We start from the raw sequence: 56,183 nt of genomic DNA, 5'->3' as shown, positions 1-56,183 counted from the left end.
ACAAGGCGTCGGTGTCGGTCATCGTCCGACTCTTTCCAGCGCGGTCCAAAAGCGTATCGAAACCCGAGCCGGAAAGGGCCACGTGTATGCATACCCAGTGGATCTAGAGGCGAAATACCACAGGAATAATGCAGGAACGTGAATACCACCAGCGTCGAGACCGCAATCACTTTGTCGCTCGCGGGTGGCGATGCATCTATGACGCGAATCGCCGGGATGGCCGGCAACCGGGGGCGCAACCTGTTGAACATCGCCGACAGAGAACCGGGCGGAGCCGAACTCGAGGTGATTCTGACGAACAGCGAGGACGCACCAGTCCTCGAGTCCGCGGCCGAGCGCGGGATTTCGACCGAGGTCGTCCCACTCGCCGACGATATGGACCGCCGTGAACACGAGGAGGCGGTGCTCGAGGCCTTGAGCGAGTACGAGTTCGACCTCATCTGTCTCGACGGCTACATGCGCATCCTCTCGGATACGTTCCTCTCGGAGGCACCGACGACGCTGAACGTTCACCCATCGCTGTTGCCGTCGTTTCCCGGCATGGACGCCTGGGGCGACGCCCTCGAGGCGAGCGTCTCGGTGACGGGCTGTACGGTCCACGTCGTGACGGACGCGACCGACGACGACGGCGATGTGCTCGAGAGCGAGGTCGACGCCGGCCCGATCGTCACGCAGGAGCCGATTCCGGTCTACGAGGGCGACGACACGGAGAGCCTGAAAGAGCGCGTCCTCTACGAGGGCGAGTTCCGTGCGTACCCCCGCGCCGTGAAGTGGTTCGCCGAGGATGCAGTAGATGTCGACGAAGCCGCCGGCGAAGTCACGGTCGAGGCCGACGTGGCGACCGTCGACGACGCAGACCACGGTGGTCTTCCCGGCCGCCGCATCGTCTCGAGCGACCGCCTCGATACGCTTCGCTACGGGGAGAACCCACACCAGGACGCCGCTGTGTACGCCGATTACACCTGCGAGGAGGCGAGCGTCGTCCACGCCGACCAACTCAACGAGGGTGCGAAGGCGCTGTCGTACAACAACTACAACGACGCCGACGGAGCCTTGAACCTCATCAAGGAGTTCGACGAGCCTGCCGCGGCGGTGATCAAACACACGAACCCCGCGGGCTGTGCCACCGCGGACTCCCTGTCGGAAGCGTACGAGAAGGCGCTCTCGACGGATCCGATGAGCGCGTTCGGCGGCATCGTCGCCCTGAACCGCGAGTGTGACGCCGACACCGCCGAAGGGATCGTCGACTCGTTCAAGGAGGTCGTCGTCGCCCCCAGCTACAGCGAGGGGGCGCTCGAGATCTTATTCGAGAAGGATAACCTGCGCGTACTCGACGTTGGGGAACTGGGCGAGCGCACCGGGCGCTTCACCGAGAAGCCTCTGGTGGGCGGTCGGCTGGTCCAGGAACGGGATCTGCAGTCGATCTCGGTCGACGACTTAGAGGTCGTCACCGAGCGCGAGCCGACCGAGGCGGAACTCGAGTCGATGGTGTTCGCGTGGCAGACCCTGAAACACGTGAAATCCAACGGGATCCTCTTCGCAGACGGCACTGAAACGGTCGGCATCGGGATGGGGCAGGTCTCCCGCGTCGACGCCGTCCGTCTCGCGGCGATGAAAGCCGACGAGCACGCGGAGGGCAAAGACGCCGAGGGGGCCGTGATGGCCTCGGACGCGTTCTTCCCGTTCCCGGACGGGATCGAAGAGGCCGCGAAGGCGGGCATCGGGGCGGTCGTCCAGCCCGGCGGCTCGGTCAACGACGACGACGTGATCGAGGCGGCCGAGGAACACGGCATGGCCATGGCGTTTACGGGACAGCGATCGTTCAGACACGATTAGAACCGCGACGGCGAACGGGGAACGAATGGTGACCCGTGAGCAAACTGAGAAAACAGCGATTTTGATTTGGTGGGTAGATAATGGCTCCTCGAGCAAGCCACAGCAATCGTTCGCCTGTCGTGACCGGTCCGAGCGGACGACAGTTCGAACGATCACCGACAGCATTTACGGTCGGTGCTGGTGTGCGAGTTCGTGGCATGAACGGCGAACGCAGTTCCACGACGATTCGGCGACGAGCGCTTCTCTCGACGGTCGGATCGGCGGTGGGCGTCTCCGTGGTGGGGACGACGACGGCTCGAGGCGCGGAGCTGGGGGGAAGCCGGAGATGTCCGGACGCGACGATTCGGACCGACATGGACCACTGCGAGGACGCAAGTATGGAGGGCTGTGCGGACGACCATCCGGAGACGATCGAACTCAGGGAGCAGGCCAGTGAGACGATCGACACCCGATACCCGACAGTCGGGAGTCTGCTCGAGGAGGATTTTCTCCCCTACTTCGACGTCAAACGCCCCGGAGCGACGGCGGGTTGGTCACACTGGCTGAGTCCCGAGTACATCGGCGACGATGCGCTGGTCGATCCCGACCGACCCGAGTCGATTCTCGTCGACAACGAGTCCTGGCGGCCGATCGGCGTTATGTTCATCGCGACCGTCGACGGCGATCCGGTCGACCCGCCGACGCTCTACGCGGCATCGGGGTCGGCCAGCGGGGACTCGATCGACGACGGAGCGAACGGCGACTCGAGTGGTGAGGGGGAAGATAACGGCTCGAGCCACGGTGAAACGGATCACGTGGAAACAGATCACGACGGGGCGGGCGACGAGAAGCGGTGTTCGCCGTGGCACTACCACCGCGGATTGCCCGGACGGCTGGCGTGGGCGTACTACCGACAGGTGCACGAACGCGATTACGAGGAGGGGGAACTCTCGATTCCGTGCCGGGCGCCGTATATGATGCACGTCTGGACCGTCCCACATCCCGAGGGCGTGTTCGCCCACGACGCGCCGCCGCCGGAGTATCGCGGTGGTCTGCCGGTCGCGGATCCCGGGTTCGAGACCGACGCCGATCCAGAAGAACAACAGCTGGGCTGGGACGCACTCCCTGAGCACGCGGTTCCGGACCGGAGACCTCGAGATCTGCTGACCTCGTGGTGAAGTGGGCGAAGTCAGACGCTGACGACGGGGATCGACACCGCTCGAGGCTGGGGAGGCCGTCGTCCTTCGAGCGGGGATATGGGACCCCCATGCCACCCGTTATCAGACCTCCTTTCGATTCACCGACTGGACTGGTCGACATCCCTCCGGCGACAAAGCGCGGATCTCGCTCCCCGTCCACCCGTAACCGATCGAGACCACCTCGTTAGGGGTGGCCGTTAATCCGTTCGCCGCCGTAGGACGGGTTAATGACGACGGTTCTCGTGATCGGCGGAGGAATCGGCGGCCTCACGACGGCCCACGAACTCGCCGAGTGCGGCGTCGACGTGACCGTCCTCGAGGCCAACGACCGTTTCGGCGGGAAAGCACGATCGATGCCGATCGACGACGGCCCCGCCGCGCTCCACGGCGAGCACGGCTTCCGGTTTTTCCCCGCGTTTTACCGCCACGTCGTCGAGACGATGGCGCGGATCCCGGACGGAAGCGGGACCGTCGCGGACAACCTCGTCGAGACCGAGGCGACACTGCTGGCGAGCACCACCGGTCCCGATCGAGTCGCGGAGACGGGGACACCCGACTCGGTTCGTGGCTGGCTCGAGGCGCTCCGGCCGGCGTTTGCCGACGAGTTACCGGCCCGCGACGTACACTTCTTACTCGAGCGGCTGGCGTACCTCCTGACCGCCTGTGAGAAACGGCGGGCGGAGGAACTGGACGACGTCTCCTGGTGGGAGTTCACCGACGCCGAGAACCGCTCGCCGGCGTTTCGGGATCGACTCACCTCGACGACGCAGTCGCTGGTCGCGCTCAGACCCAGGGCCGCCAGCGCGCGCACGATGGGGACGATCTACCTCCAGTTGCTGTTCGGCCAACTCGATCCCACCAGACCGACCGAGCGGATCCTGAACGCGCCGACGAACGAGGCCTGGATCGACCCCTGGCTCGATTACCTCGAGGACCTCGGCGTGGACCTCCGTCCGAACACCGCCGCCCGGTCGCTCTCGTTCGATGGTCGTCGGATCGACGGCGTCGAACTCGTCGACGGGACGACGATTTCGGCCGACGAATACGTCCTCGCGGTCCCGGTCGACGTCGCACCGACGTTCGTCACGCCCGAACTGGCCCGCGCCGCGCCGGAACTCGGCCGGATCGAGCGCCTCGAGACCGCCTGGATGAACGGCATCCAGTTCTACCTCTCGGTCGACCTCGAGTTGAGCCCCGGCCACCAGGTGTACACCGACTCGCCGTGGGCGCTGACGTCGATCTCCCAGCGCCAGTTCTGGACCGACTACGACGTCGACGAGCGGGGACCGGACGAGGTCGCCGGCGTCCTCTCTGTAATCGCGTCCGACTGGAACACGCCCGGGATTCTGTACGACAGGCCGGCCCGGAAGTGCACCCGCGAGGAGATCGCTGCGGAGATCTGGGCTCAGCTACGAGCGCACCTTCACACCGCGGAACCGGAACTCACCGACGACGTGCTCGTCGACTGGTTTCTCGATCCCGCGATCGTCGAAACCGACGGCGGCGTCGAGAACCACTCGCCGCTTTTGATCAACACCGTCGGCTCGCTTCGGAACCGTCCCCCCGCCGACGTCGGCGTCGAGAACCTCGTGCTCGCGGGGGACTACGTCCGAACGAACTCCGACCTGGCGTCGATGGAGTCGGCGAACGAGGCCGGCCGTCGGGCGGCGAACGCGATCCGTCGCCGGTACGGAATCTCCCAGAGAGCGACTATCTGGGAACTCGAGGAACCCGTCGTCTTCGAGCCGTTCAAGCGCGAGGATCGGTTCCGCTACCGCCTCGGACTACCGCACCCGGCGGAAGTGACGCAGTCGTTGCGGTCGGTGACGGCACGGCTCGGCGGACGGTCGTGACCGTTCGGTCTTCCGTTCGATCGCGTCCGAGCCTCCGTTCGACCGCGATTCGAACGGCGGTTTTTCGGGAGCGGCGGACGGCAACCCGCCTGAATCGTTTCGAGGGTTCTCCTACCGAAACAGCGAGCCAACGCGATCACGAGCCCGTCGCCGGAGCGCACTCGAGACGGGTTCGTGCCGTTTCACCATGAGGACCGTCCCGTCGGCCTCGCGTCCGATCGTCTCGGGGACGTCACCTACGAGGACGCGCCGGAAGAGACCGCCCTCGGCGGCCCCGACGACGGTGACGTCGTGGCGCTCGCTTCGCTCGACGATCGTCTCGACGACCGGCCCCTCGAGGACGGTCTCCTCGACGGAGCTGACGGCACCGAGTTCCGGAGATGTCCGCGTGAGCAGGTCTCGAGCGTCGCCAACGACCGTCTCGGTCCGGTCGGAAACGACGGTGAGCAGTTCGACGCGGGCGTCGTGCGTGCGGGCGAGCGAGCCGGCGATCGACGCAGCAAGCCTCGTGTTCGGACCTCCCGCGACGGGAACGAGCACGGAGGAGACGGATTCGCGATCTCGATCGATGCGCTCGACCAGGACGTCAGACGGCGCATCCTCGAGAACGGCGTCGATGTGGCTGCCGAGAACGACGTCCCGCCGTCTCGGTTGGCCGCGCCACCCGAGCAGTACCACCTCGGCGTCGGCGTCCGTTGTGACGCCACAGATGCCACTCGCAACGCTCCGTGCGAAGCGGATTCGGCCCGATGCGTCGACGCCGTATCCGCGGACGCGGTCGACCGCGTCGTCGACGAGTTCCTCGCGATCGCCGGTCTCGAGGGAGGTCCGTGCCTGGGAGAGCGACAGCTGCATCGGAACGGTAACCACCGAGAGGACGAGAAGCTCGAGGTCGCGGTCGGCCGCGAGATCCACGGCGGTGTCGAGTAACCGGTCTGCAGTCTCCGGATTCGCGACGGGGACGAGGAGGCGGTCAGCTGACATTGTGTGCGAGTATCACACGATTAGATATAAGCACGCCGCCGGGCTGTACTCGGTGAAAGAGGGGTTTTAGCTTGCGGAGGTAGTTTGATACATCAGCCCGTTATCGAGCGTATGGACCGACGACAGTTTCTCGCGATGTCGGCGGCGGGCGTCACCGCCGCGACGGCAGGCTGCCTGGAGACCGCACTGGGAAGCGATTCGAACGACGGGCCGGCCACCGAAGGATCGATAACCGGTTCGGCGACCGGCGATTCGGCGGGTCGGACGATCGAAGTGAGCGCGAACGGAGAGGTCGAGACCGAACCCGACGAGGCGAGACTCCGGATCGGCGTCGAGGCGACCGGAGAAAGCGCCGACGAAGTCGAAACCGAACTCGCTGAACGGGCCGACGACCTGCGAGAGGCGTTCGACGAACTCGAGATTCCCGACGACGACGTCGAGTCGGGTCGGTACACCATTCGACCGGAGCGCGACGGAAACGGATACCAGGGTGCACACAGCTTCCAGGTTCGCCTCGAGGCCGTCGATCGAACGGGAGAGGTCATCGACGCGGTCACCGCGGCCGGTGCCGACGACGTTGGACGCGTCAGCTTCGGGTTGAGCGACGAGAAACGCGCCGAGTTGCGAGGCGACGCGCTGGATCACGCTCTCGAGAACGCCGACGAGGAAGCTCAACACATCGCGGCCAACCGCGGTGTCTCGATCACCGGGACGAAGTCGGTGTCGACCAGGAACGTCGACGTCGTCCCCGTCCGCGCCGACGGGTACGCGGTCGCCGAGGCGGACGACTCCGCTGCCGGCGCGACGCCCCGGACCCAGATCGACACCGGATACGTCACCGTGAGCGCGTCCGTCGAGGTCGTCTACGGCTTCGAAGACGCGGGCTGATCGGTCCTGAACTCGAGCGACTACGAAAATCGAAACAAGGGTCGATCAGTCGTCAGCTGGAACGGCCGTCGTCGCGTGCGTCTCGGCCATCGCGAGGACGTCGTCGAAGAAGTCGAGGGTGTCCTCCGGGCCGGGGTTGGCCTCGGGGTGGTACTGACGGGTGATGATGTCGTGTTGGATTCCGTCGAGTCCCTCGGGCGTGTCGTCGTTGACGTTCACCTGGGTGATCTCGAGGTGGTCGCCCGGATCGTCGACCGTGTAGCCGTGGTTCTGGGTCGTCATCACGACCTGACCCGACTCGAGGTCGAGGACGGGCTGGTTGACGCCGCGGTGACCGAACGTCATCTTCGCAGTCGTCCCGCCGAGCGCTTCGGCGACGATCTGCTGGCCGAGGCAGATGCCGGCAACGGGCGTCTCCTCGACGAACGCCTGAACGAGCGAGATCGCGTCCTCGTAGTTCGCCGGGTCGCCGGGGCCGTTCGAGATGAACAGGACGTCGGGATCGAGCGCGTCGACGTCGGCAGCGGCGACGTCGTAGGGCAGGACGTGAACCGTCGCATCGCGGTCGAGCAGCGAGTCGACGATCGATCCCTTCGCGCCACAGTCGACGAGCGCGACGTCCGGTCCGTCGTTGTCCGCGCCGTGGACGATCGGTTCGTCGACGCTAACCTGTGTGCCGATATCTGTGTGTTCGCTCATCGCCTTGCAGGCCGCGAGTTCGTCGAGCGCGTCCTCCTGGGTGACGTCCTCGCCGACGGCGATGCCACACTTCATCGCGCCGCCGTCGCGGATGTCGGTGACGACCTCCCGCGTGTCGAGGTGATCGATCGCCGGAACACCTTCGCTCGCGAGCCAGTCGGCGACGTCTTCGGTGAGTTCCTTCGCGAGCACCGCTCGCGGGTGGACGCGGTCGTCCTCGAATCGTTCTTCTCGAACGCCGTAGTTGCCGATCAGTGGGTACGAGAACGTCAGGACCTGCTCCTCGTAGGAGGGGTCCGTCAGGCTCTCCTCGTATCCCGTATACGCCGTCGTGAAAACCAGTTCGCCGTGTGCTGTTCCCGGAGCACGACCACGCCCCTCGAGTACGTGGCCGCCTTCCAACGCAACGTAGGCCGCTGTCATTACGATCTACGTATCGGATACACCGGCATAAGTGTTGTCTTCGAAGCTGAGTTACGAAATTCGTAATGGGTAAGTGAGCGCCGATCGTACGATCGGATCTCTATGGACGACCTGGACCGACAGATCCTCGATAGCCTTCGACGGGACGCCCGGACGCCCTACACCGAGATCGCGGACGAGGTCGGGACGAGCGAGGGGACCGTCCGCAACCGCGTCGAACGAATGATGGACGACGAGATCATCGAGCGCTTTACGATCTCGACTCGGACAGGCAACGTCAAAGCGATGGTCGAGATCAGCGTCGCAGTCGATGTCGACACCAAAGCCGTCTCCGAACGGATGGCAACCTGGGAAGAGGTCGATTTCGTCTGGATGGTCTCCGGCGAACAGGATATCGTCCTCGTCGTCGACGCCACCGACACCCGCGGCGTAAACGATCTCATCACGCAGGCACGCGACCAGGAGGAAGTCGTAAGCACAAAGACACGTCTCATCCTCGACGAGGAACTCGGCTGAGTATCGTCGACGCTCGTCCCGCCACCGACAGGTACCGGAAGGCGATACTGGTTTCAGGCGGCTCTCCGATTGGGAGAATATGACCACACCACAGGAAGAACTCGACCACGAGAACGCCACGCAGGACGTTATCGCCGTCGACGAAAACGACACCGAACTCGAACTCGTCAACCGACTCGAGGCACACACCGGAGACGGGATCCGTCACCGGGCGTTCACCTCGCTGGTCTTCGACGAGGACGACAACGTCTTACTCGCACAGCGTGCACCCGACAAGCGCCTCTGGGGAACCCACTGGGACGGTACCGTCGCCTCCCACCCCATCGAGGGCCAGAGTCAGGAGGAAGCGACCCGGGAGCGACTCGAGGAGGAACTCGGCATTACGCCCGACCAGTACGACGAGGTTCGCCTGACCGACCGCTTCGAGTACAAACGCTACTTCGAGAACGCGGGGGTCGAACACGAGGTCTGTGCAGTCCTGAAACTGACGCTGACCGATCGTTCCCTCGAGCCGAACGAAGAGGAGGTCGCGGGGCTGATGTGGGTGCCGTACGAGCGCCTGTCCGCGAACCCGGAGTGGTACCGACAGCTCCGACTCTGCCCCTGGTTCGAGATCGCAATGCGACGAGACGTTCGCTAACGCCTCGAGGCAGGTTCGGGTCCGACCGGGTAAACCTGGACGTATTCCGCGAAGTGTTATATGGTATCATGCAACAAGGCTTATTACCGTACTGTTCGTATCGTCCCGTGAGGACCGACGGAATCGGTCCGTGTGACGAAATGAGTTCCCCACCACCGGAAACCGAGACGCACGAAGTTGTGCTCTCCCGAGAAGAACGATGGGTCGTCCACCACGTCGTGGCAATCCGCGTCGACGACGCGCTCGACGCCGAGGAAACGCCGCCAGCGTGGGCAATCGACGTATTCGAAACGATCGAATCCGACGACGAACCGGAGACGTTCACCCACCGACAGATCCGCCGACTCGCGGATCTGCTCGCGGACTATCTCGACTCCGAGGAGACCCCTCAACAGGACCTCGTCCACGGATCCGCCGTCCTCGAGCGCCTCGAGGATGTCACTGGCGCTCGAGCGTAAGAGCGCCAGAAGCTCGCGTTTTACGGTCTCGTCGTCGCCCAGACGGCCGTCACGGCGAGCAACACAGCCGGAACGAGCGGCAGGATCAACAGCGCGAACAGGTAGCTCACGTCGGGCGGCCACAGGACGATCGCGAGCGGGGAGACGACGAACGCGAAGACGATGACGGCGACGAGTAGCCATCCCCGCCGGTCGAACTCGCGGTCGGCATCTGCGGGATGTACCGGCCGGTCGGTCCAGTCGTCGTCCGCCGGCCCGTCCGCCTCCTCCCGGCGCTCGCCGTCCTCGTCGAACGCCGAAGGATCGTGGACGTAACCGCCGTCGTCGCTCGAGCTCACGAGCGTCCCTTGTCGCCACGGGAGCAAAGTCCTCACGGTTTGCTCGGTACGTGTCGACCCGTTACAGTTCGCTGTCCGGACGAACCACGACCTTGCCGAACCCCTCGCGACCCTCGATGATCTCGTGAGCGCGAGCCATCTCGCTCATCGGGAGCACGTCGCGGATCGCGGGCTCGACCGTGCCGTCCCAGACGAGATCCATCACGTCGTCGACCTGTCCCGGTGTCCCCATCGTCGAACCGACAATCCGCAACTGGTTCCAGAAGATCCGTGGAATGTCGGTCTCCGGGTTGCCGCCGGCCGTCCCACCGCAGGTGACGAGTCGACCGTTCTTCGCGAGGCTCTTGATGGAGTCTCGCCAGGTCCCCGCACCGATGTAGTCGACGACGACGTCGACGCCCCGTTTGCCCGTCTCCTCGCGGATCCAGTCCGCGAAGTTCTGCTCTTCGTAGTTGACAACGTGATCCGCACCGTGATCGCGCGCGTACTCGAGTTTCTCCGCCGTGCTTCCGGTGGCGTACACCTCCGCGCCAGCATAGTCGGCGATCTGGACGGCCGCATGTCCGACCCCACCGCTGGCGCCCAGCACCAGCACGGACTCGCCGGCCTCGAGATCCGCCCGATCGATCAACATCCGCCACGCAGTCTGAAACACCAGCGTCGACGCACCTGCGGTGGTCCAGTCGACGCCGTCGGGAACAGGGATGAGGTTGTCCGCGGGGACGGCCGTGTACTCCGAGTGGACGCCGGTAACGTGCTCGCCGAGGAGGTGGAAGTTGACACAGAGCGTCGGGTCTCCGTCGCGACAGAACTCGCAGTCACCACAGCTCACCCCGGCACTCACGGCGACTCGATCTCCTGGTTCGAACCGCGTGACGTCCTCACCGACCGCCTCGACGACGCCAGCCGCGTCGCTCCCCGGAACGTGGGGCATCTCGAGGGAGAGCGTCGGCAGCCCACGGCGAACCCACACGTCGAGGTGGTTGAGCGCGCCCGCTTTCACGTCGACGAGCACCTCATCCTGGCCGACTTCGGGGTCTGGATACTCGCCGTACTCGATGACATCCGTGTCGCCGTGTTCCGTGATCTTGACTGCCTGCATGCGTCACGACGGACGGAAACGCCACCCATAATGGTTCGGTTGATCAGCGTTTTCCCGGTGGATACCGAAGCCGTCCCATGAACGAGACGAACGTAGAGACAGGTGTGGACGCGGCCGACAGCGACGTCACCGAATCCGACCCGCCACTCGGCGTCGGCGTCGTCACCGTCGCCTCGAACCGGACGCTCGAGTCCGACGCAGCCGGCGAAGCGATCGGTTCGGCGCTCGAGGAGGCTGGCCACGAAGTCGCGACGAGAGAGCACGTCGGACCCGACCACGATCGCGTCCAGTCGATCGTCTTGCGTGTGATCGAACGCGACGACGTCGACCTCGTCGTCACCGCGGGTGCCACGAGCGTCGAACCGGACGACGTCGCCATCGAGGCGATCGAGCCGCTTCTGGACAGAGAGCTTCCGGCGTTCGGCGACCTGTTTACGATGCTCGCCTACGAGTCCGTCGGAACCCGCGTCGTCGCGGCGCGAACCCTCGCGGGCGTCGCCGAATCGACCCCGGTTTTCAGCCTGCCGGGGAACGCCGAGGCCGCCCGAATCGGCGTCGAGGAGATACTCCTCCACGAAGCGCGCCACCTCGTCGAACTCGCGCGTGGCAACGGCGGCGCGGACGACGATGGGACCGATGACGACGATCAACCGCAAAACGACGAGACGACTCCGATCGACGCCGAATCGCGAAACGGCGACGGAACCGACGACGCCGAACCGCGAAGCCGATGACAAGCGAAACGGACGACGACGCCGAGAAGGAAGCCATTCGAGGGCGGGTCTGGGACGACCTCGAGGAGAGCGCAACGGCCCGGTTTCCGTTCCCGCCTCACGGCCGAATTCCGAATTTCGCCGGCGCGAAGGAAGCGACCGAACGGCTCGCGGACCAGCCCGAGTGGGAGGAGGCGACGACGATCAAGACGAACCCCGACGCGCCGCAACTCCCCGTGCGACGACGGGCGCTCCGGGACGGAAAGACCGTCTACATGGCCGTGCCGCGGCTGCGCGACGAGCGGTGTTTTCTCGAACTCGACCCCGACGTGCTCGAGGACTACGACGAGGCCACCACCGTCTCCGGCTCCGCGAAACACGGCGTCCAGGTCGGGCCGGACGCCCTCGCGCCGATCGACCTGATCGTCGCCGGAAGCGTCGCCGTCGCCGACGGCGGCCGTATCGGAAAGGGAGAAGGATACAGCGACCTCGAGTACGCTATCTGTCGAGAACTCGATCTCGTCGACGAGACCACGCCGGTCGCGACGACCGTCCACGAGCGACAACTCGTCGACGACGACCTCGAGTTCGACGCACACGACGTCCCGATGGATCTGGTCATCACGCCCGAACGGACGATCCGTCCGGACGGCGACGCGCCGCCGGGTGGGATCGACTGGCGTCTCCTGGACGAGAAACGTCTAACGGAGATCCCAGTTCTCAGTCGACTTCAAAAACGGCAGTCGTAACTCGCGGATGGAACGTCCAACCTGGGACGCAACGCACGTCCCAGGGGTGCCAGAACCGCAGGGTGTGACGCAGGCCGGTGCAGTAGCCCGCGTCGGGAACGGTATGGCAATGGTGGGGGAAGGGTGCTGTGGTGGGATTGCTGGAAGTCACGGGAACAGGCGTGGGGTGCCTTGGTGGGGTCTACCCGTCGACCTCCATCACATGCTACCGGGGAGAACTACTTGAACGGGGATGACGGTATACCGTTCTTACACCGAATTCCCTCGCAGTTAACCCGGATTCAATTCTCCGATATCGGGCGATAAACAGTTCATACCTCGAAATCAGGAATTTCTTAATAGTTTTTCATCCTTGGTAGTCGGCGTCGAATGGAACGAGGTATCGAATACGGTTCGAGTCGTCGGTGCTCGGGTCCCGCCGGTTCGCGTGTCAGTCACAGTACTGTCCGTCAGTTCCGGTCAACCCGCTGTCCGGTCGCGGTTGCGCTGGGAGATCGGGACAGAAACCGTTCATACGGATCGCGATGGGTCTCCCGGTCGATCGCAGACCGGCAAGCAGTCATCCCAAACCGTATCAGTCAGTTACCTCTTCGGCGAGGACGATCGGATCGATCAGCTGCGGATCGAGAGCGAGGTCCAGTTGTCCCCTGACGAACTCCGGAACCGTATCCCGCGCGTAGACGACGGTCCGGATATCATCGTTCAAATCGCAGACGATCGGGATCGTCGTCGCCTGGCCGACGTCCGTCAGCACGTACAGCTCCGCATCGACGATTCCAGCGGTTTCGAGCTCTGGACGCGAGACGACGCCCTCGAGACGACTCACCGTCGCGCCTTCGGCCTCGAGCGCCGGCGCAATCTCGTCCTCGTCGGGTCCGGCGACGATAACCTCCATCGTCACTCGTACTCGATGGTCGCCGGCGGTTTGTGGGTCACGTCGTAGACGACGCGGGCGACGTTCTCGTTCGTTCCAGTGATCCGCGACTGGATCCGCTGGAGGGTCTCCCAGTCGATTTCCTGGGCGCGGGCGGTCATGCCGTCACGAGAGTCGACCGAGCGGACGGAGACGACCCAGCCGTGAACCCGGTTGTCACCCTTGACGCCGGTCGCCTTCCCGATCACCGCGGCGAGTGCCTGCCACGGCTCGTACTCCTCGAGTTCCTCCTCGACGACGTGACAGGCGTGGCGGGCGACCTCGAGTTTCTCCTCGGTGACCTCGCCGATGACGCGAACGGCGAGTCCGGGACCGGGGAACGGCATCCGCTCGGCGACGATTTCGTCTAGCCCGAGGTGCCGGGCGACCTCCCGGACCTCGTCCTTGTAGAGGTCGCGGACGGGTTCGACGATCCCCTCGAAGTCGACGACCTCGGGGAGGCCGCCGACGTTGTGGTGGGACTTGATCCCGCCCTCGCTCTCGATGCGGTCGGGGTAGATCGTCCCCTGGACGAGGTAGTCCGCACCTGCGTCTTTCGCCTCGCGTTCGAACTCGCGGATGAACTGCTCGCCGATTATCTTGCGTTTCTCTTCGGGGTCGGTCACGCCCGAGAGGGCCTCGAGGAACCGGTCTTTCGCCTCGACGACGCGAAGCGACTCCATGTAGTCGAACGTCTCGCGGATCTGGTCGGTCTCGCCTTTCCGCATCAGGCCGGTGTCGACGTAGACCGGGGTGAGTCGGTCCCCGATCGCTTCGTAGGCCAGCGCGGCGGCGACCGAGGAGTCGACGCCGCCCGAGAGGGCGATGACGGCGTTTTCGTCGCCGATCTCGTCTTCGATCTCTGCCACTGCGTCCGGTACGAACGTCTCAGTGTCGACCATTAGCGTTCACCCTCCTGTCGTCTCGTCGCCACTGCGTACAGAATAGTGCTATCGAGCGTACTCGCCATGACGAGTTTCGGATCGGGACGGACAAAACGATTTTGAATCGTCAGCCGATCACGCCGTGAGGCGGTTTCGAACGACGGTTCGAGTGTTCGAACGACGTGACGGCGTCGGCGAACCTCGACCTGCCGACCTGCCGAGACAGTTCGTCACGGTCGGTGAGACCAACGCGACCGTTGTCGGCGAGCCGAAGTACGCGACGGTGTTCCGGATCGTCGGGTCAGACCGCCGTCGAGCCGATGCGACGAAACGGAGGGACGCGACCGATAACGTTGCCGACGAGCGCACCGAGGACACTGAAAAAGCCAAAGGCCACGAAGGCGAGAAAGTGCCAGAGCAACGCGAACGCGACCCCGAGGGCGGCGTAGCCGGGCGATATCGTCCATCCAGACGCGACGAAACTGGCAGAGGCCCAGACGGCGGGGAGACTGCCGATGACGCCGGTTCGCAAGCCAGCGCGAACGGCGGAGGTCGATCGGGTGCTGTAGTACAGTCCCGCGAGGAACCCAGCGAGTACCACTGGGCCGGCACTGTAATGGGACGGCCCCGTGCTCAGGGAGACGGCCACGGTGACGGGGATCGAGAGAAACCCAAGCGCTGTCGCAACCGATACATCTTCGTCCAATAGCCACTGGACAATTTTGGTTGATGCAGCCATGATCCTATATTGTAATTGGATCGGCTGGTTTATACCTTTTCTCAACAGAAATCTAACATACATCCCGCGTGTCCGCTATCATAATCGTCCAGAGTAACCCCAATCAGCTTGATTAGCCTCCATATAACGTGGATGGTTTTTGATTGAATACAGTATATCCTCTCCCTTCTCTTAAACAATCAGGTGTTTTGATCCTCGCCCCTTCTGAAATGTTACCATATATATGGCGGAATATAATATATTTTAAATTCCATTACATTTGATAAACACTATCAGTAATTACCGAATGTGATGGTAGGAAACAATCGCGAATGCCCTGAATCGTCCAGACGAAACACTCTCCGATGGCTTGCCGGCAGCGGAATCGGAATGTTCGGAGTCGCCAGCAGTACTGCAGCAGCTGACGAGACTGGAAGCCAACGGGAAGATGAGGAACTGACGATTGCCGAAGGAACATCCGGTTATGTGACGAGCGACAAGGAAACGCCCGACTGGTTCTCCCTCAAGTCAGGAGGCGATGCTAAATGGAACATCGGTGACTTCAACAAGAAAGAGAACCAAGGACTGGTGCCTCATGCTCAGCTTGATTGTGACGGTGACCAACTTGACTGGGGTGGTACCGTTGAGAAGTGGGGGGTTGTATTCACACTACATTTAGACCACTGCGCTGGGTCGTGTAATTGGAAATTCGAGATTGAAGCCTTAGGACAGTCAGGCACTACTGGACTCGCCGAGGATTGCGACGGCAGTGAGAGCATCTCTGGTGGTGTTCATCCACTCCGATTCAACGTGGAAGTACACGCCCACGAACCGTGGCCCCCGACTGAATTCGTCGAATACTGGGATGTCGAAATGCACGTTGAGTATTACGATCCGAGCAGTGGCTGGGAGGATGCGACGTGGGAGTTCCGTATCAACAATCCCGCTGCGTAGTCTCCTGGAAGGATCCATTCACCCGATAGCCCTTTTCCATTCCGTCACGGACACACAACGTCACCTTGACGGAAATATCGCGCGGAGTGATACTACAAGCGTGAGGACGCGGATTGCACACCAGTTTCCGCTGGCGTTAATCTGTCCGAAGGCTTAACTGTCCGCTCGCCAAGGCCCCGAGGGGTCATCCATGTCCAAAATTTCCAATATAACTGGACTACCAACCTTTGATACAAGTGATTCAAGTATTGCCGTTCCGTCGCAAATACACGGAATCAGTCCGTGCCGCTATCATTCCTGGCTGATCCACGCGTCGATGAACGAGACAGGATCGATATCAGGGTTCCACTTCCGTTTCGGGAGCGGCTATCTCACCACACTCAGTCCGCTCGAGGACCGCCTCAACTAGCCCGAAAAACGGCGGACTCGGCTGGCCCGGCCGCGAGGTGTACTCGGGGTGGAACTGCGTTCCGAGGAAGTAGGGATGGCCCTCGAGTTCGAGGATCTCCATCCGGTTCCCCGCAGTTCCGGAGAAGACCAGCGGCTCGTCCTCGAACGCCTCGAAGTATTCGGGGTTGACCTCGTAGCGGTGGCGGTGGCGCTCCGAACAGGATGTGTCCTCGTAGAGATCGTAGGCGAGCGTCTCGGGTTCGATCACCGTCGTGTGTCCGCCGAGTCGCATCGTCCCGCCCATATCCTCGACCTCGTACTGTTCGGGCAGGATGTCGATGACCGGGTGTGGCGTCTCTTCGTCCATCTCCGCGGAGTGTGCCCCCTCGAGACCGAGGACGTTCCTCGCGTACTCGACGACGGCCATCTGGAAGCCCAGACAGAGCCCGAGGAAGGGGACGTCGTTCTCGCGGGCGTACTGGACCGCGCGGATCTTCCCCTCCGCGCCGCGCATGCCGAAACCGCCCGGAACGATGATGCCGTCGACGCCCTCGAGTTGGTCGTCGTAGTTCTCGGCCATCCCGTCGGCGTGGACCCAGTGGACGTTCACGTCGACGCCGAGTTCGAAGCCGGCGTGTTTCAGCGATTCGTGGATCGACATGTAGGCGTCCTCTAAGTCGTACTTGCCGACGAGTGCGACGTCGACCTCGCCGTCTTTCTCCGTCGTCACGATTTCGCGCCACTCGTTCGCTCGCTCCCCTTCGGGGAGTGCCTCGTCGGCCAGACCGAACCGCTCGAGTACGTACTGGTCTAACCCCTCGTCTTCGACCATCAGCGGGACGTGGTAGACGTCTTCGACGTCGGGGTTCGAGAACACCGCTTCGGTGGGAATGTCACAGAACAGCGCGATTTTCTCTTTCGTCTCGGGCTCGAGTTTGTCCTCACAGCGACCGACGATCACGTCGGGCTGGAGACCGATCGAGCGCACCTCCTTGACCGAGTGCTGGGTCGGTTTGGTCTTCTGCTCGCCGTTTTTCGAGTACGGGACCAGGGTGACGTGGGTAAAGAGGATGTCCTCGTCGTCCTCCTCGTGGGCGAACTGGCGCAGCGCCTCGAGGTAGGGCATCCCCTCGATGTCGCCGACGGTACCGCCGACTTCGACGATGCAGACGTCGGTTCCCTCGGCCGCCTCACGGATGCGGCGTTTGATATCGTCGGTGATGTGTGGAATGATCTGGACGGTCTTGCCCAGATAGTCGCCGGCGCGTTCTTTCTCGATGACGTGCTGGTAGGTCTTCCCCGTGGTGACGTTGTGATCCGAGGTCATATCGACGTCGAGAAACCGCTCGTAGTTCCCCAGATCGAGGTCGACCTCGCCGCCGTCCTCCAGAACGTAGACTTCCCCGTGTTGGTAGGGGTTCATCGTTCCGGCGTCGACGTTCAGGTACGGGTCGATCTTGACCGCGGTGACGTCGAACCCCGCGTTCTTGAGAAGTCGGCCGGTGCTCGCGGCCGTGATCCCCTTGCCGAGACCCGACATCACCCCGCCGGTGACGAAGATGAACTTGTTCCCCAGAGAGGGGTCATAATGAGTGTCCGATTCCGTCGGCATACCGAGTGTCCGCGCGAGCAGTTGAAAACGATTTCGGGACCGGATCGACTCCGATAGGCGTTGTCATTCCAGCGAGGAAGCAGTCGTTCGACGCTTTGGCGTCGCGATTCGACGGTCACTTCGTTCGTCTGCCCGGTCAGATCCGGATCGTTTCGCGCCGCCGAGTCAGTTTCTGTCGGAACACTATTTATTATATCGACGACCGTCGAACGATCCACCGTTTGGCTACGATAATCCCTATCAGTAGCCGTCCGAGGGAAGCACCCGAAACGGACCTGAACCTCCTGCCGGCGTGCCGTCCACAACAAAAATATAAATAAATGTCCCAGTTTGTGCTCGGACTCGACCGAGTACAAACATCGCCGCCCGCACGGGATTCTAATTCAGTTTCGAGTTCCGATTTCCGACCGTCGGTCGCAACCTTCTTTATTCGTTCTCCTGTCCACGCAAGTAGAGATGGCTGTACTCTGGCTGGACGAAATCGGTGCCGACGACCTCGAGACGGTCGGCGGGAAAGGTGCTTCCCTGGGAGAACTCACGGGCGCGGGCCTGCCCGTTCCGCCGGGTTTCGTCGTAACTGCCGGCACGTATCGATCGTTCATCGAGGAGGCCGGCATCGACGACGAACTGTTCGCCGCCGTCGACGTCGACGCCGACGACTCCGCCGCTCTCGCCGAGGCCGCCGACCGGGCACAGGAACTGATCCTCGAAACGCCGTTTCCCGACGACCTACGCGAGGAGATCCTCGCTGCGTACGACGAGATAGGGACGGACACCGACGACTCGTCGGACGACGGTGGGGCGTTCGTCGCCGTCCGTTCGTCGGCGACTGCAGAGGATCTCCCGGATGCCTCCTTCGCCGGCCAACAGGAGACGTTTCTCAACGTGACCGAGGATCGGCTCCTCGAGCGCGTTCGAGAGTGCTGGGCGTCGCTGTTTACCCAGCGTGCGATCTACTACCGCCAGGAGCAGGGGTTCGACCACTCGACGGTCAACATCGCCGTCGTCGTCCAGCAGATGGTCGACGCCGAAAAATCCGGCGTGATGTTCACCAGCCACCCCTCGACGGGCGATCCGACGATGATCATCGAGGCGGCGTGGGGCCTCGGTGAGGCCGTCGTCTCCGGTGCCGTCTCGCCGGACAACTACGTCCTCGACCGCGAGGACCGATCGGTCGACGTCACCGTCGCCGAGAAGAAGGTGATGCACGTCAAAGACGCCGAAACCGGCGAAACCGTCGAACGAGCGGTTCCCGAAGACAGGCGCGACGAACGCGTCGTCACCGACGCGGAGATCGACGCGCTCGTCGATCTCGGCGAACGCGTCGAAGACCACTACGGCGAACCCCAGGACGTCGAGTGGGCGATAGTCGACGGAGAGGTGTTCATGCTCCAGTCGCGCCCGATCACCACGATCGACGAGACCGACAGGGCAGACGCCGCGACCGATTCACTCGAGGAAACCGCCGATCCCATCACGGGCGTCACCGACGGAAGTGGTAGCGTCCAGTCCACGCAGGGAAGCGACGCGACGGGCACCGACAGCGGCGAGATCGTCGTCGACGGACTCGGTTCGAGCCCCGGCATCGTCAGCGGGCCGGCGAAGATCGTCACCAAACTCGACGATCTGGCCAAAGTAAGCGACGGCGACGTCATCGTCACCGAGATGACGATGCCCGACATGGTGCCCGCAATGAAACGCGCCTCGGGGATCGTCACCGACGAGGGTGGGATGACCAGCCACGCCGCGATCGTCTCCCGCGAACTCGGCGTCCCCGCCATCGTCGGGACGACCAACGCGACGACCGTCTTAGAAGACGGTCAGGTCGTCACCTTAGACGGCGATCGGGGCGCGGTCCTCGAGGGAGCCGAGGTCGAACCCGAAGAGGAAACGGAGCCGGTCGAAGAGGTCCGCCCGCAGTCGCCGGTCAAACCCATGACCGCGACGGAGGTCAAGGTCAACGTCTCGATCCCCGAAGCCGCCGAACGCGCGGCGGCGACCGGTGCAGACGGCGTCGGCCTCCTGCGCACCGAGCACATGATCCTCTCGCTGAACCAGACTCCCGAGAAGTTCATCGAGGAAAACGGCGCGGACGCCTACACGAACGAACTCGTCCAGGGGATCCGGAGCGTTGCAGACGAGTTCTACCCCCGCCCCGTTCGCGTCCGCACGCTCGACGCGCCGACCGACGAGTTCCGCGAACTCGAGGGCGGTGCCGACGAACCCGCCGAACACAACCCGATGCTCGGCTATCGCGGCATCCGCCGGTCGCTCGATCGGACCGACGTCTTCGCCCACGAACTCGAGGCGTTCCGCCGGCTCTACGAGATGGGGTACGACAACGTCGAGATCATGCTCCCGCTGGTCAACGACGCGGAGGACGTCCACCGCGCCAAACGGCAGATGACGAAGGCGGGGATCGATCCCGAGAAGCGCAAGTGGGGCGTGATGATCGAGACGCCGGCGTCGGCGCTCTGCGTCGAGGAGATGGCCGCGACGGGAATCGATTTCGCCTCCTTCGGAACGAACGATCTCACCCAGTACACGCTCGCGGTCGACCGGAACAACGAACACGTCGCCGACCGCTTCGACGAACTCCACCCCGGCGTTCTGCGACTGATCGGCGACGTCATCGAAACCTGTCGCGAACACGACGTCGATACGAGCATCTGCGGCCAGGCCGGCTCGAAACCCGACATGGTCCAGTTCCTCGTCAACGAGGGAGTGAGTTCGATCTCGGCGAACATCGACGCCGTCCGCGACGTCCAACACGAAGTCAAACGGGTCGAACAGAAGCTGTTACTCGAGTCGGTTCGCTGACGGTCGGTCAACACCCGGTTTTTCGACGCGGTACTGCCGCTCCCAGCCGAGCTCGAGAACGGATCTAACCGGCTATTCGATCGGCTGAACGCCGAGTAAACGTAATGCATAAACGCACGACTGTCTATCCACGTGACATGCAGATCGAGCCGCAGGCGTTCGCCCGGGTGCTCTCGTCGATGTGTACGAAACCCCACCCGGTGGCCCGCGAGGCGGCCGAACGATTTCTCGCGACGAATCCCGGCGACCCCGGCACGTATCCCACTATCTCGGCCCTCGAGGAGGAGGCCATCGCGACGCTGGGCGAGATCACCGGACTCGAGGATCCCGCAGGATACGTCGCGAGCGGCGGAACGGAGGCGAACATCCAGGCGGTCCGGATCGCCCGCGAACGCGCGGAGACGCGACGGCCGAACGTCGTCATGCCGGAGTCGGGCCATTTCAGTTTTCAGAAGGCCGCCAACCTTCTCGGCGTGGAACTCCGCGTGGTTCCGACCGACGACCGCCACCGGCCGAATCTCGAGGCCACCCGCGCTTCGGTCGACGACGACACTGCGCTCGTCGTCGGCGTCGCAGGGACGACCGAGTACGGTCGCGTCGATCCGATCCCCGAGCTCGGCGAAATCGCCCGCTCGGTCGACGCCCTGTTGCACGTCGACGCCGCCTGGGGCGGGTTCGTCCTGCCGTTTACCGATTACGAGTGGCACTTCGGCCACGCGCCGGTCGACACGATGGCGATCGATCCACACAAGATGGGGCAGGCCGCGGTTCCGGCGGGCGGATTGCTCGTCCGGGACTGCGACCTCCTCGACGAACTCGGCGTCGACACGCCCTACCTCGAGTCGACCTCACAGGCGACGCTCATCGGGACCCGATCGGGCGCGGGCGTCGCGAGCGCCGTCGCCGCGATGGAGGAACTGTGGCCCGCCGGCTACCGGAGCCAGTACGTCCGCTCGCAGAACAACGCCGAGTGGCTCGCTGACGCCCTCGAAAAGCGCGGCTATCGGGTCGTCGATCCGACGCTCCCGCTCGTCGCGGCCGACGTCCCCGAGTCGACGTTCGAAGCGTTGCGAGCGAAGGGGTGGCGCATCTCCCGGACCGCGACGGGCGAGCTTCGAGTCGTCTGTATGCCCCACGTCACCCGCGAGATGCTCGCCGAGTTCGTCGCGGATCTGGACCGACTCGAGGTTCGCGCGAGCGTGCCGATCCCGAGCGACGGCTGATCGTACTCGATAGCATACGAAAACAGATGGACACCATCGACACTGTCACGATCGTCGGATTCGCAGCGTTAGGAATCGCAACGACGATTATCGACGGAACCGTCGCGGCGGCCGCATTCGGCGGCTTCGCGCTATCGCTGTCGTGTTGGCGAGTGTACGGCGGCCGCCCCTGGGAAGGGATCGCCTGGCTCCTGTGGGTCCTCGCGGCTCTCGTGATCGTGCTGGTCCCCGCCGGGACGGCGTTTCTGGTCCTCTTTTTTGGGTGTCTCCTGGGCGGGGTTTTCCTCCTGTTCGGGAGCCGACTCGAGCAGTTACCGGATATCTGGTCCGTCGACATGGAGTGATACGGTCTGCTGTCCGTCAGTACTGCCGCACCCGGAGAACGGGTCCCGGGTGCGGCGGTACACAGGGACAGTAATCCGTATGAACACGGCTCGAGCGAAGGAGAACGCGGACAGAGAGAGCGAACGGGTGTCGTCTATCCTCCGCCGAGCCAGTCGGCGAACGGCCCGGTCAGGAACTCGAGGTAGTCGAGAACTCCGAGGACGAGCGCGACGATCAACACGAGGATAACCGGAATTCGGACGGCCCAGATCCAGGCGGTGCCGTAGCCGCCGAGGTCACCGATACCGAGCGATAGCTCCTCGACCGCGAGGTCGGAGAGAACCCAGCCGACGAGGATCGCCAACAGGAGCCCGCCGAGCACCAGCAGGATCTGGTCGGCGAACAGGTCGAACAGGTCGAGGAGGACAAGGTCGTACGCCGAGGGAATCCCAAGGACGAATATCCCGCCACCGATCGCGAGTGCCGCCACGCGCCGGTCGACAGCGTGTTCGTCGACGACGTAGGAGACGACGACCTCCATCAGGCTGATCGCACTCGAGAGGGCGGCGATGGCGACGGTACCGAAGAACACCGCACCGATGAGCCAGCCGAGCGTGAGGTCGCCGAAGGCGGCCGCGAGCGAGACGAAAATCGCCCCCGCACCGGGATCCGCGGGATCGACCCCAGCCGTAAAGAGGATCGGAAAGACGATCAGTCCGGTAACGAACGCGATCGCGGTGTCGAATCCGATGACGATCGCGCCGTCCTCGGCGAGATTCCGATCCTCGCCGAGGTAGGAGGCGTACGTGATCATCACACCCATCCCGAGCGAGAGCGTGAAGAAGGCCTGTCCGGCCGCCGCCGGAAGGATGCTCGTCCAGTTGGCGGCGATCACGCCCAGATCCGGCGAGAGGTAGTAGGCGTAAGCGTCGCCCGCCCCCTCGAGCGTCGCCGCGTAGGCCGCCAGACCGAGGGCGATGACGATGATCGCCGGCACGATGACTTTCACCGCGAGTTCGATCCCGCGTTTGATCCCCGCGGCGACGATGAGGATCACCGCTGCCATGAAGAGTGCATGGAGGAAAATCGCCTCGAGGCCGCTGGCCAGGCTAACGAACTGGGCTTCCGCCTCGGCTGCGTCCGCGAGATAGCCGTCCTGCAAGCCGAGGATGGTGTATCGGATCGTCCAGCCGGCGACGACGCTGTAGTACGAGAGGATGACGAACCCCGTCGCGATGAAGATCCAGCCGACGTACCGCCACACGCCGGAGCCGATCTCGCGGAGCGCGCCGACAGGGTTTCGTTCGGTGTACCGGCCGACGACGAACTCGACGAGCATCGCGGGAAAGCCGACCGCGACGATGAACACGAGATACATCACCAGGAAGGCCGCACCGCCTTCCTGTCCGACCTGGAACGGGAACCGCCAGATGTTCCCGAGGCCGACCGCGCTGCCGACTGCGGCGAAGATGAACCCGATTCGCGTCGCCCACGTCTCCCGTGGTATCTCGACCGTGCTCATGGATGCCAACCCCATCCAGCGTGGCAAAACATCACGTGACCGTCGCCGGGAGTAATTTCCGTTTTCGCGCCGTAGTCCGTCGATACCCCCGCTCAGGACATCGACGCCACCGTGCGATGGCACCGGATCGGGCATCGAACGGCCCCGAACCTGTACGCTCGAGGACTGCTCGAGCACACCGGTGATCGCGTTCGTCGACGCGAGGAGGGCGGTCCCCATCGACGGGAAATATCCGAATACGGACGGTGCCGTACGCATCGAGGTGTTCGATCCCTGCTCGTCGATCTCTGCGGTGCGGTTCCGCCACTCGAGTCGAGACACAACGGAGAAACAACAGTTATGCCGATCGGCGAGCAAGAGCAAGTCAATATGGCACCTCGAGCCGCCGCTCGTCGGTTCCGCTCGATGCGCCCGTAGTGACTGTTTTGCACGGCGGAGGCGCCGCGGCGCACCCGGTCATACGGGCCCACGCGGCGTCGAAACCCTGCGTGCTGTCCTCGAACCGACGGAGCGACGAGGTCGCTCGAGAACCGAGTAGCGATCGAAAACCGGCGGGTTTTACGCCCGCCACCGACACCACACGCATATGACCAACGACGACTTTCCGACGGACCGCCCCGCGGTCGTGACCTGCGGGTTGCCCTACGCCAACGGCGACCTGCACATTGGTCACCTCCGTGGATATATCGGCGCGGACGCCTTCGCCCGCGCCCTCGAGACGCTCGGCCAGCAGACGGTGTACGTCTCCGGCTCCGACATGCACGGCACGCCGGTCGCCGTCAACGCCGAAGAACAGGGCGTCGATCCCGCCGAGTTCGCCCTCGAGTGGCACCGACAGTACGAGGAGACGTTCCCCAAGTTCAACGTTGAGTTCGACAACTACGGCCATACCCACGACGAGACCAACACCGAACTCACCCGCGATATCGTCCGGACGCTGGACGAAAACGGCTACGTCTACGAAGACGAGGTCGTCGTCGCCTACGATCCGACGGCCGACGACTACCTCCCCGACCGCTACGTCGAAGGGACCTGTCCTTACTGTGGCGCGAAAGCCCGCGGCGATGAGTGCGACGAGGGCTGTCAACGCCACTTAGAGCCGGGAGAGATCGAGAACCCGACGAGCGTCCGCACGGGCAACCCCGCGGAGTATCGCGAGCGCACTCACAAGTTCTTCCGCGTCTCCGAGTTCGCCGACTACCTCACCGAGTTCTTAGACGACTTAGAGGGGACATCGAACGCGCGCAACCAGCCCCGCCAGTGGATCGAAGAGGGACTGCAAGACTGGTGTCTCACCCGCGATATGGACTGGGGCATCGACTACCCCGGCGAGGAGGACGAGGAGATCGTCCTCTACGTCTGGGTCGACGCGCCGATCGAGTACATCTCCTCGACGAAGCAGTACTCGGAGCGCGTCGGGGCCGAGGAGTACGACTGGGAAGACGTCTGGCGGGGCGACGGCGAGATCGTCCACGTCATCGGCCGCGACATCATCCAGCACCACACGGTCTTCTGGCCCGCGATGCTTGAGGCCGCAGAGTACAACGCGCCGCGTGGCGTCGCCGCGACCGGTTTTATCACGATCAACGGGAAGGGGCTCTCGACCAGCCGCAACCGGGCAATCTGGGCGAAAGAGTACCTCGAGGAAGGATTCCATCCCGACCTCTTGCGGTACTACCTGACGACGACCGGCGGCCTCCAGCAGGACGTCGACTTCTCCTGGGACGCCTTCCAGGAGAAGGTAAACGGCGAACTCGTGGGAACGGTCGGCAACTTCTGGTACCGCTCGCTGCTCTTTGCCTACCGCAACTACGAGGGGACGCCGGAGACGGACGTCTCGGCCGACGTTCAAGAGCGCATCGAGGGTGCCATCGGCGAGGTTCGAGAGAGCGTCAACGACTACTCGCTTCGCGGCGTCGGCCAGGCGGCCGTCCGCTTAGCGCAGTTCGGCAACGAGTACATCCAGCGAAACGAGCCCTGGAAGCTCACCGACGAGGACCCCGAGGCGGCCGCACAGGTCATCCGCGACTGCGTCCAGATCGCCAAAGCCGTCGCGGTCTTGCTCGAGCCGATCACACCCGACAAATCGCAGGCGCTGTGGGAGCAGATCGGCGAAGACGGCGAGATCGCCGATACCCACCTCGAGGCCGCCCTCGAGACGCCGCCCCAGACGTTCGCCGAACCCGGCGAGTTGTTCGCGAAGATCGAGGACGACCGCGTCGACGAACTCACCGAGAAACTCGAGGAACGCGTCGAAGCGGCGACAGACGACGACGCTGACGAAGACCAAGCGAAAACCGAAAGCGACGACACCCCATCGGACGAATCCGAGACCATGACGGACGCTGACACCGACGACCTCGAACCCTTACTCGAAGAGCGCATCGGATTCGAGGAGTTCCAGGATCTGGACATCCGCGTCGGGCGTATCGAAACTGCCGAGGGAATCGACGGTGCAGACGACCTCGCGCGCCTCGAGGTCGATATCGGCTTCGAGACCCGGCAGGTCGTCGCCGGAATCAAACAGCTCCACGACCTCGAGAAACTCCCCGGCGAGAAGTGCATCCTGCTCGCGAACATGGAACCCGCCGAACTGTTCGGTGTCGAGTCCAACGGGATGATCCTCGCCGCGGGCGAGCAGGCGGATCTGCTGACGACCCACGACGACGCCGCGATCGGCGAGAAGATCCGGTAGTCACACGTCCGCAACGACTCGCTCGAGCAATCCACGCCGTTTCGCTCGCGAAGGGATCACAACGATGGTGATCCACTCGAAGACGGCTTCACAATTGCTACAACTGGATTGTTAGAGAGAGTTAACTCGTCTGGCGGTGTTGTAATGCCCTTTTTTGTCCGATGGCGTGGCCAGTACATCCGCAATGACTCATACGGATTGCTGTAACGGTTTACCGGTGAAACCACAGACGGCTCGTGGTTTCGCCGGTAACGATTTACAGCAGACCGTATCACACCTGTTCGGCCTGTGACGCGGAGTTCGAATCGGTCGCGGCGCTCACTCAGCACCTTCCGTTACACCACGACACCTGCGCCGTCTGCAACGAGGCCTTCGACGATCGCGACTCGCTTCGCGATCACGTCCACGCGGCACACTGATCGACCCGACGGATTTGTGAATCAGATCGCGAGAGACGACGTTTTTTCGGTTGCTCGAGTGAATCCAAGTGGTCGCTCGAGCGGAAGTGAGCGGTTGGCATCGCTATGTGCGTTAGTGAATCGACACGAGAACTATGGGAGGGAGGTAGATTTGAACTACGCCGTCACCCTCGCTACGCTCGGAGTTATTGTTCGCGTCGAAAAGTAGCGGGAGGTAGATTTGAACTACCGGTCTGCGGGTTATGAGCCCGCCGGAATCTCCTGGCTATCCCATCCCGCTACATCATCGTAACCGAGTACCGTAGTTAAGGGTTGTGATTCGGGTGCCGTGTGGGGGTTTGTGGCGCTAGTCACGGTGTACCTTCCAGGTGTAGAGACTTTCACAGGTGTAGTTGACGGAGAAGCCGATCCCGACACCGACCGCATTCGCCGCCAGATACCAGACTCCGAACCCGTACACCAGCCCCGTAAGCACCGCGAGCGTCACGAGAAAGCCGGCAAACCGAACCGCGTTCGAGCGAAGAAATCGCCTTCCGAGCGCTCGAGGTCCGACGGAGCCGAACTCGCTGAACGTCCAGCGTTCGTTGATCGCGAAGATGACGACGATCGATAGCTCCCACGAGATCGCCTTTCCGACGACGGGACCGAGCACCGTCCACTCGACGAGGGCGTAGAGTGCAACGAAATCGACGATCGCACCGACGAAACCGACGCCAGCAAACTGCGTCAGTCGCGTCGCCGACAACAGGGCTCGAGTCCGCATCTGGACGGCTTCGACGACGGAATCGATCATCGTAGTTGCTGTCGCGTTCGTTCGAGTAAACCGGCTACCGCCGCAAAAGCGTGCTGACTCGGAGACTGACGGTCGAACACCGACCCGTACTCCCGGTTCTCGAGTACGGGACGGAGTTTCGAGAGAGGCGACCGCGGTGAAAAGTGCGAAAACCGCAAGAGGATTACCCCTCCACTTCGTCTCGGCGGGTATGAACGAGCCGCGGATCGTCACGACACTCGAGTCGTTCCGAGCCGCCGCTCGCGGGTTCGAAGCGGACCGAAGCGAGTCGGATCGCGGACTCCGAATCCCCGTCGAAGTCCGGTTGACCGTCGACGATCCGTTCCTCGCGTATCGTCAAGCGCGCAGGAAAGACGACGACGGCGCCTACCTCGAGACGACCGGCGGCCAGCCCGGGTGGGGGTACTTCGGCGTCGATCCCGTCGACCGGCTCACGGTTGGACCGGACGCGGTGACCCGAGACGGCGACGACGGGTCGCCGACGCTCGCCGCACTCGAGGGGCTACTCGACTCCGCCGAACTCGTCCGCGGCGAGTGTGACGTCCCCTACCCCTGTGGAGCCGTCGGCTGGCTCTCCTACGACGTCGCCCGTGAGCTCGAGGATCTCCCCGAGTCGGCCGTCGACGACCGCGAACTGCCGCGTCTCGAGATTCGGGTCTACGACGCACTCGCGGCCTGGACGGAGCCGACCGACGGCGACGTGACTCTCCGGATCACAGCCTGTCCGCGGATCGGCCACACCGGATCGGGCGGCACAACGGACGGAGACATCGACGACGCGATGCTCGAGGCGGCCTACGAACGCGGTCGGGAACGGGCCCTCGAGCTCGCTCGCCGGGCGCTCGAGGGCGACCCGTCCGTCGGCGGGCCGCCCGTCGACGCCTCGGAGGCGACCTTCGAGAGCGACTGCGGCCGGGAGGCGTTCGCCGAGCGGGTCCGCCGCGTCAAAGAGTACGTCCGGGACGGCGATACGTTCCAGACGAACATCTCCCAGCGGCTGGTCGCACCCGCGGCGGTCCACCCGGTCGCCGCCTACGGCGCGCTCCGCCGGGTCAACCCCGCTCCCTACTCGTGTCTGCTCGAGTTCCGAGCGGCCGATCTGGTGAGCGCGAGCCCCGAACTCTTACTCGAGCGAGACGACGACTTCGTCCGTACCGAACCCATCGCGGGGACCAGACCGCGGGGCGAGACGGCCGAGGCGGACGCCGACCTCGAGGCGGACCTGCTGGCAGACGAGAAGGAGCGGGCCGAACACGCAATGTTGGTCGACCTCGAGCGAAACGACCTCGGGAAAGTCTGTGCGTACGGCACCGTCGAGGTCGACGAGTATCGCCGGATCGACCACTACTCGGAGGTGATGCACCTCGTCTCGAACGTCACCGGCACGCTGCGGTCGGACGCGACACTCGCGGACGCCATTGCGGCGACGTTCCCCGGCGGGACGATCACCGGCGCGCCCAAGCCGCGAACGATGGAGATCATCGACGAACTCGAGGCGACGCGTCGCGGTCCCTACACGGGCGGCGTCGGGATCTTCGGATTCGACGGCCGTGCGACGCTCAACATCGTCATCCGGACGCTTGTCCGCCACGGCGAGGAGTACCACCTCCGGGTCGGAGCCGGCATCGTTCACGACTCCGAGCCCTACCGCGAGTACGACGAGACCCTGGACAAAGCGCGGGCGCTCATCACCGCCGTCGACGACGCACTCGGCGAGCGGGCGGGGATGGGCCTCGAGCCGGAGAGCGAACCGACGGCGAGCGAAGCGGCCTCGCTCGAGGGACATTGCGGTGATCGAGATGAGTGAGGCCGCAGCGACCGGCGAACGGACCATCCTCGTCGTGGACAACTACGACTCGTTTGCGTACAACCTCGTTCAGTACGTGGGTACGGTCGCCGACGAGGTGATCGTCCGGCGAAACGACGAGATCGATCTCGAGAGCGTCCGTGACCTCGAGCCGACCGGAATCGTCGTCTCGCCGGGCCCCGGCACCCCACAGGAGGCGGGGATCTCGATCCCGCTGTTCGCCGAGACCGAGTACCCGATCCTGGGCGTCTGTCTCGGCCACCAGGCGCTGTGTGCGGCACACGGCTCGCGGGTCGTCCACGCACCGGAGGTCGTCCATGGGAAGCCGTCGACGGTCTCCCACGACGGCGACGGGATCTTCGCGGGCCTCCCTGAGACGTTCCAGGTCGGACGCTATCACTCGCTGGCGGTCGACCGGGCCGACCTGCCGGATTCGCTCTGTGAGACGGCCCGGACGACCGACGAACGCGGCGTCCTGATGGCGGTTCGCCACCGCGAGAAACCCCACGTCGGCGTCCAGTTCCACCCCGAATCGATTCTCACGCGGGGCCACGACGACGCCTCGAGCGGGGACCGCATCTCGCTTCGAGTCGGCAAGCGAATGATCGGGAACTTCTGTCGATTCGCATCCCGTATCGAGTGATACGGTTTACTGTAGATCATTTCCGGTGAGACCGCGACCCGGACCGCGGTCTCACCGGTAAATCGCTACAGCAATCCGTATGAGAGTCGTGACGAATACAGAGCGAGAACGTGCTACTGAGATGTGGGCCCACCTATCTTTTTACGAGGACAGAACCCCGTCGTGACCGACAGGATTCTCTCGCTGCTCACAGATAGAACAAGACGAGCAGACGGAGGCTAATTGACGCTCTTCGAGAGTTCGGCTCCGGCCTTGAACTTCACCGTGTTGGACGTATTCCCGTCGTCCACGAGGTGCAGACAATGTCCATCGAACGGGTAACACGAACAGTACACGTCACCGTCCGAGGACACGATTTGTGCAACTCTCTCGGCAAGCTCGCCGTCGGGGATGATTCCTGAACGAACCGCTCGATCAAGGTGCCCTGAGAACATCTGTGACCCAGCCGGTGACACGTCGTCTGGCAACGCGCGCCGAATCTCGTCCCCGCTGATGTCACCAGATCTAGATACGTCGATGTCCTGAATATTCACCTTCCCTGCACCGCTCCCGCGGCCCCTTCCAATCCCTGTCAGCACGGTCGTCGAGTCCTCGTAGAGGCAGGCCTCATCGATTACCCATCCACACGAGTAGACGTACTGGTCGTTGTTCTTGTGTCGCTGGACGTGCAATAACGCGGGGAACGGACACGGACACCCAGCCGGTTGCACGAGGACTTGACAGACCACAGTCGACGTGGATGACGCAGGACCACGTTCGCGCCCCCAATCGTCCAGCCCATCAACGTCGGTCGGCCGTCCATCAGCGGTCACGCCAATCATCGACTTCTCGTCAGTAGCCGTCGGGGGCCTGTTTGTCACATTTACCACGACAACGCCCGAGTCGGACGTGAGTGCGTCGAGCGTACCGTCCGTGTGGGTTGGTCCAGAAATCGCCGTCGTAGAAGTGTGACCCCAGCAGTATACCGACTGCTCAGTTGACAAGCCTTCGGTATGCTGTGTGCACGATTCGTTCTCATCGTCGTCATCGTCGTCATCGTCTTCCTGTTCGGCGACAGCCGTCTCGTATTCATTACTCCCCCACGAGTAGACAGTTCCTTCACCATCCGCTCGGCCGGTGACGAACTCGATCAGGCTATTCGGAGTAACCAACGACTCGATACTCGGTCCGCCTCGCGGTGCCCGTGCATCCGGAAGCGTGATGACACACCGTTCACTCAACACGGGCTCGCCTTCGAGATACTCGTACATCCCACGTATCTCGTCATCACTCGCACCTGTTAGCCGTTGTAATCGTTCGGTCGAATTACTGGTCTGGTCGTCTTCATCGGATTCGTCATCTTCGTCGTCTTCATCGGGAATGCGACCGACCGCAGGAGGACAGCACTTATTCGAGCGTACGGAGTTGTAATCGTTTGCAGGGGCGACTTTCGCGTTCGTCATCCACGCTTCGAGTTCGATATCCCCGGAGAGGAACTGTTCTTCGACACGAACAGTCGGGGAGAATCGGATGGTGTCTCCAGCTGTAACGGGGATTAACTGGTCGTCTTGAATCCCACCAAACATGGCAGCAGGTGATGCGCCGGTGTTCGTGGTCCTCGCAGCGACTTGATCAATACAGCCTGCGAGCCCGCCCACAGAGGCTAATCCAGCCGTGGCAAGAACGCTCCGGCGGGTTGTCGTAGTGTTTTTCATTATAATCATATATTAGAATACTCGAGAAGTATTAACTGTTGTCTTCAGACACCAGTGAGTTACCAACTAGTGGATTACCGAGATATGAATACTGAAACTGCTGAATACACGCTCTCTATTCAGCAGACGGCGTTCGACAGAGTTCGGATAGATCAATAACTGCTCCGGTAATTATTCCCCATAAATATCTGATGGTAAACATATCGGACCTCAAGGGCCGGGGATATCCGCCTCGACCGCTGATGAATTGTCACACAGGGGGTACGGGACCTATCCAATAACACACCCCCTGGACAGTTTACCGACTCGAGGGAGTAGCGAAGGATTCCCCGTCGATACCGATGGGCGGGTCGTCAGCGTTCCTCGTCGATCACCTCCACCTCGACCGGGTCGGTATCGATCACGACGCGATAGCCGGCGTACGCGAAGCGGACGGTGACGTCCGCGGACGACTCGAGGACCGCCGCCAGCGCGCCGGGGTCGACGACCTCGTACAGCGGCGGCAACGCCGCGAGGTCGCGGTCCTCACGGGCTGCGATTCGATCGAGTGCCGTGACGATAGCTGGATGCATCGTGATCGTCGGAAAGCCGGATAATTCTCGCGGCGAACGTCGACTCACAGTCGGGGCAGCTGACCGGCCCGTCGGCCGTCGTCGCGCGGAGGTCGGTTCCGCAATCGCAGTGAATGGTTATTCTCGAGGCCATAGCTATTCGTTGGGCCCCGACGTGGCGGAACGCAACCCAGCGAGAGAACCAGGTATCGCTGTGACTGGTTCGACAGGACGTCGGCAGGTCTTTATTTCGCCAACGTCAATGGTGGATTGCTCCCGCTACGCGGGGGCGAGTGTTTGAGCCGGAGTGTTAGTTGGATGCTTGGGCTCCGGCTCAGCGCACTTTCGTGCGCATTCATTCGTTACTCAATCAACCCTAAAGAACGTTAGGATGCTGACTGGTTTGCTCTGTAGGTGTGACCTTAGAGACGAGCGGAAGACCGTATTTTTCTATTGTAAATTGAGGAGTTGTACATTCTCTACGTACTTCCATCGACGGACCGATACGGTCTGCTATGACTGATTGCCGGTCGATTGCAAAACGGTCGGCGATCGACCGCTACAGACACCCAGCAGTCCGTATGAGTGCTAATCCAGTACCCTCGAGTGGGCAACACGCGTACTACGACGGCGACCGGATGACGGACGTAGAGAGTGAACACGATACGTGGGCGTCGGGATCGAATATAGTAGTCGCTGAAAGTTCCACTAGCAGGAGCAGTGGTTTGATAGTGGTCTGTCACCGACGAGCGGATAGAAACGCCTCGCACCCCATGACCGACGACCTCCACTACCACGTAAACGGCGATCTCGAGCCCGCGAGCGAGGCGACCGTCAGTGTCGACGACCGGGGCTTTCGCTACGGCGACGCCGCCTTCGAGACGATGCGGGCCTACGGCGGATCGATCTTCCGCTGGGACGCCCACGTCGAGCGCCTCGAGCGAACCTGTGACGCACTCTCGCTCGAGCACGGCCTCTCCGAAAACGACCTCCGGGCGCGGATCGACGAGACGCTCGCGGCGAACGACCTCGCGGACGCCTACGTCCGGCTGTCGATCACCCGCGGCGTCCAGCCGGGGAAGCTGACGCCACGGCCCGAAGTCGACCCGACGGTCGTGATCTACGTCAAACCGCTCCCCCGCGGCGGACTCGAGGGCGAACCGGTCTGGGACGAACCGGCGGTCGTTCGGTCGGTCGACACCCGCCGCATCCCCAAGGAGGCGATTCCGGCCGGCGCGAAGACCCACAACTACCTCAACGGAATCCTCGCGCGGATCGAACTCGCTCGTGCGGCCGACGACGACGCGAAGACGGACGACGACACCGCCGACGGCGCGAGGGAGAGCAACGACGGACCCATCCCCGACGAGGCGATCCTGTGCGACCTCGAGGGGAACGTCGCCGAAGGAGCGACGAGCAACCTGTTTTTCGTCCGGGATGGGACGCTCCTGACGCCGTCGACCGACTGCGACGTGCTCGCCGGGATCACTCGCGAGACCGTCCTCGAGCTGGCCGCCGAGGCCGACGTCCAGACTCGAGAGGCCCGCTACGACCTCGCGGACGTTCTCGAGGCCGACGAGGTGTTTCTCACGAATCGGACCTGGGAACTGCGGCCGGTCGCGACCCTAGATGGGATCGAGATCGGCGGCGGCCCGATCACGGATCGACTCTCGAGGCTGTACGACGAGCGCGTCGAGACGTCCTGTTACTGAGGTCTCGTTCACGTGAAATCATAAACCGGTGGGAACGTCTCGTTCCAATAACTGACGGTTACACGTCGACCGGACACACGGCACGGTCAGAACAGGAACAGTCGAAGCCCGAGAGCGATCAGCACGAGTCCCGACACCCACCGAATCCCCCCGGCGACGTTGGGGCGGGAGACGAGCAGCCGCCGAAGCCGGCCCGCGACGAGCGCCACCGACCCGAGGTAGAGCATGGTGAGCGCCGCATACAGCCCACCCAGGATCGACAGCTGAAGTTCGATCCAGCGGCCGCCGACGAACTGGGGGAGAAACGCGAGGAAGAACAGCGCCACCTGCGGGTTGAGGACGTTGACGGTCACCGCCTCGGTAAACGGGTGAGACGACCTCGAGGCGGTCGCGGTCGCCTCGGTGTCCGCTCGGTCGGCGGAGCCGACCGCGAGTCCGTCGTCGCGAATGGTGCGAACGCCGAGGTAGACGAGGTAAGCCGCACCGAGGTACGTGACAGCGAGGAAGGCGGTACTCGAGGCTCGAAAGAGCGCAGCGAGGCCGACGACCGCCCCGAGCGTGTGGAGTACGACTCCCGCGCTGATGCCGGCGGCCGAGGCCAACCCGACGCCGCTTCCCTCCCCGAAACTCCGCGTGAGGACGTAGATCGTATCGGGGCCGGGTGAGAGGATCATCGCCCCCGCGGCGAGCAAGTAGAACGCGAGCAGCGTCGGATCGATCATCCCGATTCGACACCCACCCCTCTCGTCACGACGTCGGCTGAACCGTCTGCCGACGACAGCCGTACGGTCCGCGTCGCCAGAAACGCGATTCGCGTAGACTGGCGTGCAGTTCGCGTCGACAGCCGCGTGTTTCGCATGGATCGGACGTGGAGTGAACTCTCCCTTGAGTGACCAAGGGTCTGTCGTCTCTCCGACCGATCGCGTTCAGAGACGCCACGGTCGGGTCCGACGCCGTTTCCAACGCTCTCACAGCGTTCGACGTCCACGGCTCGCTCACGGCTCCGCCGTTCGCTGTGGCGCGGTTCTCGGCCGTCGGCCTCCGAGCCGCGCTCTCGCTGCGTGCTTCGGCCGCGTTCGCGACCGCCAGTGCGTCGGTTACCGGTGTTCGACGAACGTCACTCGTCCGCTCGGTCCACCAGGGAGTCGGGGTCACCCGGTAAAATCACGTCCAAAACCGGTTCGTCATCGAACGCGCCACCCGGTCACCGAGATCTCCTCGTTCGCCGTGGCTCCCGGGTTGGTCGCACTCGAGTGGTCGCCGGTTCGGGTTCCGCGTTCAGTAGGTTCAAGCGCTGTCGTCGCGGATGTCGGACCGTGCTTTCGGGCGGACGGCAACGGCTCTTCGGCGTCTGGCGACGCGTCTTCGGCCTCTCCTGGCCGGTGATGGCCGAGCAATTTCTCCGGACGCTGATGCGGACGACCGACGTGGCCGTAACCGGGCTGTTCTCGCCGGCGGCGGTTGCGGCGGTCGGACTGGCCGATCTGTACGCCCGGCTTCCGCTTCGAATCGGCCTCGGCCTCGGCAGCGGCGTCATCGCACTCTCGAGTCAGGACACCGGAAGCGGTGCGGTCGCCAATCGCAACGAAGCGATCACACAGGCGGTGATACTCGGCGCGCTTGCCGGGATTCCGTTCGTCGTCTTCGGCGTCCTGTTCGGGCAGTGGGGGATCCGCATCCTCGGTGCGGAGTCGGAAGTCGTCCGCCTGGGCGGGATCTATCTCGCGATTATCCTCGCGACGAGTCCCGCACGACACGTCGCGGTCGTCACCGCTCGATCGATTCAGGGTGCCGGCGACACGCGGACGCCGATGTACGTCAACGCCGTCTCGAACGCGTTCAACATCGCCGGAACGGTGGTTCTCGGCCTCGGTCTCGGGCCGATCCCGGAACTCCACATCGTCGGCGTCGGACTCGCGACGGCGTTCGGCAACGTCTTCTCGGCGCTCGTACTCGTCGTCGCCATCTGGAGCCACCGGACGCCACTCTCGTTCGTCCGTCCTCGCGAATGGACGATCACCACGCAACTGCTCTCGATCAGCGCCCCTCGGATTCTCGAGGGGCTGTTGACGTTCGTCATGGAGTTTCCGTTCAACGCGATCCTCCTGCTGTTCGGGACCGAGGTCAACGCCGCCTACCAGATCGGCCGGCGCGTCTACCAGCAGATCACCGCACCGCTGTCGCGAGGGTATCGAACCGGAGCGAGCATCGTCGTCGGACAGACCCTCGGCGACGGCGATCCCGAGGGGGCCCGGTTCAACGGCTGGGCGACTGCACTGTTGGGCCTCGTAACCGTCGGCGCACTCGGCGCGGCCGTCTTCGTCGGTGCCGAGTGGTTCGTCGGATTCTTCTCGGACGATCCGGAGACGGTTCGGTACGCGACCGGCTTCGCTCGAGCGTACGCTCTCGCCGCTCCGTTTACGGTGTTGTACGTCGTCCTCGCGGGGGCGCTCACGAGCGGGAGTGACACGCGGACGCCACTCGTCGGTCGCGTCACCGGCATGTTCGTCGGCATGCTCGGGGTGTCCTACGTCGTCGGCGTCCAGTGGGGGTACGGCGTTCCGGCAATCTACGCCTCGATCGTCGTCTACTACCTCTGGGCGATGGCGTACGTCGGAGTTGGGTTCTATCGCGGCGCGTGGATCGAACGGACCCAGGCGATGATGGACGAACGAGGGAGTACGCCAGGCGAGAAGTGACCGACGACGGAACTACGACGGGACAACTGACGATCGGCGAACCGACGACGTCGTCCTCGGTATCCCGCCGATCGTTAGTCCTCGGACTCGAGCGGCGTCCGGTTCGACTCCGCCTGGCTGGACACCTCGAGCAGTTCCCGGTCGGTCCCCTCGAGGTCGAGGACGAACTCGGAACCGAACGCGCTGGCGGGGGTCTGGAACCCGGCCGGAGTCGCGTCTCGATTGGCTCGATCCGTCCCCCCCAGGAGACACTCGGCGGCCGACACCGCGGCGTCGGCGGTGAGCGCGTAGACGTTCGGCGTGTCGAGTCGTGCCTGCACCCGACGCGTGGACCCATCGTCGGCCGACTCGTCGACGACTTCCCCCCAGACGGTGACGGTCTCCTCGCGGAGCTGCCGCTCGCCAGGACCCGTCACGAAGGCGTCGATCACCCACCGTAACGCGGCTCGAACGGGCCCGATCTCGAGCAGCCCACGGAACGGGTCGGCCGCCCGCATCGCGGTCGAGGCTACCGAGGGCATCGCGGCGTAGACCTCGACCGACTCGATACCGGTGTGCCAGGGGGCGGTGACGACGTCACCGAGCGGGATCGTCGCCGCGTGTTCCGGCCCGTCGCCGAAGTCGATTTCGCGGGTTCGATACGCTGGTGGCACCTGAAGAAGGCGACCGTTGCGTCGGACGACACCGCGGTTTCCGGCCAGTTCGAGCACCGTCATCGCGGTCCCCCGAGAGGGCGACGCGTCGGCGCGGACGCCAAGCGTGAGCCGGTCGGCCGACGGGAGCTGGTCGTGGAGAAACGCCGCGAGACAATCCGTCGGGACGACGTCGAACCCGACCCCCGGCAACAGCGTTATCCCCGCTTCTCGGGCGTCACGGTCGCGCTGGCGGAGCCGTTCGAGCACCGGGAACTCGCCCGTCACGTCGAGGTAGTCCGTTTCGGCCTCGAGACAGGCAGAAACGAGCGGATCGGCTGTATCGACGAAGGGTCCGGCGCAGTTCAACACCGCGTCGAACGCCTCGAGGTGGGAGACGAGATCGCTCGACTCGAGATCGATGGCTCGCCCCTCGAGGCCGAGTTCGTTCGCCTGCCGCGTGACCGTCGTTCCGTCCCGGCCGGCGACGACCGGGGACAGCCCCCGTGAGACGGCTTCGCGGGTGACCAACGTTCCCGTATAGCCGTAGGACCCGTAGATCAGCAGGGAGACCATAGCCGGCATTGGACGGTCGCGAAGATAAAGCTCCGTCAGACACCGCTCACGAGATCGCCGCCGGTGAGACGAGGTCGCGCTCCTGGTCGTACTCGAGCAAGCCCGCGTCGACGAGCCGTGGCAGGTGATCGTGGTACAACGAGATGTAGACGGTGGCGACGTGTTCCGCCGATAGCTCCGCAACCGGTGTCCCCGTTTCTCGAACGGCCACCTCCTCGGCGGCGTCCGGGAGCGTAAGCGCCTCGCCGTAGGTTCGCATCACTCGTATGAACGAACGGCGGCGGCTGTGTGCGAGAAGGTCCAGGGTATCGTCGACCGCTTCGGGAGAGTTCTCTCGTCCCTCGAGCCACTCGAGGACAGCGAGTACGAACTCGGTGCGATCGAACTCAGGGTGAGACGGTGTAGTCATTCGTATCCTCGAATCCCTCCGATCGGGTGCCGGACGACCGGAACGAACGCGAAAATCGTAGATCGTCAGCGCAACGCGAGCGACGACACCCGTTGGAGGGTCCGTACCGGTTCGTATCCCCCAGTGTAAATATTAGTGTCGAATCTGTCGGAGAGATGTACGCCAGTGTGAGTGTTCGGTTCGGATTATTGTTCGATCGTGAACGTCGGCTCGGCGATCGACTCGCTCTTACACGACGGACACCGTGACGGCAGGTTGAGAAGCTGGTCGAAGTCGTCGAACCCGCAATCGCGACACGTCGGCGGTGCGACGAGGAACTGTTCGTCGCCGCCATCGACCGAACGCGCGACGTGTTCGGCGTGGTCGACCACCGCGTGCGGAGTCAGATCGAGCGTTTCCGCGAGTTCGCTCGGCGTCGCCGCCTCGACACGAAGGGCGTCTGCGAGTCGTTGTCGCGTCGTTTCGTCGGCTTCACGCATACGTACGGAACGACGGAGGGCGGACGTATACGAGTTTCCGGTTGGTGAAAGGAGAAGTCACTTACATCTCCCTCGCGAACTCGGGGCCATGAAGGCCGTCGTGCTTGCGGGCGGATACGCGACCCGAATGTGGCCGATCACGAAACACCGGCCCAAGATGTTCCTCCCAATCGGCGACTCGACCGTCGTCGACCGAATCTTCGCGGAACTCGAGGCGGACGACCGAATCGATGCAGTGTACGTCAGCACGAACGAACGGTTCGCCGCCGACTTCGAGGCTCACCTCGCGGACAGCGAGTTCGAGAAACCACAGCTCTCGGTCGAAGAGACGACCGAAGAAGACGACAAATTCGGCGTCGTCGGCGCGCTCGCTCAGCTGATCGACCGCGAAGCAATCGACGACGACCTCCTCGTGATCGCCGGTGACAACCTCATCAGTTTCGCCGTCTCTGACTTTCTCGACTACTTCGAGCGGATGGACGCACCTACCCTCGCCGCCTACGACGTCGGTTCCCGGGAGAAAGCGAAGTCCTACGGGCTGGTCGAACTCGAGGACGACCGCGTCGTCGACTTCCAGGAGAAACCCGACGATCCGAAGAGTACCCTCGTCTCGATTGCCTGTTATGCGTTTCCACGGGATGCACTCTCCTTGTTCCCGACCTACCTCGAGGAGGGGAACAACCCGGACGAACCGGGCTGGTTCGTCCAGTGGCTCCAGAACCGCGAACCGACGTACGCCTACACGTTCGAGGGCGCGTGGTTCGACATCGGAACGCCCGAAAGCTACCTCGACGCCGTCGCCTGGCACCTCGAGGGCGAGTCACTCGTCGCCGCGTCGGCGGTCCTCGAGAACGCGACGATCGGCGATAACGTCCACGTGATGGACGACGTGACACTCGAAGACACCGATCTCGAGCACGCAGTCATCTTTCCCGACGCCACCGTACAGAACGGCGATATCAGACGATCGATCATCGACGAGGGAACGCGACTCGAGGACCTCGATCTCGCAGGCGCGCTCATCGGCGCGCACACGACGATCACGAACGGGCCGTCGTAACGATCGGATATCGGAACCCGATTCGTCCAACTTCGAGGTGTCCACGTGACGGTTCCGTCCGAGGTCGAGCGGAGGCCGCCGCTTGCGACCAGTGACAGCAGTTAGATTGCTTCGCTGGCTTGCCAGGCGTGAAAGACTCGACGAAGGTCGTCGGAGCTGAGTTGGCCGCCCTGCCAGTCCGTAAACGCCTCCGAGAGCCCGTTACTGTCGACCTCGCCGTCGTTGCCGATACTGTACCTCGAGAGCTCACTCCCCCACCCGTCTTCGTCTGTGTCGTAGCCACGGTCAGTGACCTTCACCGTTGCTTCGAACTCGCCGGGATCGTCAGCGACGGAGACGGAGAAAACGTACTCGCCTTCGGGAAGGCCGTCTAGAATATCTTCGAACGTGACGGTCTCACTCGCGTTTGCGTCGATCTCGAGTGACTTCGTTTCGCGAAACGCCATCACATCATCGTCGTCGACGACGGCCACGGTAACGTCGCCCTCGGCGGTCGTCTCGCCGTCGTTGCCGATGGTCGCAGTGACGTCGAACGGTGTGTCACTCGTTTCAGTTGTCCAGACGACGTGTTCGAGCGACAGCGATGGTCCGTCGGAGATATCGGGGACCGCAGCAGGGAAAACAGACGTTCCGTACGGTCCGTGCCCGTACCGTCGAACGCCGTTCGTCTCCGCCGATCCAGATGAGGCGGCCGTAGTCTGCGCACCGACTGCGAGTACAGCAGCGGTACCCAACATCGTTCGTCGTGTTAGACCCATATATGAAAACTAATTCAATATTATATTAATATTTTGTATTATGGAATAAGAATGGGACGTACGGCATGGCCGTGTGAGCGTGAGTTCGATAATCGCTCTCAGAGAGTGTCGGCTGAAATCGTGACAGGGCCGTTCTGCAATAAACATTTAACCTGGGGAGCCCCTAGCCATACTCATGCTCGAGGTCCTCCTCGAAAACATGCCGGTGGCGCTCCTGTCGGCGGGACTCATACTGATGGCGTTAGAGGCCTTATCGCCCGGTGCGCACCTGATCGTCGTCGGCGTCGCGCTCGTGGGGGCGGGGTTAGTCGGCGTCCTCTTCCCGGGCTCGCTCAGCCCGTTTATCCTCGCGGGGCTGACGCTGCTGATCGGTCTGGTCGCGACGTACGTCTACCGCGAGTTTGACTTTTACGGCGGGAAGGGAACGCCACAGACGAAAGATTCCGGCTCGCTGGCAGGAGCGACCGGATACGTCACCGAGACGATCACGACTCGAGATGGCGAGGTGAAACTCGACGACGGCGGGTTCGCACCGTACTACAGTGCTCGAACGACCAGCGGAACGATCGAGGAAGGAGAGGAGATTATCGTCCTCGATCCCGGCGGCGGGAACGTACTCACGGTCGAGTCTCTCAACGCGATCGGCGAAGACGAGATCGATCGTGCACTTGCAGAAGACGCCGCGTCCGGGCCGTCGTCTGACGGCGGCGGTTCGACCGAGGAGGCGGCCGAACGCGAGACCGAGAAAACGAGTTGATACGGTCTACCGTACCGGTTTACCGGATGGATGAGAACAGTCTGGATTGTACAGCGTACAGCAGACCGTATCAACCACCAAACCCCAAACATTCGTCCGAGTGAGTTCCCGCCGTCCCGGTCCATCCGTGGTCCGTTACTGTCCCAATATGTTTGTCAAATAAGGGAACTCTTTTCCCGTCACCGCCACAAGAGCGATATATGGTCCTAGAGCTGTTCCCAATGCAGGCGCTGGGCGGTGCACTGCTGTTCCTCGGTGCACTCGCTTTCGTCGTCGTTCTCGCCGCACTGTTCAGCGCGGTCGAGATCGTCGACGCGTACGAGAAACGCGCGCTCACCGTCTTCGGCGAGTACCGGAAACTGCTCGAGCCGGGTATCAACTTCGTCCCGCCGTTCGTCTCGAACACCTACCGGTTCGATATGCGCACACAGACGTTAGACGTCCCGCGCCAGGAAGCGATCACGCGGGACAACTCACCGGTGACGGCCGACGCCGTCGTCTACATCAAGGTGATGGACGCCAAGAAGGCGTTCCTCGAGGTCGACAACTACAAGAAGGCTGTCTCGAACCTCGCCCAGACCACCCTCCGTGCCGTGTTGGGTGACATGGAACTCGACGACACGCTGAACAAACGCCAGGAGATCAACGCGAAGATCCGCCACGAACTCGACGAACCGACCGACGAGTGGGGTATTCGGGTGGAAAGCGTCGAGGTCCGCGAGGTCAACCCCTCGAAGGACGTTCAGCGCGCGATGGAACAACAGACCTCCGCAGAGCGGAAACGCCGTGCCATGATTCTCGAGGCCCAGGGTGAACGCCGCAGTGCCGTCGAAAAGGCAGAGGGTGACAAACAGAGTGAGATCATCCGCGCACAGGGTGAAAAACAGAGCCAGATCCTCGAAGCACAGGGTGACTCGATTTCGACGGTTCTGCGCGCGAAATCCGCCGAGTCGATGGGTGAACGCGCCATCATCGATCAGGGAATGGAAACGCTCGAGCAGATCGGTCAGAGCGAATCCACGACCTTCGTGATGCCACAAGAACTGACCTCGATGGTCGGTCGCTACGGCAAACACCTCTCCGGCAGCGATATTAAAGACGACAGCGACGCACTCGAGAGTCTGGACTTCGACGACGAGACCCGCGAACTGATCGGCTTGGACGACATCGCCGAGATCATCGGCGAGATCGATCAGGAAGCCGAGATGGACGTCGAAGCGATGGAGCAGGAAGCCCAGGCGATCAAGGAAGGCCAGGATCCGTCGAACATCTCCGATCCCGACGAAGTGATCGAAGAGATGGACCAGGAGTTCCAACAGACCGACGGCGGCTCCGATGTCCCACTCGGTGACGTCGACGACTCACAGCGCGACTGATCGCCCGGCAGATCATCGATTCGGACGAACCGACCGATTTTTCGAACCCGTATTCGACCGATCGAGTCGCTCGACGGTCGGACAGGCCGCCGACTTTTCTCCAGGTAAATGTCAGATGGGAATACTTATTGTGTGAGCAGACGGCTGTTGGAGTATGGATCCCGTACCGCTTCAGTTTCTCGCGACGTCCGTCGGCCTGATCGTTGCGTTGCTGGTGTTGGCCGTCGTCATCGCCCTCCTTCGAAGCTCCGTCGTGATCGTCTACGCCTACGAGCAGAAAGCGTTGACCGTCCTCGGCGAGTACCGGAAACTGCTCGAGCCGGGATTGAACGTCGTCCCGCCGTTCGTTTCGCGAACGTACAGCTACGACATGCGAACGCAGACGCTCGACGTTCCCCGCCAGGAAGCGATCACCCGAGACAACTCGCCGGTGACGGCCGACGCCGTCATCTACATCAAGGTGATGGACGCAAAGCGGGCGTTTCTCGAGGTCGATAACTACAAGAGAGCCGTCGTGAACCTCTCCCAGACGACCCTGCGTGCCGTGATCGGCGACATGGAACTCGACGACACGCTGAACAAACGCGAACAGATCAACAGACGGATTCGCCGCGAACTCGAAGGGCCGACCGACGAGTGGGGGATCCGCGTCGAGTCGGTCGAGGTCCGCGAAGTTAACCCGACGCAGGAGGTCCAGCAGGCGATGGAGAAACAGACCTCCGCCGAACGCCGCCGCCGTGCCATGATTCTCGAGGCCCAGGGCGAACGCCGCAGTGCCGTCGAAAAGGCAGAGGGTGAGAAACAGAGTAAGATCATCCGCGCACAGGGTGAAAAACAGAGCCAGATTCTCGAGGCCCAGGGTAATGCCATCTCGACGGTCCTGCGAGCCAAATCCGCCGAATCGATGGGCGAACGCGCCATCATCGACAAGGGAATGGACACCCTGACCGAGATTGGGGGGAGCGAGTCGACGACGTTCGTTATGCCACAGGAACTCACCTCGATGGTCGGCCGCTACGGCAAACACCTCTCTGGTAGCGACGTCAAAGCAGACGGCGAGCAACTCGAGAGTCTCGAGTTCGACGACGAGACTCGTGAACTGATCGGTTTAGACGACATCGCCGAGATCATCGGCGAGATCGAGGAGGACGAGATGGACGTCGAGGCGATCGAACGGGAAGCCCAGGCGATCACGGAGTGAGCAGACCGCGTCGACCGCCGATCCCGACGAGATTATCGAGGACGGCGGCCGAGTTATCGGCCCGGAGCCATCCGGACGAACTCCTAAGATGCAGCGACTCTCAGGTTTCAGTGAACGAAGCGGAGCGAAACCGGTTTTACCCACGGTCTCCTTTCGGGCAGTAGGTAGATATGACGACGCCCGACGGGGTCGACGACGACAAGCGGGCGACCCTCCGCCGATTCGCAGCCATCGGCACCGGTGCCCCGCTCGCTGGTTTCGCCGAATCGGCGTCGGCCGAGACGGGTGAGAGCGACGCCAGGGATGCGATCGTCGGCTATCTGTCGACGACACCCGGCGCACACTTCTCGAAGGTTCGGGACGATCTCCAACTCGGAACCGGCGAGACCCAACACCACCTTCGCCGACTCGAGGACCGCGGCGCGATCGAAAGCTACGAGGACGGCGACTACAAGCGGTTCGTCCTCGCGGGGCGGTTCGACGAGTTCGAAAAACACGCCCTGGGATACCTGCGTCGAGAGACGCCACGCGGAATGGTGATCGAACTGTTACTCGATCCCGACGCGACTGCCGGTGATCTGGCAACGTCGCTCGAGGTGTCTCCACCGACAGTCAGTAAGTACGCCGGCGAACTCGAGGATGCCGGCTTGCTCTCTCGAGAGGACGGCTACGCGGTCGAACGGCCGGAGACGATCCTGTTGCTCGTCGTTCGTCACGCGGATTCGTTCGGAGAACGCTCGACTACCCTGGCACAGAACGCCGATCAACTCCTGGAGTACGACGGGGAAGCGTAAGGGCGAATCGGAGACGTATCGAGAGAAAACAGACGCGGGTATCGTCGAGAATCCGTCTGATGACCGAGACGGATCGCCGTTCCGGTCGAGGACACGGTAGACGGGTGGAGGAAAACCGCTGGACAGCATCTGACCCGCTCACACGGTGACGTGTGACGGGTGTGGGCCCGTGTTCGCCCGTGCGATATCAGGCGTTGACCTTCCAGGTCGTACTCGAGGAGTAGCCCCACTTCTCGATCTCGATGTCGTAGTCACCTTGCTGGAGCGCGGTGATGTTGGAGCCGACTTCTTTCGCCGTCATCCCGAGTTCCTTGCCGATGAGCCGCGATTTAAAGTACGTCTTCGTCGCGGCGTTCTCCCGGAGATACTGGAGAATCTGGCGTTGTTTGCTCGTGAGGTCGGGGGCCATTGCAGTGCTCATGTCTCCAGAGACGACTGGGACGCCCTTAGGGGGTTTGGTACGTGCAGTTAACAGGCCGCAGTCTGGCGATTTTTCGCCATAGTAATGGAACAATAATCGAAAGGAAACGATCTGTTGGTACGGCCGGCTAATGCGTCCAATCTGACGAGTGTCAAGGATAGATGACAGTTTTGGAGCGAAAGACGGGGTTAGGTGGGAGCCACAGACGAGCGGTCAGGACTCTCGATACTGGTCCGTTCGGAACGGACTGAACGCGCAGGAGACCGCGCTCGCAAGCGCGTCAGATCGGTCGACCAATCCGTCAGTGAGGGCACCGACGGCGCCCTCGCCCTCGGCGATACCGTCAGTACTGAGCACGTCGTCCATCACCGGCCCGAGTTCCTCGCCCGCTACGACTCGTTCGGCGACCCGGTCGGGGAGTCGAACCGACGGACCGCTCGCCCGCTCGAGTCGGTCGCCGTCGGTCACCACGGCCCACATGACGAGATGGAGTTCGGGCGCGTTCTCGAATCGAGCGACGCCGCCCTCGAGGCCGACGCCGTAGTCGACCTCGCAGACTTCGAAGGCCCGACGGGCGCGGTTCTCCGCGCCGGTGATCGTCTCGGCGATCGATCCGGGCTGTTCGTCGACACCGGAGTCGACCGAAACCGCCACCACGACCGGATCGAACCGCTCGAGCGCTCGGTCGGTCGCCTCGCGTTTGACTGGGTTCGTGCTTCCGACGGCGACGTGCATACTCGCCGTTGGGCCGAGCGTCATTTGGCGTCCTCGGTTCGAGGTGACTTTGACCGCTTGAATGTTTTGGTTTCCCATACCAAATCCCCCGAATTACCGGTTTTCGGACGGTGATCGACGATGATTTCGAAATCCTTATATCCGGAGTCTTTGAACCCAGTAGGTAACGAATCTGTCCGGGCTTTTGCGACACGTTGTCCGGGCAGCCGATGCCATCGTATGACCAACGCACCATCGAACACGAGAGTACGGCGTAGCGAACACGAAACGACCGACGAACAAACGGAGAGCGAGCAAAGCGACGTCGCCTGCCCGGAGTGTGCCGGAAACCTCATCGTCGACGACGAACACGGCGAGACCGTCTGTGAGGACTGTGGCCTCGTCGTCGAAGAGGATTCGGTCGACCGCGGCCCCGAGTGGCGCGCCTTCGACGCCGCCGAGAAGAACGAGAAGTCCCGCGTCGGTGCCCCCACGACGAACACGATGCACGACAAGGGCCTGTCGACGAACATCGACTGGCGCAACAAGGACGCCTACGGCAACTCCCTCGGGTCGCGCCAGCGCGAGAAGATGCAGCGCCTTCGCAAGTGGAACGAGCGCTTCCGGACGCGTGACTCCAAGGAGCGCAACCTGAAACAGGCACTCGGCGAGATCGATCGGATGGCCAGCGCACTCGGCCTCCCGACGAACGTCCGCGAGACCGCGTCGGTCATCTACCGGCGCGCACTCGACGAGGATCTGCTTCCTGGACGCTCTATCGAGGGCGTCTCGACCGCCTGTGTCTACGCTGCCGCCCGCCAGGCCGGCGTCCCCCGCAGTCTCGACGAGATCGCCGACGTCTCCCGCGTCGAGAAAAACGAGATCGCCCGTACGTACCGCTACGTCGTTCGTGAACTCGGACTCGAGGTCCAGCCGGCCGATCCCGAGAGCTACGTCCCCCGCTTTGCGTCGGGGCTCGACCTCTCCGACGAGGCCGAACACCGCGCACGCGGTCTCCTCCAGAACGCCAAGGAAAAGGGTGTTCACTCGGGTAAGTCGCCGGTCGGCCTCGCGGCCGCCGCCGTCTACGCCGCCGCCCTTCTCACGAACGAGAAGACCACCCAGGCCGCCGTCTCCGACGTCGCCGACATCTCCGAAGTGACGATTCGGAACCGCTATCACGAGCTCCTCGAGGCCGAGGAAACCCTCGGCGTCGCCTGATCCGGACAAAGCGTCGTAACCGACACCGTTTTTCGGATCGCAGAGGTCAGTTGCGATAGAGATGAGTATGGAGTTCGACTCGTTCGTCCTCACCGCCGCAGTCGCCGACCTGACAGAAGAGCCAGTCGCCCGCGATCACGCAGACGCCGTCGAGTTTCGGATGGACCTCGCGGACGAGCCGCTGTCGGCACTCGAGAGCTACGACGGCGAGTTGCCGATCCTCGCGACGAACCGACCGGAGTGGGAGGGGGGGGGATGGGACGGCGACGACGCAGCACGACTCGAGGCACTCGCCGAAGCGACCGCGGTCGACGCCGTCGACGCGATCGACGTCGAACTCGAGTCGTGTCGCTCCGGCGACGCCGACGGCGTCCTCGAGACGGCCCGCGAGCGCGACGTCGCGGTCGTCGCGTCCGCCCACGATTTCGAGGCGACGCCCGACGAGATCGAGATGATCGAGACGCTCACCGACGCCTGCGAGTACGCCGACGTCGGAAAAATCGCGGTAACGGCCGAGACGCGCGCGGACACGCTCGCGGTGTTGGCCGTGACGCACCTGCTCAGCTCCGACGGGAAGACGGTCGCGACCATGGCGATGGGCGAGGCAGGTAGTCACACGCGTGCGGTCGCGCCGGTGTACGGTTCGAAGATCGGGTACGCACCGGTCGATCCCGCCGAAGCGACCGCCCCCGGCCAGTACGACCTCGAGACGCTGTCGCGGCTGGTTTCGGAACTCGAGTGAAGGGATAGCGGGGGTCGGCCGGCGGTCGTCCCCGGTCGTCGTCCGCGGTAACCGACGCATACCAATGGGCGAGTCGGTGGATCGCCGTCGCATGTATCGGACGGTTTCTGCCGCCCTCTCGGTGGTCGGCCGATCAGCCCGGCGTGACGGTACCGAGTCGAAGCGGGGAGACGACACCGAATCGGCGCGAAGACACGACGTGACGGGTACAGCGCGAGCGAGCGCCGCTGCGAGCCAGGAACGGGGGAGCGACGGCACCGTCTCGAGCCGAAGCGAGGGCGAGATCGACGCCGAGACGCTGATCCGGTCGCTCTCGGTCGTCCTCGATACCCCAGGGGCGCCAACGCTCGAGCCGACGTTCCGACGCGCCTGGCGCGAGCGCGCCGTCGAGATTCGCGAGGGGGAAACGCGTCTCGTGGAGCTCGGACGAGCACTCGAGTTGGAGCCGGATCGGCTCGTTCTCGAGGTTGCCCCGGACGGCCTCCTCGCGCGCTACGACGGCTCGCGCGTCGGTTGCTGGCCGTCGGCGGCCGCGTTGCTCGCGGACCTGTCGGCGACGGCAATTCTACCGGATGTGGAGCCACGTTGGCTGTCGCTGTCGGGCGAGCAGCGGCGAGTCGCGTTGCGAACGCTTCGGTTGTTCGTCCGTCGCTGTCCGAACTGCGACGGAACGCTCGAAGGCGTACGCGGGCCGTCCTCGACCGACGATCGCCTCGAGGAACGTCGGCGCGTCCAGTGCGATCGGTGTGGTTCGGTCCTGTTTCACGAATCGACGTCCTCTACGGAGAACGTGTCGGGAATGGAGGACACACCGTAAGGGGGGCGGAGTCACGCACCGCTCCCAGAATCGGAATGTTAACCAGTCGGCTTCCCTAGTGTATGCACATGACGTGGCTCCGCGCGCTGGCAGCGGCTGGCCTCTCGGTGCTGATGCCGGGTGCAGGCCATGCCCTCATCAGGGACTGGCTCAGAACCCTGGTGTTCGCCGGCCTGTATCTTTCCGCTATCGTGATCTTTCTCCCGTCGATCGAGCAGATAACCGCCATCGAGTCCGTCGGTGAAGGGATGGAACTGGTCGGCGACGAGATCGATACGATGGGACAGTTCGTCCTCTCGTTTATCGTCCTGTTCGCGGCGATCGACGCAACGTTTCGCGCGATGGGGTTCCCCCCCGGGTCGAGCAACGAGTCGGTCGACGGGCCGTCCTGTCCCGAGTGCGGGAAGGAACTCGACGAGGACCTGACGTTCTGTCACTGGTGTACGACGCGACTCGAGCCGGTCGAACCGGAGGAGGAAGATTCGAACGCCGCGGGCGAAACCGGATCCGAGGCGGAGCCGGTAGAAGCGAAGCGCTGACCGACGAACGCGCAGCGGTTACCGAATCGAGGCGCTAATGCCCCTTCCTCAGCGAGCACCGAAGGCGTCAGCAGGGAGGGGATACAGCGTCCCCAGAAATCGGAGATTTCTGGTGTGCGAACAAAACGCAAAGCGTCTCGTCAACGCCGCTCGTGTTTCTTGCACTGTTCTACAGCAGGCCCACAGGCCCACGCTATCGGTAAATTTATGTTTCTACCTAGTTTAAATATTGGTGATGGATCGGTACGAAGTCGAAGGGCACGAAGTCCACGAAGCCGAAGTTAAACCAACCGGCAACGGCGCTCACGTACTCGTTCCGAAGCGGTGGCGCGGTGCCACTGTCAAAGTCGTCCGAGTCACCGATCCGACCGACGAAGACGAGTAGATCATGCACTACAACTACAGATATCGGCTCAATCCGACCGACGAACTCCACGACCGGTTAGCGTGGACTGTCGATACCTGCCGGCAGGTCTACAACCACTTCCTGCACCGTCTCAATCGAGAGGACGGCACGTCGGCCTACTCCGAACAGTCGGTCCTTCCCGACCTGAAACGCGAGTGGACCGAGTTGAAGCAAGTCCACTCGAAAGTGCTACAGAAGGTCGTACAACGGCTGTACGACAATCTCTCAACACTGAAGGGGCGGAAGGACAACGGCTACCGCGTCGGCGAACTCAAGTGGAAGGCCCCGAAGGAATATCGGTCGATCAAGTACAGTCAAACCGGCTTCGAACTCAAAAACACGAGTGGCCGAACTGTACTTTCTCTTTCCAAAATCGGTGATATTTCGATGGTCTGCCACCGCGATGTTCCCGACGACGCCACGATCAAAGAGGTCGTCGTCAAACAGGAACCGACCGGCGAGTGGTTCGCTGTTCTCGGGATCGAAACCGAGGACGACGCACCGTCGAAGCCCAAGACACTCGAGGACTGTGTCGGGATCGACGTGGGCATCCTGAAGTACGCTCACGACACCGACGGCACCGCCGTCGAACGCCCCGACCTCTCGGACGAACGCGACCGGTTGGAACGCGAGCAACGAAAGCTCTCGCGGAAAGACCACGGCTCGGCGAACTACCGCAAGCAACAGCGCGTCGTCGCCAAACGCCACGCCGACCTGCAACGGAAGCACCGGGACTTCCTGCACAAGCTCTCGAACCACTACGCTCGAGAGTATGATCTCGTCGCGGTCGAAGACCTCGACGCCAAGGGGTTGATGGAGCTCCCATCGAACAGCCGCAATCGTGCCGATGCGGCGTGGGGCACGTTCCTGCGGATGCTCGAGTACAAGTGCGAACGCGAAGGCACACACTTCGTGGCTGTCGATCCGGCGGGAACAACCAAAGAGTGTGCGGCTTGCGGTGTCTCGACGGACAAGCCGCTGTGGGTCCGCGAACACGCCTGTCCGTCATGCGGGTTCACCGCTGATCGGGACTGGAACGCGGCCTACAACATCTTGGTGCGCGGACTGAAGCAAGTAGGGACGGGCTGTCCCGAATCAACGTCCTCAGAATCGCACAGCGATTCTGATGGGCTGCGAAAATCGCTCAGCGATTTTCGAACGCCTGCGGAGACTGCGCTCCCTACGGGAACCGATTCGGTTCCTGCAAAGCGCGTTCGCCAGACTACGTCTGGCGGGCTGTCAGACTCGGAGAGTCTGACAACGTCGTGGAAACAGGAAGCCCCACTCTCAAGGAGCGAACCGCGTCAGCGGTGAGCGAGTAGGGTGGGGAGGTAGTCACTTCTCGATGATGCTCTCCTCGACGGGTTCCCCGAAGTGGCGAGCCGTATCCTCGTAGTACAACAGGAGCTCGTCGCCGGCCGCCAGATCGGTGATGGCTTTGCGTCCGTCGCCGGAGGCAACCTTGATCGTCTCGGCGTTTTGCAACAGTGTCTCGATGCGGTCGCCGTCGTCGGTCTCGAGGGCGACCCGGAACATCGGTCGCTTCTCGATTTTGACCCGGCCGACGATCGCTTCGCGGGTGTTGCCGTTCGTGTCGACGACCTGGACCTCGTCGCCGCTTTTGAGTTCCGAGAGGTACTTCGTGCCGCCGTCGGGGGTTCGGACGTAGGCGTGGACGGCCCCGGCGTTGACCCGGAACGGACGCGAGGCGACGTACGGCGACTCGGCGGTTTCGGCGTGGACGAACACCAGCCCGCGGCTCATCGACCCGATCAACATCCCCTCGTCGTGTTCGAGTAAGCTGCCGGTATCGATACAGACGCGGTCGGCGCTGCCGATCTCTTCGACTTCGATCACTTCGGCGTAGTCGAGTTCGAGGGTTTCCCGTTCGGCCGCGTCGCGGACCTCGACGGTCTCGCGGATCTCGTCCGGGTCGTCCGAATCCAACAGGACGCCGTCGGAGCCGAGTTCGAGCGTCTCGAAGGCCGTCTTCGCCTCCTCTGGGGACGTCACGCCCGCGATCAGGTCCGTCTCCTCGCCGATCCGGGCGATCAGGTTCTCGAGGGGGATGATCGTCCAGTCGTCACCGACGACGATGGTGTGGTCGGCTTCCTGGGCTGCGGTTTCGGCGAACGCCTCGTACTCCGTGCCGAGAATGCGAACGTACGCCCCGCGCTCGAGTTCGTCGTCGCGTCGGAGCGTCGAGAGGTCGGCAGAGCCCGAGAAGTCCTCGGGGAGGTCGATCGTCGCGTCGCCCTCCCCCTCCTTGCCGACGACGACGGCGTCCGGCATCGCGCCGACCGGGGCGTCGTCCTCGGCGTCGTCGACGAGCGTCACGTCGCCGCCGGTACGGAACGCAGCGACGTTGATCGAGCCGAGTTCGCGAACTCGCTCGACGTCCTCCTCGTCGACCAGTACCCAGTCTGCACCCGCCTCGAGCGCGGCGGTGATCCGCGCGCGGCGGTCGTCCCAGTCGCCGACGGCGTCGTCGGCTTTAATCCAAACGGATCGGCTCATATCTCGACGGTCGAAGGGCAGTGGCTTGAACGTGGCGGATCGGACAGGACGTCGTATTGTTTGGGTAGTAGAAATAGTATCGATAGTTGAATTACTTTCTCGGTAGTAGATAATATCCCTCCGAACCGATTCGGTCGTATGGGTCAGCGCCACGTCGAACCCGGTGACGCACCGACGATCGAGCAGGTTACTCGCCGCCTCGAGGCCGAGGACGTCGCCGACGTCGCTCGGGCCACATTCGACTGTGTGGGAGAGCTGGCGGCGCTCGAGTGCGGCTCGACTGCGGCCGCCCTCGCAGCGTGTCGGCTCGCGAGTCGACGAACTCGACGCGAACCGCTGACGTGTGAGCGGATGGCGGACACCTTCGACGTCGATCCCGAGCACGTCGCCGACGCAGAGGCGACGATCGCGAGCTACCTGACCCCACCCGCTGACGCCGACGACGTTCGTGCCCTCCGCCGAACGCTGATCGTCGCACACGAACTCCTGGACGCGGTCGAACGCGACCGCCTCCACGCCCTCGAGTTGCCGGGATCGTACCTCGCCGACGCCGCCCCCTGGTTGCTCGGTCGCACACAGCGGTCGATCGAATCACGAGACGACGACCGACGCGGGCTCGACGAAGACGAACTCCGGGCTCACGTCGAGCGACTCGAGGCCGATCTGGAACTCGCTCGACTCGGCACGCTGCTGTACGCGGACGTCGACGACGTCCGCGGAGAGTAGGCCCCTCCAGTTCTGCGATTCCGCGGGAGCGTGGCAGCTATCGAGTCGGACGTGACGGTCACTCGTACGCCCGTGACGGTCTCCTACAGCTCCTGACGGTCTCCTACAGCCCCTGACGGTCACTCGAGCGCCGCGAGCTTGTGTCTGAACGCCCGGTAGGCGTTCTTTCCGCGCTCGGTGAGTTCGACGACGCGACGGCGACCGACGGGCTCGATCGTCACGTAGCCGTCCTCGAGCAGCGGCTCGAGAACGTGTGTATCGAGGACGCGGAAAGCGCCTTTGTCCTCGCCGCCGCGTTCCGCTGGCGGTCGCCGATCGGCCATAAACGAGAGCCCCCGATCCCTGGCGTACTCGATCAGGTCCTTCTTCTTCGGCGGCGCAGTTCGGTCCTCGTGAAAGCCGTCCCAGGCGGTTGGATCGGCGAGAAACGCCATGATCGCTACCTGGTCGGTCGTCGGCGAGTCAATCGGGTACGTCGGAATCGGCGTCGTCTCGGTAATTCCCGTCGAAGCTGGTTCGACCGAGCCGTCGTGAGCGTACGACTCCGGCTCGACGTAGTAGGCCTGTGCGTCCGTCGAGACGTCCATACACGCGATCGTCGCGCCGATCGCCGGAATCGTCCCGCCGCCGGAGACGTTGACGTAGACGTTGTCCTCGGCGTGATTCGACGCGATCGTCGTCACCTCGCCGAGGACGGCGTAGACGTCCGAGAGGTCACACGACCGCGTCCTGACCTCCGGGACGATCGACTCGAGTTCGGTCAGGAGCTGTTCGTGATAGCCCGGTGGATCGTCCGCGGTTTCGTCCTCGAGGAGGTAGACGAGGTCCGCCCGCTGGTCGCGGACGGGTTCGACGATACGGTCGAACTCGTACCCGAGGGGGGCGACGTGTACCCGTTTGACGACGTCCATACCCCGACAACCGACGCGATCGAAATAACACCTACCGAAACGACTCCGTGGCACACTTGGAATCTACGGCGAGGTTCACCGCGGCGGCTTTCGGACGAAACCGTCGAAACGTTCAGAACCGTCGGGTTCTAACCCTTAGTCGATGGCCGCCTACGACGCGATCTACTTCGACCTCGACAACACGCTCTGTGAGCCCACACAGGACGCGTCGACGCTCCTCGAGCGGACGTTCCAGCGGGCGGGGCTGGAACAGTTCTGTACGCCGGCCGACCTGCGGGCGGCCGTGCCGGCGTTGCCGACGGTCGAGACGGACCGGGAGTTCTACGAGCACCTGTTCGCCGAGGTCGCCGAACGGGCGAACGTCGACCCGTCGGTCTCCTCGCGACTGACCGACTGGTACCTCGAGGTTCGGGATCCGACGGCAGTCGACTTTCGACCCCGTGCCGCGGCCGCACTCGAGTCCGCTCGCGATCGCGGCCACGTCGGGCTCATCACGAACGGTGGACGGTCCACCCAGACGAAGAAACTCCGCGCGCTGGGAATCGAGAACGCCTTCGACGTCCGGGTCTTTACCGAGCCGAGCGAAGGGATCTACCCGAAACCCAACGCTGCACCGTTCGAGTACGCGCTGGCGACACTCGACGTCGAACCCAACGCTGCGATCCACGTCGGGGATTCGTTACACGCCGACGTCGCGGGTGCGAACGCGATGGGGCTCGACTCGGCCTGGGTCGACACTGGTAACGGACGAGGCGGGGACCAGCAACCGACGTACGAACTCTCCTCGCTCGAGACGTTCGATCGGATCGTCTGATCACTCGAGCCAGACCGCGAGGATGTAGAGTCCGATGCCGACGAAGACGGCGATGGACGACGCCCGATCGAGGATCGGAAACGGCGCGAGCAGGAAGGCAAACTGGAGTGTCCCACCGACGACGAGACAGATCGACGCACCGAGGATCGCCGGCTCCACGTTGTCCGCCTGGGTGTACAGGAGCGTCCCGACGGCGACGGCCACGACGCCGAAGACGAACTGCGACGCGAGAATTGCCAGTCCCACGCCCGCGATCGTCCCGTAGCCAAACAGCACGAAGTAGAGAACGATACCGAAGAAAATCGCTCGATACACCCCATCAGACGCCTCGTAGAGACCGCTCATACGTGTGCGTCGTCGCCCGCCCTCTTGAATGAGGCGACCGGTCGGTTTCGCGTCCGACCTCACCGCTCTAGGGAACTCGCCCACTCGAGGTCGAACCGCTCGTGGACGACGAACTCGAGGGCGTTGATGAGGTAGTGGGCGACGACGACGACGAGGAAGCTGCCGGTGACGATAAACACCGCTGCGAGGACGAATCCGAGGAGGCCGGTGACGACGATGCCGACCGATCCCTGGATACCGTGTCCGACGGCGAACGCGATCGAGGAGACGACGGCGAGCAGCCACGGCGAGACGTCGAAGCCCGCCGAGACGACGCCGATCAACGCCGCCCGAAAGAGCAGTTCCTCGAAGACGGCGATGATCGGCAAGACGAGGACGAGCAGGACGATCCACCCCTGAACGGACCCGGGAGCCAGCAGTTCCCGCAACTGCTCGTCGTGATCGAATCCGAATCGGGTCGCGACGGACGCGCCGAGTTCGTTCGAGACGTACAGGAGGATTCCCGCGACAGTTCCCCAGAGGATCCCCTGCTCGACGTACGACCTCGAGAACTCGATGCCGAGCGCGTCGGCCGGGATACCCGTATAGACCACCGCACCGAGCAACACGAGGGCGAACAGCCCCTGGGAGATGGCCACGTTCGCGAGGAGTGCGCCGGTCGAGAGCGACGCCGGGTCGACGCCCTCTCCGGATGGGGGTCGCCCTCGAGCGTCCGTTCGATCGTCGCGACCGTACTCGTCGTCTCGCGACGGCTCCGATTCGTGCGGTTCACCGTGTTTAGGGACGGACCGGTGCGGTCCAGATTCAGCGGCCGACGAATTCGAATCGATCGACTCGAGATCGGTCGAACGCGGGTGATCGTCACGGCCGTCACCCGCAGATTCGGAATCGCCGTCGGCAAACGCCGACTGAGAGAGGTGTGATAGAACGAGCAACGAGACGAGGACGACGCCCGTAACCGCGACGAACGTCACCCACTGGGGCATCTATTGGGGGCTCGGGTTCGATCCGCTGGCGGAGCCGACCGCACTCTGGCTCTGGTCGAACGCCGTTTCGGTGATCGACTTGAGGCGATCGACCAGCGAGTCCTTCTTGGGTTCGCCCATGAGTGCGACGTCTAGCACTTCGCTGATGTTCGCACAGGGGATGATCTCGACCATCTCCTCGTACTCCTCTTCGATCATCACGTCCTGTTCGTTGGCTTCGGGGATGATGACC

Annotated in this window: 54 protein-coding genes, 1 tRNA gene and 3 pseudogenes (1 of these 58 running past the window's edge); 32 read left to right on the top strand and 26 right to left on the bottom strand. The window is 63.3% G+C overall.

The window, feature by feature from the left end:
* On the bottom strand, positions 1–22 hold the 5' end (the start) of the coding sequence (purB, locus tag GRS80_RS14355) for an adenylosuccinate lyase (RefSeq protein ID WP_160048159.1). Its footprint begins 1,367 nt before the window's first position; the window shows 22 of its 1,389 coding nt (coding positions 1–22); the start codon lies at positions 20–22; its stop codon lies beyond the left edge, outside the window.
* 176 nt (positions 23–198) lie between these two features.
* On the opposite strand from purB, the gene purH reads away from it, so the two are divergent.
* The 3 genes from purH (at position 199) to GRS80_RS14340 (ending at position 4,867) form a co-directional block, all read left to right on the top strand.
* Positions 199–1,836 (top strand): bifunctional phosphoribosylaminoimidazolecarboxamide formyltransferase/IMP cyclohydrolase, encoded by a 1,638-nt coding sequence (purH, locus tag GRS80_RS14350; RefSeq protein ID WP_160048158.1) that lies wholly within the window; start codon positions 199–201, stop codon positions 1,834–1,836.
* 197 nt (positions 1,837–2,033) lie between these two features.
* Complete coding sequence (locus GRS80_RS14345) at positions 2,034–2,993, top strand: hypothetical protein (RefSeq protein WP_160048157.1); 960 nt, start codon at positions 2,034–2,036, stop codon at positions 2,991–2,993.
* 248 nt (positions 2,994–3,241) lie between these two features.
* Entirely contained in the window at positions 3,242–4,867 is a 1,626-nt protein-coding gene (locus tag GRS80_RS14340; protein WP_160048156.1) for an FAD-dependent oxidoreductase, read from the top strand.
* Positions 4,868–4,978: 111 nt separating this feature from the next.
* On the opposite strand, the gene GRS80_RS14335 is transcribed toward GRS80_RS14340, so the two are convergent.
* A complete protein-coding gene (locus tag GRS80_RS14335) occupies positions 4,979–5,851 on the bottom strand; it encodes a universal stress protein (protein WP_160048155.1) in 873 nt (290 codons plus the stop codon).
* Positions 5,852–5,962: 111 nt separating this feature from the next.
* Between GRS80_RS14335 and GRS80_RS14330 the strand changes: the two genes are divergently transcribed.
* Complete coding sequence (locus GRS80_RS14330) at positions 5,963–6,739, top strand: SIMPL domain-containing protein (RefSeq protein ID WP_160048154.1); 777 nt, start codon at positions 5,963–5,965, stop codon at positions 6,737–6,739.
* 45 nt (positions 6,740–6,784) lie between these two features.
* Here GRS80_RS14330 and carA read toward each other — a convergent pair whose 3' ends face one another.
* On the bottom strand, positions 6,785–7,861 hold the full coding sequence (gene carA, locus GRS80_RS14325) for a glutamine-hydrolyzing carbamoyl-phosphate synthase small subunit (RefSeq protein WP_160048153.1): 1,077 nt from the start codon (positions 7,859–7,861) through the stop codon (positions 6,785–6,787).
* Positions 7,862–7,963: 102 nt separating this feature from the next.
* Here carA and GRS80_RS14320 point away from each other — a divergent pair, with 102 nt between their 5' ends.
* From GRS80_RS14320 to GRS80_RS14310, 3 genes are all read left to right on the top strand, one after another.
* Entirely contained in the window at positions 7,964–8,377 is a 414-nt protein-coding gene (locus tag GRS80_RS14320; RefSeq protein WP_149080301.1) for an Lrp/AsnC family transcriptional regulator, read from the top strand.
* 79 nt (positions 8,378–8,456) lie between these two features.
* Positions 8,457–9,017, top strand: coding sequence for an NUDIX domain-containing protein (locus tag GRS80_RS14315; RefSeq protein ID WP_160048152.1), 561 nt, complete (start codon positions 8,457–8,459; stop codon positions 9,015–9,017).
* Positions 9,018–9,157: 140 nt separating this feature from the next.
* Entirely contained in the window at positions 9,158–9,475 is a 318-nt protein-coding gene (locus GRS80_RS14310) for a hypothetical protein (protein ID WP_149080299.1), read from the top strand.
* A gap of 20 nt (positions 9,476–9,495) precedes the next feature.
* Here GRS80_RS14310 and GRS80_RS14305 read toward each other — a convergent pair whose 3' ends face one another.
* Complete coding sequence (locus tag GRS80_RS14305) at positions 9,496–9,813, bottom strand: hypothetical protein (RefSeq protein ID WP_343161591.1); 318 nt, start codon at positions 9,811–9,813, stop codon at positions 9,496–9,498.
* A gap of 61 nt (positions 9,814–9,874) precedes the next feature.
* Positions 9,875–10,915 (bottom strand): zinc-binding dehydrogenase, encoded by a 1,041-nt coding sequence (locus GRS80_RS14300; RefSeq protein ID WP_160048151.1) that lies wholly within the window; start codon positions 10,913–10,915, stop codon positions 9,875–9,877.
* A gap of 77 nt (positions 10,916–10,992) precedes the next feature.
* On the opposite strand from GRS80_RS14300, the gene GRS80_RS14295 reads away from it, so the two are divergent.
* Entirely contained in the window at positions 10,993–11,649 is a 657-nt protein-coding gene (locus tag GRS80_RS14295) for a molybdenum cofactor synthesis domain-containing protein (RefSeq protein WP_160048150.1), read from the top strand.
* Entirely contained in the window at positions 11,646–12,377 is a 732-nt protein-coding gene (locus tag GRS80_RS14290; protein WP_160048149.1) for a 5-formyltetrahydrofolate cyclo-ligase, read from the top strand. Before GRS80_RS14295 ends, GRS80_RS14290 begins: the two co-directional genes overlap by 4 nt.
* A 574-nt stretch (positions 12,378–12,951) precedes the next feature.
* Here GRS80_RS14290 and GRS80_RS14285 read toward each other — a convergent pair.
* From GRS80_RS14285 to GRS80_RS14275, 3 genes are all read right to left on the bottom strand, one after another.
* Positions 12,952–13,272 (bottom strand): CTP synthetase, encoded by a 321-nt coding sequence (locus GRS80_RS14285; RefSeq protein ID WP_149080294.1) that lies wholly within the window; start codon positions 13,270–13,272, stop codon positions 12,952–12,954.
* 2 nt (positions 13,273–13,274) lie between these two features.
* The gene (gene guaA / locus GRS80_RS14280) at positions 13,275–14,192 is read right to left on the bottom strand and encodes a glutamine-hydrolyzing GMP synthase (RefSeq protein ID WP_160048148.1); all 918 of its coding nucleotides are present in this window, start codon (positions 14,190–14,192) and stop codon (positions 13,275–13,277) included.
* A 283-nt stretch (positions 14,193–14,475) separates the two neighbouring features.
* Positions 14,476–14,913 (bottom strand): DUF5518 domain-containing protein, encoded by a 438-nt coding sequence (locus GRS80_RS14275; RefSeq protein ID WP_160048147.1) that lies wholly within the window; start codon positions 14,911–14,913, stop codon positions 14,476–14,478.
* Between the two features lie 369 nt (positions 14,914–15,282).
* Here GRS80_RS14275 and GRS80_RS14270 point away from each other — a divergent pair, with 369 nt between their 5' ends.
* On the top strand, positions 15,283–15,846 hold the full coding sequence (locus tag GRS80_RS14270; protein WP_160048146.1) for a hypothetical protein: 564 nt from the start codon (positions 15,283–15,285) through the stop codon (positions 15,844–15,846).
* A gap of 337 nt (positions 15,847–16,183) precedes the next feature.
* Here the strand turns inward: GRS80_RS14270 and pyrG are convergent, their stop codons facing one another.
* The gene (pyrG, locus tag GRS80_RS14265; protein ID WP_160048145.1) at positions 16,184–17,848 is read right to left on the bottom strand and encodes a CTP synthase (glutamine hydrolyzing); all 1,665 of its coding nucleotides are present in this window, start codon (positions 17,846–17,848) and stop codon (positions 16,184–16,186) included.
* Between the two features lie 456 nt (positions 17,849–18,304).
* Here pyrG and ppsA point away from each other — a divergent pair, with 456 nt between their 5' ends.
* The 3 genes from ppsA (at position 18,305) to GRS80_RS14250 (ending at position 22,235) form a co-directional block, all read left to right on the top strand.
* Positions 18,305–20,668, top strand: a complete 2,364-nt coding sequence (gene ppsA, locus GRS80_RS14260) for a phosphoenolpyruvate synthase (protein ID WP_160048144.1) — start codon at positions 18,305–18,307, stop codon at positions 20,666–20,668.
* Between the two features lie 137 nt (positions 20,669–20,805).
* Entirely contained in the window at positions 20,806–21,891 is a 1,086-nt protein-coding gene (mfnA, locus tag GRS80_RS14255; RefSeq protein ID WP_160048143.1) for a tyrosine decarboxylase MfnA, read from the top strand.
* Between the two features lie 26 nt (positions 21,892–21,917).
* Entirely contained in the window at positions 21,918–22,235 is a 318-nt protein-coding gene (locus GRS80_RS14250; RefSeq protein WP_160048142.1) for a hypothetical protein, read from the top strand.
* A 134-nt stretch (positions 22,236–22,369) separates the two neighbouring features.
* On the opposite strand, the gene GRS80_RS14245 is transcribed toward GRS80_RS14250, so the two are convergent.
* Positions 22,370–23,737, bottom strand: a complete 1,368-nt coding sequence (locus GRS80_RS14245) for a sodium-dependent transporter (RefSeq protein ID WP_160048141.1) — start codon at positions 23,735–23,737, stop codon at positions 22,370–22,372.
* Positions 23,738–24,323: 586 nt separating this feature from the next.
* Between GRS80_RS14245 and metG the strand changes: the two genes are divergently transcribed.
* Complete coding sequence (gene metG / locus GRS80_RS14240) at positions 24,324–26,432, top strand: methionine--tRNA ligase (protein ID WP_160048140.1); 2,109 nt, start codon at positions 24,324–24,326, stop codon at positions 26,430–26,432.
* 236 nt (positions 26,433–26,668) lie between these two features.
* On the top strand, positions 26,669–26,851 hold the full coding sequence (locus GRS80_RS14235) for a C2H2-type zinc finger protein (protein WP_343161590.1): 183 nt from the start codon (positions 26,669–26,671) through the stop codon (positions 26,849–26,851).
* Positions 26,852–27,056: 205 nt separating this feature from the next.
* Here GRS80_RS14235 and GRS80_RS14230 read toward each other — a convergent pair.
* A tRNA-Met gene (locus GRS80_RS14230) sits at positions 27,057–27,131 on the bottom strand.
* 66 nt (positions 27,132–27,197) lie between these two features.
* Positions 27,198–27,644 carry a GtrA family protein gene (locus GRS80_RS14225; protein ID WP_160048139.1) on the bottom strand — a complete coding sequence of 149 codons (447 nt, stop codon included), beginning with the start codon at positions 27,642–27,644 and terminating at the stop codon, positions 27,198–27,200.
* Between the two features lie 190 nt (positions 27,645–27,834).
* Here GRS80_RS14225 and pabB point away from each other — a divergent pair, with 190 nt between their 5' ends.
* Positions 27,835–29,451: an aminodeoxychorismate synthase, component I gene (gene pabB, locus GRS80_RS14220; protein ID WP_160048138.1), complete on the top strand. Its 1,617-nt coding sequence runs from the start codon at positions 27,835–27,837 to the stop codon at positions 29,449–29,451.
* Complete coding sequence (locus tag GRS80_RS14215; protein WP_160048137.1) at positions 29,444–30,094, top strand: aminodeoxychorismate/anthranilate synthase component II; 651 nt, start codon at positions 29,444–29,446, stop codon at positions 30,092–30,094. Before pabB ends, GRS80_RS14215 begins: the two co-directional genes overlap by 8 nt.
* A 218-nt stretch (positions 30,095–30,312) precedes the next feature.
* Here GRS80_RS14215 and GRS80_RS20455 read toward each other — a convergent pair whose 3' ends face one another.
* Together GRS80_RS20455 and GRS80_RS14205 are read right to left on the bottom strand one after the other, a co-directional pair.
* Entirely contained in the window at positions 30,313–31,788 is a 1,476-nt protein-coding gene (locus GRS80_RS20455) for a hypothetical protein (protein WP_200840397.1), read from the bottom strand.
* A 353-nt stretch (positions 31,789–32,141) separates the two neighbouring features.
* Positions 32,142–32,360 carry a HalOD1 output domain-containing protein gene (locus GRS80_RS14205; RefSeq protein WP_160048136.1) on the bottom strand — a complete coding sequence of 73 codons (219 nt, stop codon included), beginning with the start codon at positions 32,358–32,360 and terminating at the stop codon, positions 32,142–32,144.
* A gap of 752 nt (positions 32,361–33,112) precedes the next feature.
* Here GRS80_RS14205 and GRS80_RS14200 point away from each other — a divergent pair.
* Positions 33,113–34,051: an aminotransferase class IV gene (locus GRS80_RS14200; RefSeq protein ID WP_160048135.1), complete on the top strand. Its 939-nt coding sequence runs from the start codon at positions 33,113–33,115 to the stop codon at positions 34,049–34,051.
* Between the two features lie 86 nt (positions 34,052–34,137).
* Here the strand turns inward: GRS80_RS14200 and GRS80_RS14195 are convergent, their stop codons facing one another.
* The gene (locus tag GRS80_RS14195; protein ID WP_160048134.1) at positions 34,138–34,773 is read right to left on the bottom strand and encodes a LysE family translocator; all 636 of its coding nucleotides are present in this window, start codon (positions 34,771–34,773) and stop codon (positions 34,138–34,140) included.
* A 594-nt stretch (positions 34,774–35,367) separates the two neighbouring features.
* On the opposite strand from GRS80_RS14195, the gene GRS80_RS14190 reads away from it, so the two are divergent.
* Positions 35,368–36,750, top strand: a complete 1,383-nt coding sequence (locus GRS80_RS14190; RefSeq protein ID WP_343161589.1) for an MATE family efflux transporter — start codon at positions 35,368–35,370, stop codon at positions 36,748–36,750.
* 74 nt (positions 36,751–36,824) lie between these two features.
* Here GRS80_RS14190 and GRS80_RS14185 read toward each other — a convergent pair whose 3' ends face one another.
* From GRS80_RS14185 to GRS80_RS14175, 3 genes are all read right to left on the bottom strand, one after another.
* Positions 36,825–37,958: a saccharopine dehydrogenase NADP-binding domain-containing protein gene (locus tag GRS80_RS14185; protein WP_160048133.1), complete on the bottom strand. Its 1,134-nt coding sequence runs from the start codon at positions 37,956–37,958 to the stop codon at positions 36,825–36,827.
* A 46-nt stretch (positions 37,959–38,004) separates the two neighbouring features.
* The gene (locus tag GRS80_RS14180; RefSeq protein WP_160048132.1) at positions 38,005–38,367 is read right to left on the bottom strand and encodes a hypothetical protein; all 363 of its coding nucleotides are present in this window, start codon (positions 38,365–38,367) and stop codon (positions 38,005–38,007) included.
* A 185-nt stretch (positions 38,368–38,552) separates the two neighbouring features.
* Positions 38,553–38,846, bottom strand: a complete 294-nt coding sequence (locus GRS80_RS14175; RefSeq protein WP_160048131.1) for a transcriptional regulator — start codon at positions 38,844–38,846, stop codon at positions 38,553–38,555.
* 88 nt (positions 38,847–38,934) lie between these two features.
* Between GRS80_RS14175 and GRS80_RS14170 the strand changes: the two genes are divergently transcribed.
* A complete protein-coding gene (locus GRS80_RS14170; RefSeq protein ID WP_160048130.1) occupies positions 38,935–39,906 on the top strand; it encodes an NDP-sugar synthase in 972 nt (323 codons plus the stop codon).
* Positions 39,907–40,007: 101 nt separating this feature from the next.
* Here the strand turns inward: GRS80_RS14170 and GRS80_RS14165 are convergent, their stop codons facing one another.
* Positions 40,008–40,643 (bottom strand): CARDB domain-containing protein, encoded by a 636-nt coding sequence (locus GRS80_RS14165; protein ID WP_160048129.1) that lies wholly within the window; start codon positions 40,641–40,643, stop codon positions 40,008–40,010.
* 196 nt (positions 40,644–40,839) lie between these two features.
* On the opposite strand from GRS80_RS14165, the gene GRS80_RS14160 reads away from it, so the two are divergent.
* The 4 genes and pseudogenes from GRS80_RS14160 (at position 40,840) to GRS80_RS14145 (ending at position 44,792) form a co-directional block, all read left to right on the top strand.
* On the top strand, positions 40,840–41,421 hold the full coding sequence (locus GRS80_RS14160) for an NfeD family protein (protein ID WP_160048128.1): 582 nt from the start codon (positions 40,840–40,842) through the stop codon (positions 41,419–41,421).
* A gap of 200 nt (positions 41,422–41,621) precedes the next feature.
* Positions 41,622–42,797, top strand: a complete 1,176-nt coding sequence (locus GRS80_RS14155; protein WP_160048127.1) for an SPFH domain-containing protein — start codon at positions 41,622–41,624, stop codon at positions 42,795–42,797.
* Between the two features lie 154 nt (positions 42,798–42,951).
* Positions 42,952–44,041 (top strand): annotated as a pseudogene (locus GRS80_RS14150) (SPFH domain-containing protein); the annotation flags it as partial.
* Between the two features lie 127 nt (positions 44,042–44,168).
* Positions 44,169–44,792: a winged helix-turn-helix transcriptional regulator gene (locus GRS80_RS14145; protein ID WP_160048126.1), complete on the top strand. Its 624-nt coding sequence runs from the start codon at positions 44,169–44,171 to the stop codon at positions 44,790–44,792.
* Positions 44,793–44,979: 187 nt separating this feature from the next.
* Here GRS80_RS14145 and GRS80_RS14140 read toward each other — a convergent pair whose 3' ends face one another.
* The gene (locus GRS80_RS14140) at positions 44,980–45,201 is read right to left on the bottom strand and encodes a hypothetical protein (protein WP_149082917.1); all 222 of its coding nucleotides are present in this window, start codon (positions 45,199–45,201) and stop codon (positions 44,980–44,982) included.
* A 225-nt stretch (positions 45,202–45,426) separates the two neighbouring features.
* Positions 45,427–45,948 carry an inosine/xanthosine triphosphatase gene (gene yjjX / locus GRS80_RS14135; protein ID WP_160048237.1) on the bottom strand — a complete coding sequence of 174 codons (522 nt, stop codon included), beginning with the start codon at positions 45,946–45,948 and terminating at the stop codon, positions 45,427–45,429.
* A 219-nt stretch (positions 45,949–46,167) separates the two neighbouring features.
* On the opposite strand from yjjX, the gene GRS80_RS14130 reads away from it, so the two are divergent.
* From GRS80_RS14130 to GRS80_RS14105, 6 genes and pseudogenes are all read left to right on the top strand, one after another.
* Positions 46,168–47,148, top strand: coding sequence for a transcription initiation factor IIB (locus GRS80_RS14130; RefSeq protein ID WP_160048125.1), 981 nt, complete (start codon positions 46,168–46,170; stop codon positions 47,146–47,148).
* A 61-nt stretch (positions 47,149–47,209) separates the two neighbouring features.
* On the top strand, positions 47,210–47,890 hold the full coding sequence (locus GRS80_RS14125) for a type I 3-dehydroquinate dehydratase (protein WP_160048124.1): 681 nt from the start codon (positions 47,210–47,212) through the stop codon (positions 47,888–47,890).
* Positions 47,891–48,089: 199 nt separating this feature from the next.
* Positions 48,090–48,707, top strand: a complete 618-nt coding sequence (locus tag GRS80_RS14120; RefSeq protein WP_160048123.1) for a hypothetical protein — start codon at positions 48,090–48,092, stop codon at positions 48,705–48,707.
* A 68-nt stretch (positions 48,708–48,775) separates the two neighbouring features.
* A complete protein-coding gene (locus tag GRS80_RS14115) occupies positions 48,776–49,246 on the top strand; it encodes a zinc ribbon domain-containing protein (RefSeq protein WP_149082890.1) in 471 nt (156 codons plus the stop codon).
* Between the two features lie 235 nt (positions 49,247–49,481).
* Positions 49,482–49,631 (top strand): DUF2080 family transposase-associated protein, encoded by a 150-nt coding sequence (locus GRS80_RS14110; RefSeq protein ID WP_160048122.1) that lies wholly within the window; start codon positions 49,482–49,484, stop codon positions 49,629–49,631.
* Positions 49,632–49,634: 3 nt separating this feature from the next.
* A pseudogene (locus GRS80_RS14105) lies at positions 49,635–50,974 on the top strand (transposase).
* A gap of 13 nt (positions 50,975–50,987) precedes the next feature.
* On the opposite strand, the gene GRS80_RS14100 reads toward GRS80_RS14105, so the two are convergent.
* Positions 50,988–52,169, bottom strand: coding sequence for a 3-dehydroquinate synthase II (locus GRS80_RS14100; protein WP_160048120.1), 1,182 nt, complete (start codon positions 52,167–52,169; stop codon positions 50,988–50,990).
* Positions 52,170–52,307: 138 nt separating this feature from the next.
* Here GRS80_RS14100 and GRS80_RS14095 point away from each other — a divergent pair, with 138 nt between their 5' ends.
* Positions 52,308–52,895: a hypothetical protein gene (locus GRS80_RS14095; RefSeq protein WP_160048119.1), complete on the top strand. Its 588-nt coding sequence runs from the start codon at positions 52,308–52,310 to the stop codon at positions 52,893–52,895.
* 119 nt (positions 52,896–53,014) lie between these two features.
* Here GRS80_RS14095 and GRS80_RS14090 read toward each other — a convergent pair whose 3' ends face one another.
* Positions 53,015–53,806: a DUF6293 family protein gene (locus tag GRS80_RS14090; protein ID WP_160048118.1), complete on the bottom strand. Its 792-nt coding sequence runs from the start codon at positions 53,804–53,806 to the stop codon at positions 53,015–53,017.
* A 142-nt stretch (positions 53,807–53,948) separates the two neighbouring features.
* Between GRS80_RS14090 and GRS80_RS14085 the strand changes: the two genes are divergently transcribed.
* Entirely contained in the window at positions 53,949–54,620 is a 672-nt protein-coding gene (locus tag GRS80_RS14085) for an HAD family hydrolase (protein ID WP_160048117.1), read from the top strand.
* Here GRS80_RS14085 and GRS80_RS14080 read toward each other — a convergent pair whose 3' ends face one another.
* The 3 genes and pseudogenes from GRS80_RS14080 to GRS80_RS14070 form a co-directional block, all read right to left on the bottom strand.
* On the bottom strand, positions 54,621–54,965 hold the full coding sequence (locus GRS80_RS14080; protein ID WP_160048116.1) for a hypothetical protein: 345 nt from the start codon (positions 54,963–54,965) through the stop codon (positions 54,621–54,623). It lies immediately after the preceding gene.
* Between the two features lie 59 nt (positions 54,966–55,024).
* Positions 55,025–55,951, bottom strand: coding sequence for a type II CAAX endopeptidase family protein (locus GRS80_RS14075; RefSeq protein WP_160048115.1), 927 nt, complete (start codon positions 55,949–55,951; stop codon positions 55,025–55,027).
* Positions 55,952–56,183: pseudogene (locus tag GRS80_RS14070) on the bottom strand (ATP-dependent protease LonB); the annotation flags it as partial.

The organism is Natrialba sp. INN-245 (assembly GCF_009807105.1).
Lineage (GTDB): Archaea > Halobacteriota > Halobacteria > Halobacteriales > Natrialbaceae > Natrarchaeobius > Natrarchaeobius swarupiae.
This window is presented reverse-complemented; position numbering and strand designations above follow the sequence as displayed.

Excerpts from the sequence above, each read along its gene's own strand:
- purH (WP_160048158.1), top strand. The coding sequence starts at position 199 with ATGACGCGAATCGCCGGGATGGCCGGCAACCGGGGGCGCAACCTGTTG.
- GRS80_RS14345 (WP_160048157.1), top strand. The coding sequence starts at position 2,034 with ATGAACGGCGAACGCAGTTCCACGACGATTCGGCGACGAGCGCTTCTC.
- GRS80_RS14340 (WP_160048156.1), top strand. The coding sequence starts at position 3,242 with ATGACGACGGTTCTCGTGATCGGCGGAGGAATCGGCGGCCTCACGACG.
- GRS80_RS14335 (WP_160048155.1), bottom strand. The coding sequence starts at position 5,851 with ATGTCAGCTGACCGCCTCCTCGTCCCCGTCGCGAATCCGGAGACTGCA.
- GRS80_RS14330 (WP_160048154.1), top strand. The coding sequence starts at position 5,963 with ATGGACCGACGACAGTTTCTCGCGATGTCGGCGGCGGGCGTCACCGCC.
- carA (WP_160048153.1), bottom strand. The coding sequence starts at position 7,861 with ATGACAGCGGCCTACGTTGCGTTGGAAGGCGGCCACGTACTCGAGGGG.
- GRS80_RS14320 (WP_149080301.1), top strand. The coding sequence starts at position 7,964 with ATGGACGACCTGGACCGACAGATCCTCGATAGCCTTCGACGGGACGCC.
- GRS80_RS14315 (WP_160048152.1), top strand. The coding sequence starts at position 8,457 with ATGACCACACCACAGGAAGAACTCGACCACGAGAACGCCACGCAGGAC.
- GRS80_RS14310 (WP_149080299.1), top strand. The coding sequence starts at position 9,158 with ATGAGTTCCCCACCACCGGAAACCGAGACGCACGAAGTTGTGCTCTCC.
- GRS80_RS14300 (WP_160048151.1), bottom strand. The coding sequence starts at position 10,915 with ATGCAGGCAGTCAAGATCACGGAACACGGCGACACGGATGTCATCGAG.
- GRS80_RS14295 (WP_160048150.1), top strand. The coding sequence starts at position 10,993 with ATGAACGAGACGAACGTAGAGACAGGTGTGGACGCGGCCGACAGCGAC.
- GRS80_RS14290 (WP_160048149.1), top strand. The coding sequence starts at position 11,646 with ATGACAAGCGAAACGGACGACGACGCCGAGAAGGAAGCCATTCGAGGG.
- GRS80_RS14285 (WP_149080294.1), bottom strand. The coding sequence starts at position 13,272 with ATGGAGGTTATCGTCGCCGGACCCGACGAGGACGAGATTGCGCCGGCG.
- guaA (WP_160048148.1), bottom strand. The coding sequence starts at position 14,192 with ATGGTCGACACTGAGACGTTCGTACCGGACGCAGTGGCAGAGATCGAA.
- GRS80_RS14275 (WP_160048147.1), bottom strand. The coding sequence starts at position 14,913 with ATGGCTGCATCAACCAAAATTGTCCAGTGGCTATTGGACGAAGATGTA.
- GRS80_RS14270 (WP_160048146.1), top strand. The coding sequence starts at position 15,283 with ATGTTCGGAGTCGCCAGCAGTACTGCAGCAGCTGACGAGACTGGAAGC.
- pyrG (WP_160048145.1), bottom strand. The coding sequence starts at position 17,848 with ATGCCGACGGAATCGGACACTCATTATGACCCCTCTCTGGGGAACAAG.
- ppsA (WP_160048144.1), top strand. The coding sequence starts at position 18,305 with ATGGCTGTACTCTGGCTGGACGAAATCGGTGCCGACGACCTCGAGACG.
- mfnA (WP_160048143.1), top strand. The coding sequence starts at position 20,806 with ATGCAGATCGAGCCGCAGGCGTTCGCCCGGGTGCTCTCGTCGATGTGT.
- GRS80_RS14250 (WP_160048142.1), top strand. The coding sequence starts at position 21,918 with ATGGACACCATCGACACTGTCACGATCGTCGGATTCGCAGCGTTAGGA.
- GRS80_RS14245 (WP_160048141.1), bottom strand. The coding sequence starts at position 23,737 with ATGAGCACGGTCGAGATACCACGGGAGACGTGGGCGACGCGAATCGGG.
- metG (WP_160048140.1), top strand. The coding sequence starts at position 24,324 with ATGACCAACGACGACTTTCCGACGGACCGCCCCGCGGTCGTGACCTGC.
- GRS80_RS14225 (WP_160048139.1), bottom strand. The coding sequence starts at position 27,644 with ATGATCGATTCCGTCGTCGAAGCCGTCCAGATGCGGACTCGAGCCCTG.
- pabB (WP_160048138.1), top strand. The coding sequence starts at position 27,835 with ATGAACGAGCCGCGGATCGTCACGACACTCGAGTCGTTCCGAGCCGCC.
- GRS80_RS14215 (WP_160048137.1), top strand. The coding sequence starts at position 29,444 with ATGAGTGAGGCCGCAGCGACCGGCGAACGGACCATCCTCGTCGTGGAC.
- GRS80_RS20455 (WP_200840397.1), bottom strand. The coding sequence starts at position 31,788 with ATGAAAAACACTACGACAACCCGCCGGAGCGTTCTTGCCACGGCTGGA.
- GRS80_RS14205 (WP_160048136.1), bottom strand. The coding sequence starts at position 32,360 with ATGCATCCAGCTATCGTCACGGCACTCGATCGAATCGCAGCCCGTGAG.
- GRS80_RS14200 (WP_160048135.1), top strand. The coding sequence starts at position 33,113 with ATGACCGACGACCTCCACTACCACGTAAACGGCGATCTCGAGCCCGCG.
- GRS80_RS14195 (WP_160048134.1), bottom strand. The coding sequence starts at position 34,773 with ATGATCGATCCGACGCTGCTCGCGTTCTACTTGCTCGCCGCGGGGGCG.
- GRS80_RS14185 (WP_160048133.1), bottom strand. The coding sequence starts at position 37,958 with ATGGTCTCCCTGCTGATCTACGGGTCCTACGGCTATACGGGAACGTTG.
- GRS80_RS14180 (WP_160048132.1), bottom strand. The coding sequence starts at position 38,367 with ATGACTACACCGTCTCACCCTGAGTTCGATCGCACCGAGTTCGTACTC.
- GRS80_RS14175 (WP_160048131.1), bottom strand. The coding sequence starts at position 38,846 with ATGCGTGAAGCCGACGAAACGACGCGACAACGACTCGCAGACGCCCTT.
- GRS80_RS14170 (WP_160048130.1), top strand. The coding sequence starts at position 38,935 with ATGAAGGCCGTCGTGCTTGCGGGCGGATACGCGACCCGAATGTGGCCG.
- GRS80_RS14165 (WP_160048129.1), bottom strand. The coding sequence starts at position 40,643 with ATGTTGGGTACCGCTGCTGTACTCGCAGTCGGTGCGCAGACTACGGCC.
- GRS80_RS14160 (WP_160048128.1), top strand. The coding sequence starts at position 40,840 with ATGCTCGAGGTCCTCCTCGAAAACATGCCGGTGGCGCTCCTGTCGGCG.
- GRS80_RS14155 (WP_160048127.1), top strand. The coding sequence starts at position 41,622 with ATGGTCCTAGAGCTGTTCCCAATGCAGGCGCTGGGCGGTGCACTGCTG.
- GRS80_RS14145 (WP_160048126.1), top strand. The coding sequence starts at position 44,169 with ATGACGACGCCCGACGGGGTCGACGACGACAAGCGGGCGACCCTCCGC.
- GRS80_RS14140 (WP_149082917.1), bottom strand. The coding sequence starts at position 45,201 with ATGGCCCCCGACCTCACGAGCAAACAACGCCAGATTCTCCAGTATCTC.
- yjjX (WP_160048237.1), bottom strand. The coding sequence starts at position 45,948 with ATGCACGTCGCCGTCGGAAGCACGAACCCAGTCAAACGCGAGGCGACC.
- GRS80_RS14130 (WP_160048125.1), top strand. The coding sequence starts at position 46,168 with ATGACCAACGCACCATCGAACACGAGAGTACGGCGTAGCGAACACGAA.
- GRS80_RS14125 (WP_160048124.1), top strand. The coding sequence starts at position 47,210 with ATGAGTATGGAGTTCGACTCGTTCGTCCTCACCGCCGCAGTCGCCGAC.
- GRS80_RS14115 (WP_149082890.1), top strand. The coding sequence starts at position 48,776 with ATGACGTGGCTCCGCGCGCTGGCAGCGGCTGGCCTCTCGGTGCTGATG.
- GRS80_RS14110 (WP_160048122.1), top strand. The coding sequence starts at position 49,482 with ATGGATCGGTACGAAGTCGAAGGGCACGAAGTCCACGAAGCCGAAGTT.
- GRS80_RS14100 (WP_160048120.1), bottom strand. The coding sequence starts at position 52,169 with ATGAGCCGATCCGTTTGGATTAAAGCCGACGACGCCGTCGGCGACTGG.
- GRS80_RS14095 (WP_160048119.1), top strand. The coding sequence starts at position 52,308 with ATGGGTCAGCGCCACGTCGAACCCGGTGACGCACCGACGATCGAGCAG.
- GRS80_RS14090 (WP_160048118.1), bottom strand. The coding sequence starts at position 53,806 with ATGGACGTCGTCAAACGGGTACACGTCGCCCCCCTCGGGTACGAGTTC.
- GRS80_RS14085 (WP_160048117.1), top strand. The coding sequence starts at position 53,949 with ATGGCCGCCTACGACGCGATCTACTTCGACCTCGACAACACGCTCTGT.
- GRS80_RS14080 (WP_160048116.1), bottom strand. The coding sequence starts at position 54,965 with ATGAGCGGTCTCTACGAGGCGTCTGATGGGGTGTATCGAGCGATTTTC.
- GRS80_RS14075 (WP_160048115.1), bottom strand. The coding sequence starts at position 55,951 with ATGCCCCAGTGGGTGACGTTCGTCGCGGTTACGGGCGTCGTCCTCGTC.